Consider the following 43,186-nt stretch of genomic DNA (forward strand, 5'->3'; position numbering starts at 1 on the left):
GGTCGCCGCGGTCGCCACGAACGGAGCGCCGTCCGCGGGCGGGACTGACGGCGGGAGCCGAGCCGAACGGGTCCCGGCGGGCCAGGTCGACCCGGCCGCACCGAGCTCCGCCGTGCCGGGGACGGCCGACGAAACCGTGCCGGTGGAGTTGGGTGGCGTGACGCGCTTCATCAATCGCAGCGACATTCGCTTCGTCCAGGCTCACGGCGACTACGCCCGGCTCCACACGTCCTCGGGCTCCCACCTCATTCGCGTGCCCCTGGTGACCTTGGAGGAGCGCTGGGCCGCAAGCGGGTTCGTCCGTATCCACCGGTCGACGCTGGTCTCGACCCAGCACATCACCGAGGTCCGTATGGAGCACGGTCGGTGCACCGTCGTCGTCGATGACGGTCGCGAGCTTCAGGTCTCCCGGCGGCACACCCGCCAGTTGAAGGACCGCATGATGACCGGCCCGTCCGGCTGGCGGGCCGACGGGTGACCGGGGCCTCGCACCCTTCCCGCGTGCGGGTCACGTCCTCGCGCCGGCAGGCCGCGCGCCCCCGCCGCGTGCCGCTGAGCTACGACGTCGAGGAGCAGACCGATCTTGGGCGGGTCTACGTCGGCGGCCTGATGCGGGCGCAGTTCCTGCTGTCGCTGGCGGCGCTGAGCAGTGTGCTGGTCGGGTTCGCCCTGCTGCCGGTGCTGTTCACCCTGCTGCCGCGCCTGGGGCAGGTCACCGTGGCGCATGTGCCGTTGCCCTGGTTCCTGTTGGGGGTGTTGCCCTATCCGCTCATGTGGTGGGCCTCGCGCCAGTTCGCCCGCCAGGCCGGGCGCATCGAGGATCAGTACGCCGAGGTCATCGAGGACCACCGACAGTGACCCTGTCCGGCAGCACCGCACTGTCCGCCCTGTCGATCCTGCTCGTCTGCGTCGTGACCGTCGTCCTCGGCACCCGAGGCACCGGCAGTTCTCGCCTGACCAGCGACTTCTACGTCGCCCGGCGCGCGGTGTCCTCGCGTCGCAACGCCTCCGCCATCGCCGGTGAGTATCTCTCCGGAGCGTCGTTCCTCGGGGTGGCCGGGTTCGTCCACCGCGGCGGCTCGGACATGCTGTGGTTCCCGCTGGGCTACACGGCCGGCTACGTCGTGCTCCTCATGCTCGTCGCTGCCCCGTTGCGACGCAGCGGGGCGTACACGCTGCCCGATTTCGCCCACGGACGGTTGGAGACCAGTCTGGTGCGGCCATTGGCCTCCTCGCTGGTCATCGGCATGGGACTGGTCTATCTCGTGCCCCTGCTGCAGGGGGCGGGCAATGTGCTCAGGCACGTCACCGGAGCGCCGCCGTGGGTCGGCCCGGCCGTGGTCGGCGTCATCGTGCTCGTCAATGTCGCCTCCGGCGGGATGAGCGCCATCACGGGGGTTCAGGCCATGCAGTACTGGCTGAAGTTGGCCACGCTGGCCATCCCCGCGGTCGTGCTGGTGGGCCTGTGGATCCACGACGGTCGCCCCATGGTGGCCAGCGAGTGGGCCCAACCGCAGGTCTGGGAGGGGACGACCAGCCTGCCGATCTACACGACGTGGTCGACGTTCATCGGACTGGCGCTCGGCACGATGGGCCTGCCGCATGTGCTGGTGCGCTTCTACACCAACCCCGACGGCCGGTCGGCCCGGCAGACGACGGTCAACGTCGTGGCCCTGCTGGGCGTGTTCTATCTCATCGCCCCCATCTACGGGGCGCTCGGTCACATCTACGCCGGTGGGCAGCAGACGTCGTCGAACGTCGTGCTCGACCTGCCGATGGCCAGACTCGAGGGCTGGCCGGCGCTCGTCCTGTCGGCCCTGCTGGCCGGAGGAGCGTTCGCGGCCTTTCTCGCGACGGCGTCCGGCCTCGTCGTGTCGATCGCCGGTGTGCTCGATCAGGACTTCTTCCGGGGGCGTCTGAACCGATGGACCGGTTTCGACACCAAACCGGTCCAGACCTTCCGGGTGGCCACCGTCGTCGCGGTCGTCGTGCCGGTGGCGATCAGCCTGTCGCTGAGCAACCTGCCGTTGCTCGACACGGTCAATCTCGCCTTCGGCATCGCGTCGACGACCTTCGGGCCCCTGCTGATCCTGGGGATCTGGTGGCGCCGCCTCAGCCGCGTCGGCGCGATCGGCGGGTTGATCTTCGGCGCTTCGGTCGGCGTGCTGCTGGGCGTCCTGGAGGCCATCCAACCTCCGATGCCCGGCTGGCTCGAGGCTCTCGTGTCCGCTCCGGCGCTGTGGTCGGTGCCCCTGTCGTTCGCCACGGTCATGGCACTCTCACTGCTCACCCCGGGCAGCATTCCACCGCACACACGGCAGATCCTGCGGCAACTCCACACGCCCGAGCCCCGTGCGGTGCCTGACCTCGACGTGGCGGGGCGGCCCGAGGCGGGGCGCCCCGAGGTGGCAAGTAACGAGGTGGCGAAGTAACCGGTCGAGCCAAAGGCTCAGAGGTCCAGCGCGGACGACCCGAACTTCTCCTGCAGGAACCGGCCCTGGTTGCGCAGGGCCTGCGCATCCCCGGCGTACACCGCCTCGGCCACCTTGCCCACCTCGGAGCGCAGCAGTTGCAGCTGCTCGATGAGATCCTCCTGCGGGGTCTTCCCCGCCGGCCCACGGTGACTGGTCGCATACCGCGTCGGCAGGTTCAGGTACGACTCCAGCGAGGTGGGGATGTAGTCGCGGATCATCCGTCCCACGACGAACAACTGCTCCGGTGAGGAGGCAAGCTGCGCTGCCCGATCAAGGATCTCGTCGAGTGAGAGCAGGATCTCGTCGAGCAACGCCGCAGCCACCGCCGGTAGGCGGCTGCGCTTCTTGCCGATGTTGTACTTCAGGTCCCGCAGGTCCTTCTGCAGCTCCTCGGCCTGCGCCTGGGCGTTGCCCTCGATGGTGAGGTGCACCTTCTCACGGGGCGTGAGCAGGGCACCGATCCCGTACAGCCCACCGACGACGACCGGCCACAGGGGCCCGGCGATGCCGGTCGGCACGGTGACGGCCAGACCGGCCAGCGCCGCGGCGGCGCCGACGATGTTCTTGTTCGAACCGAGGTATCTGACGAACGCGTTCATGGTCCTTCCAGCATGCCACTCACTGGTACCCGCGGATCTCGCGGAACGCCGCAGTCAGGTCACCCGAGGTCGCGTCGAAGACCCGTCCACCGGTCAGGTCGGCCAGTTGCTCCAGTTCTCCACGGTCGGAGGCCCCGAAGACGATGCTGAACGTCGGCACGGCCTTGAGATCGTTCGGCATCGACTCGTAGTGGGCCTGGAGATCACCGAACGACTGCCCCGAGGTGTTCTGCCCATCGGTGAGGACGACGATCGAGTTGAACGCCTGGTCGCTGCTGACCGTGCTGCGCTCCAGCACTCGGTACGCCTCCTCGACGGAGGTGAAGATCGACGTGTCACCCTGCGCCGTGAGCCCGTCGATCGCGGCCTGGATCTGGCCGCGAACCTTCTCGCCGCCCTTGGTCGGGATCGTGAACGTCTGCGGGGTCTGGGGCCGGCTGGAGAACGGCATGAGGATCACCGTCTCACGCGCCCGGAACGTGGCGAACCGGTCGACGCCCTGGGAGGTCTGGCCCTGCGCCCCGGTCAGGGACGACATCGCCTTCTTCAGTTCATCGAGCCGGCCACGGGAGTTCATCGAACCGGAGACGTCGAGCACGTAGACGGTCTGCGACGGCCGACGCAGATCCTGCATGTACGCGTTGATCAGACCGTCGACCACCTCGCGGCGATTCGGGAACGGCAACTCGATGAGGTCGGTCGTGCCGAATCGGGAGTCGAGCTTGACCCCGGGCACCACCGGGCGACGGGCGGTCTGCTCCTGGATCAACTGCTGCGCCTCGGGGGTGCGCAGCCAGTCGGTCAGCCGCGTGTAGGCGTCCTTCTTCTCCTGGGTGGCGGAGCGCAGCAGCGTCAGCGGGTAGTCGGCCGTCACCACGCCGTCGGCGGGAATGACCACGTGCAACTTCTCCGTCAGTCGATCACCGCGGTTGAGTTCGAGGATGACCGATTCGTAGTTGATCAGCGCATCGACCCGGTCGGTGCCCTGCTGGTTGACGTACGCGTCGGCCAACCATCCGGAGGAGCCGGACGTCAGCTTCTGACCCGAGAAGAACTCCCGCAGCTGCGGAGCCGCCGCGTCGACCTGTTTCTGCGTCAGCGCGGCCCCGCCACCGGAGAGGGCCGTGGCCACCCCGACCAGCGCCGAGAATCCCGAGTTGGACGCGCTCGGGTCGGTCATGCCGTACGTCAGTGACCCGTTCTTCACCGCTGTGGTGATGTCCTTCCACGTCGGCGCCTTCGTGTCCCAGCCGAGTTTGCGGGCCACCGACTCCCGCACCCCGAGCACGACCGGGGAGGCCATGGTCTTGGTCTGGGTGGACAGCCTCGATGACGAGCCCTCGAGGAGGGAGAGGTAGCGGTTGGAGGAGTACCAGACGGCGTCGTAGGTGCCGTCGGCCTGGCCGGCAGCGATCTGCTCGGCGCCGGTCAACGTGCCGGTGTAGTCGGCCGCGACCTCGACGCCGGTCACTTCCTTGGCCCGCTGCAGCACCGGCTCCAGGTCCTTGACCTCCGAGCCGGCCATGACCTTGAGCACGACGGCGTCACCGGAGCCGCTCCCACTGCTGTTTCCCGTGGTCGTGCCGAACGAACATCCCGTGATGGTCACGGCCACGAACACGAGCCCGGCGATCAGTGCCCGCGCGCGGCGCACCCCGGTCCTCCCCCCGCCACCCATGCCGATCAGCGCCCCGGACGGAACTGCGTGTCGGCGATCTCCTGCTGCTTCTGGGCCCGCTCGAGGTACTCGTTGGCCTTGCCCAGTTCGGTCTGCAGGGTGGTCACGGTCTGGGCCATGTTGTCGACGGCCTGGATCTTGAACGTGTCGATCGCGTCCATCGTGGCGTAGACGTTGGCGAACGACTGCTTGAGCGCATCGATGCTGACCATGGAGCTGGCCGCCTGCTCGTGGATCTGCCCGGTCTGCTGCTTGAGCATCTCCGAGGTCGACACGATGAGGTTGCTCGTCGTCGTGTTCAACGCGGTGATCTGGTCGAGCACGAGCTTCTGGTTGGCCAGTGCCTGCGCGACGACGACCGCCGTGCGCAATGCGGAGACCGTCGTCGTCGTGGCCCGCTCGACACCGCGCACGAGTTCGTTGTTGTTCTTGCGGATCATGTCCAGCGCCAGGTAGCCCTGCGCGGAGACGGCCAGTTGGGTCAACAGGTCCTGGTGCTTCTGACGCACCGCGAACAGCATGTCCGACTTGAGCTGGTCGGCCTTCGTCTGGTCGGTGAGCGACACCTGGTCGATGTGGCGTTCGAGTGAGTTGTCGAGGGCCTCGGTGAGCACGGCGTACTCCTGCAGGCGCTGCATCGTCGCCCAGAGGTTGGCCTTCTCACCCTCGATCGCGGCGTTGTCCTTGCGCAGCTCCTCCTGACCGTTCTGGAGGGAGTTGATGATCTTGTCGAGGTGCGTCTGCGCCGAGGCGTACTTGCCGAAGTAGTCGCGCACCGAGTTGCCCCACGGCAGCTTGCTGAGCATCCGGCCGATGCCGGGCTTGTCGACCTGGGAGGGGTCGAGGTCCTCGATCGTGCGGCGCAACTCCACCAGCCCGTCGGCGACCTTCTCCTGCGGCTGGTTGCCACCGTGGCCCTTGGCAGCCTCCAGCGCCTTGACCGGGCGCTCGAGCATGCGGTTGGCGACCTGCGAGGCGGCCCGGACGTCCTGGTCACCCATGTGCGTCACATCGCGGATCTTCGTGGCGAACTCGGGGGCGCGCGGGTCGAGGTTCGCCAGCGACTGCACGTAGGCGTCGGCCTTGGACTGCAGGGCCTGGGCGGTGGCCGGGTCCAACGGCATCATCGTCGTCGCCTGCTGCGGCTGCACCACCGGCACGGCCGACGGCGGGGTCAGCACGAGATCGGTCGTGGCCTCGGGCGCCGGCGGTGCAGCCGCGACCGGCGCGGCCGGAGCGTTCAGATCGAGCGGGGAACCGGAGGTCTGGGGCTGGTCGGTCATGTCTCTCCCTCGTGTTCGGATGGGTGGATCTGGTCGATCGCTGGGGTCAGTACTGCTTCTCGATGCCGACGATCATCGCCTCGAGCATCTCGTAGGCGGGCGGCTCGATGATGTCGACGAGCTCGGGCGGTGCGGCCACCTTCCGCTCCTTGAGCACATCGGTGAAGACCTGCCGGCTCTGCGGCCGGAAACCGTGCACCGCCGCGAGGCGCTGCAGTTGCGGGTCCTCGGAGAGCAGGCGGCCCACCTCGCGGCCGGGGTCCTTGAACGCCAGCACCGTGTGCTTGGAGAGGACCTCCGGCTTGGGGTAGGCCAGCACCATCTCGTCGGTGATGGAACCGTCGCCGCGCATCTGCCGGTCGAGGAACTGCGCCTCGTAGGCCAGCACCATCGGCGTCTTGCCCTTGCCCAGGGAGAGGTAGTCCTCGAACGGCGCCTCGGTGCTCGACTCCGAGTAGCCCTGGTCGAGGAAGATCCGGGTCATCTGCGGCAGGACCTTCGTGGCCTGCGCCTTCGAGGAGACGACGTTGTTGCCGTTGGCGACGTAGGACGCAACCGACAGGAACATCGCCGCCGAGTTCGACTTGCGCACGTCGGAGGTCGTCACCAGCACGGACTTGCTCGCCGGGTAGGTCGAGTTCTTCGGGATCTTGTCCCACCGCAGGCCCTGGTCGACGGCCTTGAGGTACTTGTCGACGTCGAAGATCAGCACTCCGTTCTCACGCGTGAGAACGCCGGTGGGCTTGAGCGCCTTCTCGATCGGCGTGTACGTCGCCACCGCCATGGGCGAGGAGAACGGGGTGAAGGCACCGGAGGTCTTGTTCGCCCGCTTGATGCGCTCGGCCGCCGGCGCCGAGGAGGGGAAGGCGAAGTCGTAGTCGGTGAGGTTGTCGAGCGTGGCGATCTGCCGCGATCCGGCCGTTTCGACCTGAACGTCATACCCGTTGTCGCGCAGGATCTGCTGGACCTCGGGGTCGTCGAAGAAGGGCTTCTTCTCCGAGCCGATCACGCCGCGCACGACGACGACGTCACGGCCGGCCACCCCGCCGCCCAAACCGACCATGCCCGAGCCGATGACCACCGCCGCGACCACGCCGATCGCGAGCAGGACCGCGAGCACGATCCCCACCGTCCGCTTCACGCTTGCTCCCCCGTCTCCGGCCCGACCGATCTCACACCGCTGACCCTATGACGAACAACCGACAACCGTCGTTCCGTTCATCAGCCGTTCATCCAGCCGACGCCTACCCGCGGGCCGTGGTCCCGAACAGGGCCTCGGCGATCTCGATGACCCGAGCCAACGCCGGATTCCGGTTGTCGGTGCGCCAGACCAGACTCGCGTACGTCAGTTGGTCGGATCCGCGCAGGGGCACGATGAGCACGGAATCGTCGACGATGGCCGGGAGCGCGGTGTCGATCGTCAACGTGATCCCCACCCCGGCGCCGACGAGCGCCATGATCGTCCAGGAGTCCAGGGCCTGCTGCACGATCCGCGGGGAGAACCCGGCCTCGCTCGCCTTCTCCAGCAGCGCCGCCCGCACGAGCGAACCGCTGGCCGCGGGCAGGGTGATCCACGGTTCGTCGGCCAGATCGGCCATGTCCACCTGGGGCATCTCGGTGATCCAATGCCCCGCCGGGACCGCCACGACGTACCGCTCGCTCTGGATGACGCGTGACTCCAACCCCGGGACCGGGCCGCGGGTGCGCACGATGGCCATGTCGAGTTCGCCGCGCAGAATCTGGTCGGTGGCCTCGGTGCCGTACAACACCGATGTCAGGTCGAGTTCGATGCCGGGGTGGCGACGCCGTACGCCGCGCGCCAATTCGCCGATGAGGTGGTGCGATGCCGGGCCACCGAACCCGATGCTCACCCGGCCGGTTCGCCCATCCGTGGCAGCGGCGACCGCCTGCTCGGCCCGATCGAAGGCCCGCACGATCTCCTTGGCCGGCGCCAACAACGCCTGCCCGGCAGGGGTCAACTCCACGCGGCGCGTCGTCCGCTCGAACAGTGCGGTCCCCAGATGCCGCTCAAGCTGCTGGATGGTTCGCGTCAAAGGCGGCTGCGCCATGTGCAGACGTTCGGCCGCCCGACCGAAGTGCAGCTCCTCCGCGAGCATGAGGAAGGCCTTGACGTGCTGCAGGTCCACCGCGCCTCCCTTCCGCAGCCTGCAGCATAGTTCCCACCGACCGCCACCCGTTGACCGCACGATGACCGCCACTGGGCGCAGCCGTTCGGCGCCGCGCCCGCCGTCCGGCGCACGAGACGACCGCGCACCACATTTGCTTGACGTACGTCACCTCAGTGGTTCGTGACGGAGCGCACACTGATCCTCGACGCGGCGGGCAACGATGCCCGCCCCCGGACCTGGAGGTGCCTGACACTCGTGTCCAGCCAACCCACACCCGCGCAAGACGCCTACCTGGAAGTGCAGAGATCGACGGAGTTCCAGGACCTCCGTCGCCGGTTCCGCGGCTTCGTCTTCCCGACCACCGCCTTCTTCCTGGCCTGGTACGCCCTCTACGTGCTCCTGTCGATCTTCGCGCCCAGCTTCATGGGCACGAAGGTCTGGGGCAACGTCAACATCGGCCTGCTCATGGGGCTGGGTCAGTTCGTCACGACCTTCGCCATCACCCTCATCTACTCCCGCTGGGCCAGCCGGGAGTTCGACCCGCGCGCCGACGCGATCGGCGCCCAGCTCGACGGCGTGAAGGAGCACTGACCCATGAGCCTGTTGACCTCCCTCACCGCGATCCCGGCGATGGTTCCGGCCGCCACCACCGTCGGGTCCCCGGCACTGAACATCTCGATCTTCATCGGATTCGTCGCCATCACCCTGGGCATCGTCATCTACGTCTCGCGCAGCGGCTCGAAGACCGCCGGGCACATGTACACCGGCGGAGCGTCGTTCTCGGGCCGTCAGAACGGCCTCGCCATCGCCGGTGACTACCTTTCGGCGGCGTCGTTCCTCGGCATCGCCGGAGCCATCGCCCTCCAGGGGTACGACGGCTTCCTCTACTCGATCGGCTTCCTCGTGGCCTGGCTCGTGGCCCTGCTGCTCGTGGCCGAGTTGATGCGCAACACCGGCCGCTTCACCATGGCCGACGTCCTCTCCTACCGCCTCAAGCAGCGGCCGGTGCGCATGGCAGCGGCGAGTTCCGCGCTGGCCGTGTCGTTCTTCTACCTGCTGGCCCAGATGGCCGGCGCCGGTGGCCTGGTCTCCCTGCTGCTCGGCGTCTCCGGCGCCGCCGCGCAGAACATCGTCATCGCCATCGTCGGCGTCGTCATGGTCGCCTACGTCATGATCGGCGGCATGAAGGGCACCACCTGGGTGCAGATGATCAAGGCGGTGCTCCTCATCGCCGCGGCCGCCGTCATGACGCTCTGGGCGCTGGGCCACTTCGGCTTCAACTTCTCCAGCCTGCTGCAGGGCGCGGTCGACGCCAACCCCAAGGCCGGTGAGAAGCTCCTCGCGCCGGGTCTGAAGTACGGCCTGACGACGACCACGAAGATCGACTTCATCTCCCTGGCCCTGGCGCTCGTACTCGGCACGGCCGGCCTGCCGCACGTGCTCCAGCGCTTCTACACCGTGCCGACGAGCAAGCAGGCCCGCAAGTCCGTGGAGTGGGCCATCTGGCTCATCGGCGGCTTCTACCTGCTCACCCTCGTCATCGGGTACGGTGCCGGCGCCCTGGTCGGACCGGAGAAGATCGGCGCGGCCCCGGGCAAGGCCAACGCCGCGGCCCCGCTGCTCGCGTTCGAACTGGGCGGATCGCCGTTGCTCGGCATCGTCTCGGGCATCGCCTTCGCGACGATCCTGGCCGTCGTCGCGGGTCTGACCATCACCACCTCCGCCACGTTCGCCCACGACCTGTACAACCACGTGTTCAAGCACGGCAAGGCCACCCCCGAGCAGGAGGTCAAGGTGGCCCGCTGGGCCGCGCTCGCCGGTGGCGCCATCGCGATCCTCGGCGGCATGCTCGCCAAGGACCAGAACATCGCCTTCCTCGTGGCCCTCGCCTTCGCCGTGGCGGCCAGCGCCAACCTGCCGACGATCCTCTACTCGCTGTTCTGGAAGGGCTTCAACACCCAGGGCGCGCTGTGGTCCATCTACGGCGGTCTGATCTCCGCGGTCGGGTTGATCTTCTTCAGCCCGGTCGTCTCCGGCAAGCCGGTCGACCCGCTGACCGGGCGCAGCGCGTCGATGCTGCAGGGTGTCGACTTCGCCTGGTTCCCGCTCGAGAACCCCGGCCTGATCTCGATTCCGCTCGGCTTCCTGCTCGGCTACCTCGGCTCGAAGCTGAGCACGGAGCACGACGCCGGCAAGTACGCCGAGATGGAGGTCCGTTCGCTGACCGGTCACGGCGTCGCCAAGGCCATCGACCACTGACATCCCCCCAGCCGCTCAGGTGGGCCACGCGAGTAGCGTGGCCCACCTGACGGGACAGCACGCTCAAGGAGGAACCGTGACCGACCAGACCACCCCCGACGATCTCGCCCCCAGCCCTGCGTTCTCCGCCCACGCCAACGGCACCGCCGACCTGTATGCGCAGGCTGACGCCGACTTCGAGGGCTTCTGGGCCCGCCAGGCCCGCGAGCGCCTCACCTGGGCCAAGGACTTCGACCAAACCCTCGACTGGAGCAACGCGCCGTTCGCGAAGTGGTTCGTCGGCGGGCAACTCAACGTCGCCTACAACTGCGTCGACCGCCACGTCGAGGCCGGCAACGGCGACCGCGTGGCGATCCACTTCGAGGCCGAGGGCGGCGACGACTTCGGCTCGCGCGCGCTGACCTACGCCGACCTGCAGCGCGAGGTCAGCCAGGCCGCCAACACCCTGGAGTCCCTCGGCGTCACCGCCGGCGACCGGGTGGCGATCTACCTGCCGATGATCCCCGAGGCCATCGTGGCGATGCTCGCCTGCGCGCGCATCGGCGCTCCGCACAGCCTCGTCTTCGGCGGTTTCTCCTCGGAGGCGCTCAAGGCCCGGATCGAGGACGCCGCCGCCAAGGTCGTCATCACCGCGGACGGTCAGTACCGGCGCGGCAAGGCCCTGCCGCTCAAGCCCGCCGTCGACCAGGCCCTGAACGGAGTCGAGTCGGTCGAGCACGTGCTCGTCGTGCGCCGCACCGGCGGCGAGGTGGCGTGGAACGAGCGCGACCTGTGGTGGCACGAAACCGTCGAGACGGCCGCCGACACGCACACCCCGCAGCCCATGGACGCCGAGCACCCGCTGTTCATCCTCTACACCTCGGGCACGACCGGGCGGCCCAAGGGCATCCTGCACACCACGGGCGGGTACCTCCTGCAGTCGGCGTACACGAACTCGATCGTCCACGACCTCCACCCCGAGACTGACGTGTACTGGTGCACCGCCGACATCGGCTGGGTGACCGGGCACAGCTACATCGTCTACGGACCGTTGGCCAACGGAGCGACGCAGGTCGTCTACGAGGGCACGCCGGACACCCCGCACAACGGCCGCTGGTGGGAGATCGTCGAGAAGTACAAGGTGACGATCCTCTACACCGCCCCCACGGCGATCCGCACGTGCATGAAGTGGGGTCACGAGATCCCGGAGAAGTACGACCTCTCCTCGATCCGGGTGCTCGGGTCGGTCGGCGAGCCGATCAACCCCGAGGCGTGGCGCTGGTACCGCGAGTACATCGGCGCCGGCACCGCTCCGGTCGTCGACACGTGGTGGCAGACCGAGACCGGCGCGATCATGATCTCGCCGCTGCCGGGTGTGACGACGCTCGAACCCGGATCGGCGCAGCGCCCGATCCCCGGGGTCAGCGCCGAGATCCTCGACGACGAGGGCACACCGACGCACGACCCCGAGTCCGTCGGGTACCTCGTGCTGACGAAGCCGTGGCCCTCGATGCTGCGCACCGTGTGGGGCGACGACGACCGGTACCGCGAGACGTACTGGTCGCGTTTCGGCCCGAAGTACTACTTCGCCGGCGACGGCGCGAAGTACGACGAGAAGGGCAACATCTGGATCCTCGGCCGCGTCGACGACGTGATGAACGTCTCCGGTCACCGACTGTCCACGGCGGAGATCGAGTCCGCGCTCGTCCTGCACGACCGGGTCGCCGAGGCGGCGGTGGTCGGGGCCACCGACGAGACCACCGGTCAGGCCGTCGTCGCGTTCGTCATCCTGCGTCAGGGTGCCTCGCACGAGGGTGACGACAACACCGCCATCGTCGAGGAACTGCGCGCCCACGTCGCCAAGGAGATCGGCCCGATCGCCAAGCCGCGCACGATCATGGTCGTGCCCGAGCTGCCGAAGACCCGTTCGGGCAAGATCATGCGCCGCCTGCTGCGTGACCTGGCCGAGGGCCGGGAGGTCGGCGACGCCACCACGCTGGCCGACAGTTCGGTGATGAACGTCATCCAGGCCGGGCTGGGCAACTAACGAGCCGTCAACCGCCGACCGGCGTGCTGCGCATCGGGGCCCAGGCCCCCCGTGCGACCAACACGGAGCGCAGCACGTCGGGTCGGTCGGTGATGATCCCGTCGACACCGGCGTCGAGCAGTCGGTGCATGAGGTCGGGGTCGTCGACGGTCCACACGATGACGCGAATGCCGAGTCGATGCGCCCGCCGAACCAGCCCGCCGGTGAAGATCGGCACCTGCCCGAGCGAGATCGGCACATGCGCAAAGCGGCCGTGCGTCGCGACCGCGCTGGGCACGATGGCCCGCAGCTTCGAGGCGGCGATCAGCGTCGTGAGCCGGCGCCACCCGAGGGCCGTCTGCAGACCGGGGCACTGCGAGGCGAGTTGTTCGAGCCAGCCGTCCCAGGCGCCGGCGACACACACCCGCTCGGCGTAGTCCCGGCGCTGCAACAGCCGGGCCATGGGGGCGATCGCGGCGTGGTCCTTGAGGTCGATCATGAACATCGCCTCGGGGAAGGCGTCGAGGGCCGCCTGGAGGGTGGGGATCGGCTCGAGCCCGGCGACGCGCACCGAACGCAGTTGCGCAAGGGTCAGCGCACCGATCCGCCCGGTGGTGTCCGTGGCCCGGTCGAGGGTGTCGTCGTGGAAGCACACCAACTGACCGTCCGCGGTGAGCTTGACGTCGGTCTCGATGTACCGCAGACCCAGGGCGAGGCTGCGACCGAACGCCGCCAGGGTGTTCTCCGGGCCGAGCGCGATGCCACCGCGGTGGGCGATGGCGTAGGGACCGGGCTCGCGCCCGTAGACGAGGGCCGATGCGGGGCGACTGCGCTCGGTCACCTGGGAGTCAGGGGTTCCACCTGCCATGCTTCCCAGTCTCCGCCTGCCGGAGCGGTGCTGCGCGCCACGGCGGCGCGCCACGGATCGATGTTCACCGGCTCTTCAACCGTCGGACGACCGCCGGACACCTCCGTTCACCTGCGCGCCACCCTCCCGTTGCGTGTCCGTCGCAGGTTCCCGAACGACGCTCCGGGCTTGACACCCCCGGTCGGGATAGGCTGGCGCCCAGCCAGCCAGTCCTCACCGAGGAGTTCCCATGAGCCACTCCCCCAGCGACGCCACCGCGCCGGCGGCCGAGCCGTTCAACCCCGAACGCACCATCGGCCAACTCGTCGCCGACGCCACCCACGACATCTCGACGATCGTCCGCGGCGAGATCGCGTTGGCCAAGGCCGAGGTCACCAGCGGCGCGAAGATCGCCGGCACCGGTGTCGGGCTGCTGGTCGGAGCGGCGTTCGTCGGCCTTCTGGGGCTGGTGCTCTTCTTCCACTTCATGGCCTGGCTGATCGCGGTGTGGCTGCCGGTGTGGGCCGGCTACCTCATTGTCGCCGGGTTGCTGTTCGTCATCGCCGCCGTGCTCGGCCTGCTGGGTGTGAAGTCGCTGAAGAAGGCCAAGCCGGTGCCGACGAAGGCGATCAAGGAGGCCCAGGACACCATCGCGGTCCTGAAGTCGGCCGGCTGAGCCTCGCCGGGGCGGCCGACCTCACCGGTTGGTGCAGGCCCCGGTGCTGACCGCGGCGGCGCCACGCTCGGTCGGGTGCAGCACCGTCTCCACCTCGGCCAGCGACAGGGCGTACCCGACCTTCGCCTCGTTCGCCGACTTGGCGTAGACCATGCCGACCGCCCGGCCACGCGGGTCGAGCAGCGGCCCGCCGGAGTTGCCCTGCTGCACGTTGGCCTGCAGCGTGTACACGTCACGCTCGTGCCGCCCCCGGCCATAGATGTTCGCCGAGGTGACGGTGGTCCGGCTGCGCACCCGCGCGGGGTCGAGGGCGTTTGGACCGTCGAGGGGGTAGCCCGCCACGGCCGCGTCGTCGCCACGGCGCAGGGTCGGCCCCGAACGCAGCACCGGAGCGTCGATCCCCGGCACCGCGAGCACCGCGACGTCGGCGCCCGGGTCGAAGGCCACAACGGTCGCCATCCAGCCGTCGCCGTGTCTCGTCTGCACCGCCACGCGGGTGGCGCCGGCCACGACATGGGCATTCGTCACGACCCGGTCGCCGGACACGACCCACCCGCTGCCCTCCCGACCGCGGCCGCACTGCTCACTCACCGAGCGGATCTTCACCACCGAGGATGCGGCCCGCTCGAGGTCGGCGTTGCCGGCGAGACGTCCGCTCGGGGCGGCGACCGGGGCGTTCGGCAGCACCTGCCAACTCTTCGCCGTGTCGATCCAGACGTACAGCGGCGCGGCCAGGCTGCGCGCCGGCGGGGGCATCGCCGCGTCGATGCGCGCGATCACCTCCGAGTGCGCGACCTCGTTCGTCAGCGGCCCGTACCCGATCCCGCGCAGGGCCGGGATCAGGGTCCACACCGCCGTGCAGGTCAGGGTGAAACCGGTCAGCGCACCGAGCAGCCGCCACGGTCGTCGCGGCCGAGGTGGGCCTGACGCCGGACCCGCTCGACGGGCCTGGGCCGACCCGCGGGCCGACACCGCAGCGGCTACGCCCTGGCCGAGCACCAGGCCGATGCGCTGCCCCACCGCCGCAGACAGCGCAATGATGAGCACCGGCACCACGGCGACGAGCATCGGGGTCCGCGACCACAGCAGGGGCTCGAACGAGATCAGCCCGGTGGCGACGAACCCGAGCACCCCGCCGACGAACAATCCCACCATCGCCCCCACCGTGGCGAGCACGCCGCGACGCCAGCTCAGATACGTCTGGCCCAGGATCACGACCAGCAGAACCGCATCGACCATCGCGCCCGGAGAGTCCATCAACTACGCCCGCGCCAGATCCGCTCCAGTTGGACGGCGGGCAACGGCCGTTCGACCTGGTCGTCCCAGGGGCGGGTCAGCCCGGCGAGGCCGAGGACCTCGGAGAGCAGCATGGCGGTGAAGCCCCACACGAACAGGCCCTCGACCTCGAAACCGGGGCCGCGGTACCCACTGGGCCCGACCACGGTGAACCGGTTCGCCGGATCACGCAGTTCGTCGATGTCGGCGCGGGCGACCCGCGCCACCTCGAACGGGTTGATGACCTCCAGCGGCGTCGGTCGCAACCACCAGCCGAGCACCGGTGTCACCGCGTTCTGGCTGGGGAAGAGGAACAACGGATCGAGGGTGTCGACCACGGAGATGTCATGGGCCTCGATCCCGACCTCCTCGTGGGTCTCGCGCAACGCCGCTCCGATCGGGCCGTCGTCGCCGGGGTCGATACGCCCGCCGGGCAGCGAGACCTGACCGGCGTGCGACCGAAGGTGTGGCGTGCGTTCGGTGAGCACGACGTCGACCGCGCTGGTCTGACCCAGTGGCCCCGTCCGTGCTCCGAAAAGCATGAGCACAGCCGATTGGCGGGCCGGCCCCGGCGGCGGCACGAAGTCGCGGAACCACTTCGGCGGGTCGGCGTCGAAGGCCGACCTGATCCGCCCGAGCCAGTCCGGCGGCTGCGGCGCACTCATGTGATCGTTCACCCCTCCACCTGCGGTTGATCGGACCGGTCCCACGGCCAGGCTCGCTCGCGGCCGGGCGCCATCTCGAACTTGAGGAGCGTCGCGGCGACCACCGGGTCGGTCGGGCCCTCACCGTAGGACGGGCACCACTGCGCCACCGGGCACACCCCACACGCGGGGCGACGGGCGTGACACAGGCGGCGCCCGTGGAAGATCAGCACGTGGCTGAGCATCGTCCAGTCTCGCTTCTCGAACAACGCCCCGACCGCGTGCTCGACCTTGACCGGGTCGGTCTCGGCGGTCCAGCCGAAGCGGCGTACGAGCCGACCGAAGTGGGTGTCGACGGTGATTCCCGGCACGCCGAACGCGTTGCCGAGCACGACGTTGGCCGTCTTGCGCCCCACCCCGTGCAGCGTCACCAGATCCTCGAGCCGGCCCGGCACCTGCCCGTCGAACCGCTCGACGAGGTCCGCCGAGAGCGCGAGCACCGACTCCGTCTTGGCGCGGAAGAATCCGGTCGGGGTGATGACCTGCTCGACCTCGCTCCGGTCGGCCTGGGCCAACGACGCGGCATCCGGCCACCGGGCGAAGAGTTCGGGCGTGACCTTGTTGACGGTGACGTCCGTGGTCTGCGCCGAGAGCACGGTAGCGATGAGCAGCTCGAACGGATTGCGGAAATCGAGCTCGGCGTGCGCGTAGGGGTACAGGTCGTGCAGGGTGCGGTACATCCGGCGGGCACGCCGCTTCAATGCCAGCGGTGACTCGACTTCGGAGGTGGACACCCCACCAGAGTAGGCGTGGCGCCGTGGCGGCATTGACTAGGATGCCCATGTGGATCTCGATGTCGTGCGCCGTGCACCGCTGTTCTCTGCCCTGGATGAAGCCTCGGCACGCGAACTGCTGTCCCTGATGACCCCGCTGCACATGGAGCGCGGAGACGTGCTCTTCCGCGAGGGCGACGAGGGCGACCACCTCTATGTCATCACCGAGGGCAAGATCAAGCTCGGTCGCTCCAGCGTCGACGGTCGCGAGAACCTCATCTCCGTGCTCGGTCCCGGAGAACTGCTCGGCGAGTTGTCGTTGTTCGACCGCGGCCCGCGCACGGCCACGGCCACGGCGGTGGCCGAGACCCAGCTCGTCGCCCTCGGTCACGAGCAGCTCCACGGGCTGATCACCGCCTCGCCGCGGGTGGCGATGACGCTGATGTCGGCGCTGGCCACCCGACTGCGTCGCACGAACGAGTCCCGCGCCGACCTCGTGTTCACCGACGTCCCCGGCCGGGTCGCCAAGGCCCTGCTCGAGCTCTCCCAGCGGTTCGGTCGTCCCTCCGAGGGCGGGATCCTAGTCTCCCACGACCTCACCCAGGAAGAACTCGCCCAGCTCGTCGGCGCATCGCGCGAGACGGTGAACAAGGCGCTGGCCGACTTCGCCACCCGCGGGTGGCTCAAGCTCGAGGCGCGCGCGGTGCTGCTCACCGACGTCGAGCGGCTGCAGCGCCGCGCCCGCTGAGCCGCGCTATTCGCCGGTCTCGACGCCGCGCGCCTTGAGGTAGGTCAACTGGGCCATGAGCGAGAGCCGTGCGGCCGGGAGCACCTGCGGCGGCACGTCGTGGTAGACGATCGCGAGCACGGCCTCCAGCCCGCGGGCGCCGCCGGCGAGCGCGTCGCGCACCTGCTGCAACCGTTCGTCGCGGTGCACGCGGTAGAACGCCACCATCGCCTCGGCCTCGAAGATCGTCGGCCCGTGACCGGGCAGGATCGACGTCACCGGCCCACGCCCGGTCAACTCGTGCAGCCGGTCGAGCGAGGCCAGGTAGTGCTCGAGATCCCCGTCCGGGTGCGCCACGACCGTCGTGCCGCGCCCGAGGACGGTGTCGCCCGAGAACAGGGCATGGTCGGCCTCGAGCACGAAACTGACGGAGTCGGTCGTATGGCCGGGCGTCGTGACCGCCCGCAACTCGATCCCGGGCGCGAGGATCCGGTCTCCGTCACCGATGTCGTCGTGACCGCGGCCGACCGCCCGCACCGGTGCCCCGGTCAACTCGACGAGGTTGGGCACGCCACCGGAGTGGTCGAAGTGGCCGTGGCTGAGCACGATCTGCCCGACCCGGGCCCCGAGCGCGGTGACGTGATCGACGATCCGCTGCTGGTGGGCCCGCTCGTCCTCACCGGGGTCGATGACGATGGCCTCACTGGCACCGGGGGCCAGGAGCACCCAGGTGTTCGTGCCGTCCAGGGTCATCGGCCCGGGGTTGCCCTGCAGCAGGCAGTGGGCGTGCTCGGTGATCTGGCCACCGGTCCAGTCGCCGATGGCCGCCGAGGGGGCCGGCTGCGCGGTGTTGGGGTGCACGGCGCCGCTCAATCGGGCAGGTCGACCCGCAGCCGCAGGCCGTCCTCGGTCTCGACGAGTTCGGGCATGACGTGCTTGATCGCGTACGACGCGGTCAACGCGCCCTGCGCCGAGGTGGCCTCGGCCAACTGCTCGAGGGAGTGGATCGTCGGCGGCAGCATGAGCACCTCACCGTCGCGGCTCTGCTGCAGCAACTCGCTCGGCACGTACCACCCGGAGGTCTCGGCCTCGGTCGTGGCCCCGTCGAGGTCCTGCCCGGCCGGCACGGTCGCGATGAAGAACCGCGTGGCGTAGCGCTTCGGCTCGAACACCGGCGTCGTCCAGAACGCCCGGTAGGTCAACAGATCGGAGCGCAGCACGAGGCCCTCGGCGAGAAGCACGTCGTGCAGGGCGGTCTCGTGGGCGATGAGTTGGGCGCGGTACCGCTCCCAGTTCTCCCCCGCCGGGGTGACGAGGTCGTCGTGGGCGCCGGGAGCGGCCAGCAGCACACCACACTCCTCGAACACCTCGCGCACCGCGGTGGCCACGAGCATGCGCGCGGTGCCCTCGTCGGTGCCGAAACGCTCCGCCCAGACGGCCGCGTCGGGTCCGGCCCAGGGCAGGTCCTCCGCAGCGTCACGCTGGTCGGTGCCGCCGCCGGGGAAGACGAACGTCGAGGGCGCGAACGCCATGGAGGCCACTCGCTTGAGCATGAACACCTCGACACCGGAGGCGTCGTCACGGTCGCGCACGAACATGACCGTGGCGGCGTTCTTCGGGGTCGCCGCGACCGCGGGGTTGGCCAGGTACTCCTGGGCGAAGTCGCCCAGACGGCCGGGAACCGGCTGGTCCTGGATCGGGCTCATGACGCCACGCGCACGATCAGCTCAACCTCGACCGGAGCGTCGATCGGCAGCACGGCCACGCCGACCGCGGAGCGAGCGTGCGCACCGCGGTCGCCGAACACCTCTCCGATGAGCTCGGAGGCGCCGTTGATGACGTCGGGCTGCCCCGTGAACGACGGGTCGGAGGCGACGAAGCCGACGACCTTGACCACGCGGGTGACGCGGTCGAGGTCACCGACGACGGACTTGACGGCCGCGATCGCGTTCAGCGCGCACGTGGCCGCGAGCTGCTTCGCGTCGGCCGGGCGCACGCACTCGCTGGCCTCGCCGACCTTGCCGGAGCGCGGCAGCGCCCCGTCGACGAGCGGCAGCTGACCCGAGGTGAAGCACAGATCACCGTCGAGCACCGCCGGGACGTAGGCGGCCAGCGGCGAGGCCACCTCGGGCAGGGCCAGGCCGAGTTCGGCCAACCGGGATTCGACGCGCGACATCAGGACGCCTTCGGACGCTTGAGGTAGGCGACCAGGCTCTGGCCGTCGGGACCGGGCACGACCTGCACGAGTTCCCAGCCGTCGGCGCCCCACTGATCGAGGATCTGCTTGGTGGCATGGACGATGAGCGGCACCGTCGCGTATTCCCACGTCGTAGTCATGCAGCGCAGACTACTGATGATCACGGCCGATGAGGACATAGGGTGACCCACGTGGCACGCGCGCATCCCTCCACAGCCCCACGTCTGCACGTCATCAGCGGAAAGGGCGGCACCGGCAAGACGACGGTCGCCTGCGCCTTGGCGATCGCCCTGGCCCGTCAGGGCAAGCGGGTGCTGCTGGCCGAGGTCGAGGGCCGGCAGGGCATCGCCAGTGTCCTGGACGTCAACCCGCTCGCGCCCGAGGAACAACTCGTCCTGACCGACCCGTCCGGCGGTGAGGTGTATGGCATCGCCGTCGACGCCAAGGCCGCACTGCTCGAGTACCTCAAGCTCTTCTACCGCCTCGGGCCCGCCGGAACCGTGCTCGAGAAGATCGGTGCCATCGACTTCGCCACCACGATCGCGCCGGGGGTGCGCGACCTGTTGCTCATCGGCAAGATCTACGAGGCGGTCGGTCGGACGCAGAAGGTCAACAAGCGCGAGGTGCCGGTCTACGACGCCGTAGTGCTCGACGCTCCGCCCACCGGCCGGATCGTGCGGTTCATGGGCGTCGGCGAGGGGGTCTCGGACGTCGCGCGAGTCGGGCCCATCGCCCGCCAGGCTGCCTCGGTCAACCAGATGCTGACCAGTCAGACCACGGCCGTGCACCTGGTCACCCTGCTCGAGGAGATGCCCGTCCAGGAGACCATCGAGGCGATCACCGAACTGGAGGGCGGCGGCCTGCGACTGGGGTCGATCGTCGTCAACCTCGTGCGCGACCACCACGTCACCAGCGGTCACCTTCGGCGGGTTCGGGCGCGCACGGACACGCTGCGCGAGGCGCTCAACGGCGACCTGACGCTGATGGGGCTGCCCGCGGGCGACGCCATCGTCGACGGGCTTATCGAGGAGGCCGTCGAACATGAAGAACGCATGGAACTTCAGGAGGAGCAGGAGGCCATCATCGCCGCCCAGGACCGGCCCACGATCCGGGTGCCGCATCTGCCGCTGGGGGTCTCCGGTGGCGGGTTGGGTGTGCTGGCCGACGCCATCGAGGAACAGGGGATGACCGCATGAGCCCGCGAGACCGCTCCGGGGACGACACGATGCTCCTCATCGACGAGGTCATCGACAACCCCGATCGACGGATCGTCGTGTGCTGCGGCTCGGGTGGGGTCGGCAAGACCACGATGGCGGCCTCGATCGGCGTGCGCGCCGCGGAGCGCGGTCGGCGCGTGGTCGTGCTGACCATCGACCCCGCGCGACGGCTGGCCCAGGCCCTGGGTTTGGAGAGTCTGGACAACACCCCACGCCCGGTCAGCGGCATTCTCGCCGAGTCGGGCGGGTCGCTGGACGCGATGATGCTCGACATGAAGCGCACCTTCGACGAGGTCGTCGAGGCGCACTCGACCCCCGAGAAGGCCGCCCAGATCCTGGCCAACCCGTTCTACCAGGCGCTGTCCTCGTCGTTCGCCGGGACGCAGGAGTACATGGCCATGGAGAAACTGGGCCAGTTGCGCCGGGAGTCGGAGGCGGAGGGCCGTTGGGACCTCATCATCGTCGACACCCCGCCGTCGCGTTCGGCGCTGGACTTCCTGGATGCCCCGAACCGGCTCTCGTCGTTCCTCGACGGGCGGTTCATCCGCCTGCTCATGGCGCCCGCGCGAATCGGCTCCAAGGTGGGGATGCGCATGCTCGGTGCCGGGGTGGCGATCGCGACGATGACGAAGGTCCTCGGCGGTGACCTGCTCACCGACGTGCAGTCCTTCGTCGCGGCGCTCGACACGATGTTCGGCGGGTTCCGGGAGCGGGCCGACCGTACCTACGCGCTGCTCAAGGACGACGAGACCGTGTTCGTCGTCGTGGCCGCACCCGAGCAGGATGCGATGCGCGAGGCGTCGTTCTTCGTGCAGCGGTTGGGCGTCGACCAGATGCCCCTGGCCGGGCTGATCGTCAATCGCATGCAGCGCGTGCAGGCGCCCGGGCTGAACTCGGCCCGCGCACTGGACGGGGCGGAACGGCTCGAGAGCGAGACTCCGTCACGCACCGCTCGCCTGTCGGCGTCACTGCTGCGGGTGCACGCCGAGGTCGCGCAACTGGCCGAGCGCCACCTCAGTGTGGTGCAGCGGTTCCGGGTGGGCCATCCGGGGATTCCGGTGGCCATGGTCCCGGCCGCCGCGCGTGATGTGCACGACCTGGCCGACCTGCGCGAGGTCGGTGCCGCTCTCGCCGGCGCGGCGTCCGGCGTTGGGGTGAGCGTCAGGTCGTGAGGATGGCGGCTACGCCATCAGGCGGTGCGCCGCGGCCGCCTCATCGGCGCGTGCGCGCTGGAAGAGTGCCGCCCACGACGAGACGTGCGGATTGCGGCGCAGCAGTGCACGGCGCTCCCGTTCGGTCATGCCGCCCCACACCCCGAACTCGGTGCGGTGATCGAGGGCATCGGCCAGGCACTCTGCCACGACCGGGCAGCTCTGGCAGATGACCTTGGCGGTTCGCTGATCCTTGCCCTTGACGAACAGTGCCTCCGGGTCGGCGTGTGCGCACCGGCCACGAGTGGCCCAGTCGCTCGCCCAAGCGGGTGGCGTCGGTGTGATCGGACTGAGGGTCATCAACGACCTCCAACTCGAGTGTCGAAAGCCGTTGCAGCGGCTCCTTGTTCAGATCTTACAAGGGCCGTCATCTCTGGCAATAGGCCAGGGTGACCAAAATCTGAAATTTCGGGGCCGGTTTGGGCAACCAAAGTCCCCGAATCGGACATCCCCGGTTACAATACGGCAACTTCGATCCTTGCGGGTGGACACAATGGCCGACCCGGCACTTCTCCCAAAGGTTGTCAGGATCCGCCGTTACCCTGTGGCGCATGCGCGCGAAATCCCAGATGCCCCACGTCGTGAGCCTGTTGGCGGCCTTCGTCGCCATCGCCGTCGGCATGGGCATCCTGGCCGCCGGCATCATGCTCCCCGCCACGGGTGCCGTGGGGCAGGCCACGAAGGGTACCGTTCAGGCCTTCCAGGACCTGCCCGAGGACTTCTCCCCCATCGACCTGGCCCGGCCCTCGCAGATCACCTCCGCCGACGGCACGGTGTTGGCGACGCCATACGACGCCAACCGGGAGATCGTCAAGCTGCAGGACGTCGCGCCCATCATGCGCAAGGCCCAGATCGCGATCGAGGACTCGCGCTTCTACGAGCACGGTGGCATCGACGTCCGCGGCACCGCACGCGCCCTGGCCACCAACGTCGCCGGCGGCGGTGTCTCCCAAGGTGGATCGTCGATCACGCAGCAGTACGTCAAGCTCATGCTCCTCGAGAAGGCCCTGCGCGACGGTGACAAGCAGGCCGCCAACCAGGCCGTGGCCGTGTCGTACTCGCGCAAGCTGCAGGAATTGAAGTACGCGCTCAACGTCGAGAAGACGATGAGCAAGAACCAGATCCTCGAGGGCTACCTCAACCTGGCCTACTACGGTGACCTCGCCTACGGCGTCGAGGCCGCCAGCAAGCACTACTTCTCGATGTCGGCCAAGGACCTCGATCTCTCGCGTGCCGCCACGCTGGCCGGGGTCGTGCAGAACCCTGGTACCGCGGACCCGCGCAACAATCCCCAACGCGCCACGGAGCGTCGCAACCTCGTGCTCGACCGGATGCTCGAGCTCGGCATGATCACGCCGGAGGCGGCGGCGGCGGCCAAGGCCAAGCCGATGAAGAGCCTGCTCAAGATCAGCACCCGGGCCAGCGGCACCTGCGCGAAGTCGCCCGAGCCCTACGTGTGCAACTACGTCATCGACTTCCTCAAGACCGACCCGAAGCTCGGGGTGCTCGGTGAGAACCCCGACGCACGTATGCGCACCATCAACACCGCCGGGCTGAAGATCAAGACCACCGTCGACACGCGATGGCAGAAGCAGATCTACCGGACGCTGACCTCGAAGGTGCCCAACGGCGACGCCAGCGGTGTCGGGGCGGCCATGGCCACCGTCGAGCCGGGCACTGGCGCCGTCAAGGCCATCGTGCAGACCTCGCAGTACAAGACGGGGCTGAAGAAGGCCTCGAGCACCTACTCCGAGCAGTCGTGGACGGTGCCACAGGCCTACGGTGGCACCGCCGGCTTCGCGATCGGATCGACGGCCAAGCCGTACACCCTGGCGGAGGCACTCGAGAAGGGGAGGTCCCGCTCCAGCACCGTGCTCGCGCCGACCGCCGACACGGTCAACCCGGCCACGTTCTACGCCGATGACTTCCAGAAGCCATGCACGACCGTGGCGCCGTGGAAGGTCCGCAACGACGCGTTCTACAGCGGCCAGATCCCGCTGCAGAAGCTCATCACCGAGTCGGTCAACACCGCCACCGTGCAGTTGGCCAAGGAATCCGGGTCCTGCGACATCCACGCCCTGATGACGAAAATGGGCCTGCGCAACGGCACCGGTGAGGAGTACGGCAAGGACATCGCCGCCATCGTCCTCGGCGCGGACACCGCCCCGCCGCTGACCGTGGCCGCCTCGTACGCGACGTTCGGCGCCGACGGGATGTACTGCACTCCGAACCCGATCGCCGAGATCACCAACAACAAGGGCAAGGTCGTCTACAAGGGCGAGCCGGACTGCACCCGCGCGCTCAAGACCTCGGTGGCCCGCGACGTGGCCGAGATGCTGCGCGGTCCCCTCGAGAGCATCGGGGGCAACGGCACCGCGACGAACGCCAGGTTGGCCGGCGGACGGATGGCGGCCGGCAAGACCGGTACGACCGACTCGCACGTGCAGTCGTGGTTCGTAGGCACGACGCCGCAGTACTCGACGGCCGTGTTCGTCGGCAACCCGATGATCAACAAGCCGATGGAGAACATCTCGATCGGCGGTCAGTTCTACCCGAAGGTGTTCGGTGGCACGATCGCCGCTCCGTTGTGGAAGTCGATCATGGACCAGGAGCACAAGGGTCTGAAGATGCTCGACTTCGGCGGGAACGTCGTCGGCAAGGCGTCCGGCAGCACCAAGGCCAACGAGAACAACGCGACCCCCAAGCTCGGCACCGGACCCATCACCGCGATCCCGCCAACCGGCATGATGACCGAGCAGCAGGCGATCTCGACGCTGCAGGCCGCCGGGTTCGAGCCGGTCGTCGGCGCCACCACGCGCAGCCAGGTCGCCCCGGCCGGGCAGGTGTCGTACACCGAGCCGCAGGGGCAGGCGCCGCGTGGCACCCGGGTGGTCATCCACCTGTCCTCCGGGCCGTGATCGCGCCGCAGTGAGGAGCAACGAATGGGCCGCTGGGGTTACCCGGCGGCCCATTCGCGTGGCGGAGCGTCGATCAGCCGGCGAGGCGTGCCTTGACGAGCGGAGCGATGCGGCCACCGTCGGCCCGCCCGGTCACCTCGGCCTGCACCGCCTTCATGACCTGACCCATCTGGGCCATGCCGGTCGCGCCCGACTCGGTGACGACCCGGTCGACAATGGCCTCGACCTCGGCGTCGGTGAGCTGCGTGGGCAGGTAGCCCTCGAGGACGGCCAACTCCGCCTCCTCCGCCTCGGCGAGTTCGGGCCGGTTCGCCCTGCGGTACTCGGCGGCGGCGTCGGAGCGCTTCTTGCCCTCCTTGGCGACCACCTTGAGGGTCTCGGCCTCGCTGAGTTCGTGGGCGCTCTCCCCGGCCACCTCGGCGGTGGTGATCGCGGTGAGCACCATGCGCAGCGTCGCGGCGGTGACCTTGTCGTGGGCCTTCATGGCGGTGTGGAGGTCGTGCTGCAGGGTCTCCTTGAGTGAACTCATGTCCCCAGTGTCCACCCTGGGTCTGATTGCCCGGGCGGGGCCGGAGGATGGAAGGATTGGCGAAATGGAGACCGGGACCCTCGGACGCACCACCGCGGCAGCCGTGTTCGGCACCGGCGTCGGGCTGTTGGCCTACGCCTCGCTCTGGGAACGCAACGCGTTCACGCTGCGCCGATTCGATCTGCCCGTCCTGCCCAAGGGGTCCGCGCCGCTGACGGTGCTGCACCTCAGCGACCTGCACCTGCTGCCCCGCCAGCGGCGCAAGCGGGCGTGGATCGCCGCCCTGGCCGACCTCGAGCCCGACCTGATCGTCAACACCGGCGACAACATCGCGTCGGCGGCGAGCATCGAGCCCCTGGCCGAGTCGCTCGGCCCGCTGCTCGACCGACCCGGGGTGTTCGTCATGGGGTCGAACGACTACTACGCTCCGCACCTGCGCAACCCGGCGCTCTACCTGACCCGGCATCACCGACGTGGGGTGGGTCGCGGCGATGCGTTGCCGACGGAGGACCTGCGGGGCCTGTTCACCGGTCACGGCTGGCGGGATCTGAACAACCGGCGGGCACGGATGACCGTGGCCGGGCACGATCTGGAGTTCGTGGGCGTGGACGACCCGCATCTCGACCGGGATGACCTCGCGGCGGTGGCGGGCGCACCGACCCCCGGCACGGCGCTGACCATCGGGGTCGCCCACGCGCCCTACCAGCGGGTGCTCGACGGGTTCGTGGCCGATGGGGCCGGTCTGCTGTTGGCCGGGCACACCCACGGAGGACAACTGTGCGTCCCACTCTTCGGAGCGCTGGTGACGAACTGCGACCTGGACACGGGGCGGGCGAAGGGTCCGTCGCGGTGGTGGGCGGGCGCCGGTCACACGCCCTCGTCGAAGGCCCCCACCGGAGCGGCGTGGATGCACGTGTGCGCCGGACTGGGCACCTCCCCCTACGCGCCGGTTCGCTTCGCCTGCCGGCCCGAGGCCGCGCTGCTGACGTTGATTCCCCGGGACTGACGGGCGCTCGCTCAGGGTTGCTCCGTGACCTGACGGTGACCATGGGTAGTGCTGCCCCAACGGGCAGGACCTGCAGTTTTATCCTGCGCGCCCCCTGCCGTTCGCCTACTGTTAACTTTGGCCTGCAAATCTCCTGCGTGGCCCAATCGTGACCTACCGCGTCGATCGGCCGTCCGCCCAGCCACCATTCGGGGAGTCCTTCGTGAACAAGCGAGCCGTTGTCGTCGGCGTCTGTGCCGCCCTCTCGTCCGGGATGGTCGGGGTGCAGGCCTTGGCGCAGCCCTCGAACCTCACCGCCGATGCCGTGCCCGTGGCCGCGGCCGTCAATACGGAGTCGGAACTGGGTGCCCTTCAGGTCATCGCCAACGCCGACGACTACATGCTCGTCGGCGACGAGGCGCAGTTCCTACGGGGCGAGCCCGGCCAGGGGTCGCGTGTCGGCTCCTTCGCCCACCCGAAGGCCGGGAAGGGCACGAAGCGTGAGATTCCCCAGGCACCCAAGGCCGCGGCCGACCCCCTCGAGGTGCAGGCGCTGGCCAAGCAGGTCGCCGCGGGCTCGCGTGCCACCGAGCCGGTCCTCATCCGCGCGTACCGCAAGGCTGCCGCCGGCGCCCCGGAGGGCTGCGGCATCTCCCCCGAGCTCCTTGCCGGCGTGGGCCAGGTCGAGTCGGGCAACGTGGGTGGTCGTCGGATCGATGCCGACAACATGGTGCGCCCCGGCATCTTCGGTCCTCCGCTGACCGGTGGTGCATTCGCGAACATCCCCGACTCCGACAACGGTCGGCTCGACGGTTCCAAGGCGTACGACCGGGCGGTCGGGCCGATGCAGTTCATCCCCACGTCATGGGCGTTGTTCGCCGTCGATGGCGACGGTGACGGCACCGCGCACCCGCAGAACATCTTCGACGCGACGGCGACCGCGGCGGCGTATCTGTGCCACGGCGGCCGCGACCTGACGACCCGCGAGGGTCAGATCCAGGCGGTCTTCAGCTACAACCACTCCAACGAGTACGTCAACAGCGTGCTGAGCTGGAAGAAGTACTTCGACGACAACGGCCTGGAGGCCATCGGCCAGACCTCGAACTACGTCCCCAGCGGCACCTTCGTGGCGGTGGAGACGGAGAAGAGCGAGAAGAAGGCCACGAAGTCAAAGTCGAACAAGAAGTCGTCGGAGAAGGGCTCGAAGAAGACGTCGGAGAAGTCCGCCACGAAGACCTCGGGGACGTCCGGCACAACGTCGTCGTCGACCACCGCGTCCACGACGAAGACCGCAACCGCGACGTCGAAGCCGAGCGGGACGAGCACGCCCAGCACTGCGCCGAAGCCGTCCACCTCGACTCGCCCGTCGAGCACGACCAAGCCCAGTTCGACGGCCAAGCCGACCACACCGAGCTCCACCACGGCCCCGACCACCCCGCCGTCGACGACCTCGCCCACCGAGCCGGGTACGACCTCGCCGAGCAGCACCTCTCCGGCGTCTCCCGCTGCTCCGGAGGCCCCGGCCGGCTTCGCCAAGCCCTCGACGTCCGAGTCTGCGACGTCCCAGGCCCCGGCCTCGACCACCGCGCCGGACCCGTCGGCGTCGCTCGCGCCTCAGCCCTGAGCCGCTGTCTCACCCGGCGGCGGCCCCGATTTCGGGAAGTCGCCCCGGGTGGGTTATTCTTCCTTGTCGTTGTCCCCCACAGGGATGACTGCCACGGGGTGTGGCGCAGCTTGGTAGCGCGCGTCGTTCGGGACGACGAGGCCGCAGGTTCAAATCCTGTCACCCCGACCCGCCGATAACCGGCCCTGACCAGCGGAAACGCGAGTCAGGGCCGGTTTTTGTCTGCCCTTCGGGACATGTGTCAGCGATGCCACACCTTCGCAACCGAAGACTTTCCCTTGTGGAAAGAGAAAATCTCTCGTAGGGTTTCCGTCATGGAAACGAACTCGTCGTACTCGGCCGAGAAGGCACTCGCAGACGTCCTCGACACACGGGCCCGGACCACCGAGGCCACCAACGTCCCCGTCCGAGCCTGGTGGTACCTGCCGCTGGCGGCGGTGTTCCCGCTGAGCGGTCTGGGCTTTGTCCTGGACAGCCCGTGGAGCTACCTGGTGATGGGCTTGGCCATCCTCATCGCAGCAGCCGTCTGCATCTGCCTCGCCGTCCTCATGCAGCGTGCGGGTGTGCAGACCAAGTTGCGCGTGGAGCCGCGACGGTACCCCGTGACCTACGCCGTCACCCTGGCGGCGACGGTGGCTTTCGGGGCGACTCTCCCGCTGACCGACATCTTCGGCTGGAACCCGTGGGTGGTTCCGGCCGCCGGACTGGCCTGCGGCCTGGTGTGGGCGGTCGCGCTCGCTCGCCTCGGCCGCATCACGCCGGCAGGGTCGCCTGAACGCACTGCCACCCGGGCATCCCGCGCGGACGGCTCCCGATGAACCTCGATGGCTTCGACGAGACCCTGCACACCCCCCACCGGTTGCGCATCTGCGTCCTGCTCAGCGAAGTCGACCAAGCCGAGTTCGGGCTGATCAGGGACACCCTGGAGGTGGCCGACTCCGTCCTGTCCAAGCAGCTCAAGGTGCTGGTCGACGCGGGCTACGTGGCCCTGGACAAGCCAACCGGACAGGGTGGCCGACCCCGGACGTGGGCACGGCTGACCCGCACCGGCCGCACTGCCCTGCGCCGCCACCTGCGGGCTCTGCAGCAGATGGTCGAGATCTCCCAACAGACCTCGGAGGCATGGGCCACGAGCGAGCAGGCCACACGGCCTGCGTGAGCCGGGGCACCTGAGGGCGGTCCGGCGCGCGTGCGGGAACTACGCTGTCGCTGCTGCTGATCACCCTACTGCCGAGTAATGGAGCCACCGTGACCTCCTCGCCCCGCCGCCTCACGTCGCCCCGCCGGTGGACTCCTCCGCCGGCGCCCGCACGGTCGTGGGTAACACCGGAGGCCGCCCGCTGGGCTTGGAACCCTCGACCGACGGCAGCATCCTGATCTGCGAGCATCACCCGCGGACTGCTCCCGATGTCCGCCGACGGCTCGGTGGAGGTCCTCGTCGACACCATCGCGGGCACGCCGCTCACCTTCGCCAGCAACGTGGTGGAGGGGCCGGACGGAACCATCTGGTTCACCGCGTCGACCCGCCTCTAAGCGGTCCTGCTGTACGGCTGGTGGGCGGCCCGCTGGCATGGAGACCCGGGCAAGGAGCCCGGTGACGTCGATGTCCTCGTCCTCGGCGACGTCGATCGCGCAGCGGTGTATGACGCCGCAGGTCGCGTCGAAGAGCCAGTCGGGTTCGAGGTCAACCCCGTGATTCGACCGGCTTCCAGCTGGGGACGAGCGGACGAGGACCCACTCGTTGACGAGATCCGCCACAAAACGGCATTCGATGTTGCACACACACAACGCTCACGGGAGGCGAATGACGCCTCGCAGAGTTGCGAAGTGGTCCAAGTCATCCTTGAACTGGTCCAGCGTGGCGAGTGTGTACAGGCCGTCAATCTCGCCGGTGTCCCACAGTGTCCAGATGCGCCTGAGATCAGATATGCGCCCCTTCCACCCGATGCCGTCGACCACGGCCATCGTGACCTGACCGCCAGTTCTTGCGTCCGCCATCTCCTCGATTTCTCGCACGGCATCCGACAACTTCGAACCCGTCGAGTCAAAGCCCTTCGCTGCAACGGCGATGACGCAGTCCCGCCCTGTAGAAGGGACGGCGAGGTCGGCGGGCGCAGTACGTCCATTGCGCCCTTCGAAGCGTCCGCGCGGCACATAGGGCAGCCTCAATGACTGAGCGATCGCCTCCAACTCGTCCTCAATCTTGCGTCCCGACTGCCCCGCAGTCGTCGCAATGGCTCGGGTACCCGCTCTTGCCACCAACACGTCACCAAAGGTGTAAGCCTCATTCCGCTGAGTGTTAAGGAGCCGCACGAGGTCGAACTCCACGTCTAGCCTCTCCATGAAGTCCGCGCTCTGCTCGAGTGCAGCCTTGCGCCAACTCCCAGTGTTGAACCAGTGCCGCAAGTGATTCGTCAGTTTCTCGCGACTGAGACCAACCACAAGCGCGAGCACATAGGTCTGATCGGGGTGAGCCAGTGACCAAGCCGTCAGCGAGTCCAGATTCACCGCAGGCAACGCCTCCAGGGTGGCCACTGCATCCTTGATGTCCTCGGCCGCAGGAGTGGAGGCGGTGGGGTCGATGCGAGCGGTCAAGTGACCGAGCGAGGCCACGTAGTCGTCGAACGGCACAGAAGGCATGCCGCAGTCTCCCATGCTGCCCTCAGGTCACGGTGCGACCACCACATACTCCACTGCCTCTCGCCGAGCAGCTGTGGCATGTGTGCCAAAGTGGTACCGATGCTGTAGTTCGATTACCTCGGGCGTCGAGCCCTTGACATCCCGCAACATCCCCGTCAGCCTGTCCAAACTCGGCACCGCGTTACTCCCGTAGGACAGGACAATCGTCGATGACCTGAACTTCTCAAAGGTGTCAGTCAGTGCCGCTGCAATCGTCGTCTTGGAGCCGAACGCGGTCGGGCGCTTCGGCAACTTGCGCGTCTTCGTGTCTGTCATGACCGCCGCTGTTCCATTGTCCCAGTAGTTGGCCAAGCCCTCGAGGAACCAGTAACGCTTCACATAGTCGTTGTCATCCCGTGGAGGTGCGTAGGGCGGGTCGAGGTAGACCAGGTCCGCGCCAGACTCCGCGCTACTGACATCTCCTTGAACCGCACGGCATCGCTCACCTTCGAACACAGCCACATTCCACGCGTCAACGCAGTTGACGAACTGCTGAGCAAGAGGCATGTGGAGCGAGGCACGCCCGTCGTCGTACCTTAGGCCCGTCACCGTGAAAACTCCCCGGGGTTGCTTGCGAGCGGCCGCGAGCACAAGGGAAGCAAGCGCCAATTGGCGTTTTGAGCCCGTAAGCGTGTCGATCTGCGACCAGGCAGCGTCCAGAAAGCGGAGGTCAGCCGCCGTGAAGAACAATTGTTCATATGTCTTTTGGATGAAGTCTCGACCGTCCCGGTTGCCACCTTTCACGATGCCCTCTACGTCCTCATCGCTGAGCCGCAGATCCTGATTGACACAAGCCGCCTTCGTCAGCGTCACCGGGAAGTTCAAGTAGTCGCCAGAAGTTACGGCGTACCCCTGGGCCTTGAGAAGGTACGAGACGACTCCCGAACCTGAGAATGGGTCAAGCGCCGTGCGACCCCCCACCTGCTGGAAGACATCCGCAAGCGTCGGAAGAAGCCGGTACTTGGAGCCCATATACCGCATCCGCGGGTAGCGCTCGACCTGAGCCAACGCGGGCAGCGGTACATCGATCAATGGCATCTGGGCTGACGACATGACATCTCCTTCGTGCGTCGTCGCAACCTTACGGCCACCCACCGACACAGCCACACGAGACACCGCCACCAGTGGATAACCGCGCCGAGATGGTGCGCCCGGCTGCACAGCAGCGCGCCCTTTGCCGGTGGAGAGTCGCTTGCCACTCAGCGGGGCTCGATGCGCAGCGTCGCCTGCTTGGACACCTCGTTGGTGACACCGTCCGTGTACCGGGTGCGCCCGTACTTGGCATACAGCGCGTCGTCGATGGCCTCGTCGTGCGACGAGTCCCGAACGAAGCTCACCTCGCGGGCGGGCCCGCCGTACTCGATGGCACCCTCGAAGTGGTGCGCGACACCCTTGTACCACTGCCCCTGGGTGCCATACATCGACCGGACGTACGGCGCTCCGTCAACGACCACGTGCCACACCGGCGTGAAGGAGCGCAGCGAACCGTCCTTGCGCCGACCCGCCACCCGGATCTCGTAGGCCCCTTCGATCGCGGCGAGTTCCTGCTCGGACCATGCGCTCATGTCGAGTCCTCCCGAAGTCAGTCGGCGTAGATGTCCTGGGCGAACCGGAACGCCGCCCAAGCCTTGGGCCAGCCGGCGTAGAAGGCAGCGTGCGTGAGCACCTCGGCCATCTCCTCGGCGGTGACCCCGTTGTCCTTGGCCCGCTGGATGTGACCCTGCAGCGAACTGTCGAGCACGCCACCGGCCATGAGCGCGGTGACGGTCACGATGCTCCGTTCGCGAGCCGAGAGTTGCTCCTCCCGACTCCAGACCTGCCCGAAGAGCACGTCGTCGTTGAGCTCGGCGAACTTCGGCGCAAAGTCGCCCAGGATGTCCCGCCCTGCCGTCACCTTGTCTGCCATGATCCAACCTTTCAGTTCTCGCCGTTGTCGACCGTGTACCGCAACCACACACTGCCACCCTCGCGCGCCTCCGCGGCCTGCAACGAGAATCCGCGCGGGGTGTCCGAGGTGCGGCCGGCGGTCTCGAAGAGCGTCGGGGTGTCGGAGGACCCGTCCGCGACCGGGGCAATGACCACGCTCAACTCATCGCACAGCCCGGCTTGGATGAACGACCAATTGAGCACTCCTCCGCCACCGAGCATGAGGGTGTCGATGCCGAACAGGCCCTTGAGCTTGTCGAGCAGCAGCGCGAAGTCGACTTCCTCGTCCCCGCCGATGACGTACGAGATCCCGAGCCCGCGCAGGAACGCCTTGTACGCATTGCTCGCCTGGCCGGTGAGCACCTCGAGCACATGGGCCGTGGTGGTCTGGTAGGTCAGGACCGCGCTCTCCCACCCGACGCGGCCCGAGGCGTCGATCGAGATGTAGTACTTCTCCGCATCGCTCACCGCGACGAAGTCGCCCTCCGGCACGGGCGCGGCGTTCTCGTCCAGCACCGGAGCGCGGTAATGCGTGAAGTTGTCGTCCGTCGTCACGCGCCCTGACAGCCACCCTTGGTGCCGGTAGTACGGGTCCTCACCGAAGGCCAGGTCGTAGAAGACCTTGCCGGCACCGGCGACCCCGGGGCTGCTCATGTAGCGGCCCATGATCTTCCCGTCGAGAGAGGTCATCATGTGGCAGAAGACGAACGGTCTGGCCTCGGGGAGTGTCGTGTCAGACATGTCTCCCATGGTGCTGCGGGCCATTCAATCTGTGGAGTGGAGAGAAACATCCTGGGAGGGATCTCTCCCCCGATGAATGCCCGGGGACCACCTCAGCGCTTCCCTGTCAGTCGGTGGGAGGCGTCAATGCCACCTTTCGGATCTTGCCCGCCGGCGTGAGCGGGAGAGAGTCGACGATGACGAACCGATCTGGCACCTTGTAGGCCGCCAGCGAGGCTCTGCACCATTGCCGCAATTCCTCCGGGTCGATGGTCGCACCCGGGACCGGGACGATGAACGCACACCCGGTCTCGCCGAAGGTCGGCTCCGGGATCCCGATGACGGCGCACATGGCGACCCAGGGGTGCTTGGACAGGAGGTTCTCCGTCTCCGCGGGGTAGACATTGAGCCCACCGCGGACGTACATCTCCTTCTGCCTACCCAAGACCCGGATATGCCCGTCAGCCTCCATCGCGACCATGTCCCCGGTCGCGAGCCAGCCCGACTCGAGGAAGGTCTGGGCCGATGCTTCGGGCATCTCCCAATACCCCGCGGCCACGCACGCTCCGCGCACCTGCAGTTCACCGGTCTCGCCGCTGGCCACCTCACTTCCCTCGCCGTCGACGACCCTCGCCTCGAAGTCACCGATGATCGTGCCGATGCTCCGGCTGACGGCGGCCAAGTCGTCCTCGGCAGGTGAGATGACACACGCACCGGAGGACTCGGACAGCCCATAGAGATTGGCCAGTCGCGTGCCGGCAAACATGTCAGTGATGCGCTCGGCCAGGGCCGGCTCGAGGTTCGATCCCCCAACGATGCAGAGTCGCACCGACGCCGTGTCCAGGTCATCGTGCCCCTCAGCGCCCAGCATCATGGCGTACATCGTCGGGACACCGAGCAGGATCGTCGGCCTGACCGAGGCCAGCGAGGCGAAGACCAAGTCGGGCCGGAAACGGGGAAGCACGTGGACGGCGCCCCCGCTGACCAGTGCTGAGCCGAAGGCGACGGTCAGGCCGCCAACGTGGTTGAAGGGCAGGGGACACAGGAACACGTCGCTGGGTGTCTGCTCGAAGCGGTCCGCCTGAGCCGCTGCGGAGGCGATCAGGCTGCGGTGGGTGAGCGTCGCTCCCTTGGGCTTCCCCGTCGTGCCGGAGGTGTAGAGGATCACCGCCGGGTCCTGCGGCGTGACTCGCTCACCGGCCGCAGCGACCGCCTCGACGTCGGGCTCGGGGTGGGCGAGGTCGTCCCACCGTCGGTGTCCCGAGCCCTGCGCACCTGTCAGGACGATGTGCTCGAGATCCGGCAAATCACCCTTCAACTGGTCGAGCAGCGCCACGAAGTCGAACCCATCGGCCTCGGCCTCGCACACCACCACGCGGGCCCGTGACTGCCCGAGCATGTAGCGAAACTCGCTCTCGCGGTAGGCGAGGTTGAGGGTGACGAGGACGGTACCGATGCGCGCGCTCGCCATGTAGGCCGCCAGCCAGTCCGGCGAGTTGGGTCCGGCGATGGCGATGCGATCACCGTGTTGGAGGCCCAATGACAACCAGGCCGTGGCGACCCGGTCCACGCGGGCGTCGAAGTCCGCGTACGAGATCTCCTCGCCGTTGTGAACGAGGAAGGTGGCCTCGGGTCGCGCCTGTGCCCGCTCGCGCAGGAGTTGCCCCAGGGTCAGTGCCGTCGGACCCGTGGCGGTCACGTTCGGGAGGGCGGTCATCGGCGCACGATCTGACCGTCGGCCCAGGTGATCCGCAACTCGCGCTTGAGGACCTTGCCCGTCGCCGTGCGCGGGAGCGCGTCGACGAAGTGGACGACCTTGGGGACCTTGAAGCCGGCCTGACGCTGGCGCATCCAGGCGATGAGTTCCTCGGCCGTCAACTCCATGCCGGGCACCACGGCAACCACGGCCGTGACGGCCTCACCCCATTGCTCGCTCGGCACGCCGATGACCGCGGCTTCGGCGACAGCCGGGTGCTGGTAGATGGTCTGCTCGATCTCGGCGGGGTAGACGTTCTCGCCTCCGGTGATGACCATGTCCTTCTTGCGGTCGACGATGTAGTAGTAGCCCTGCTCGTCGCGCCGGGCGAGGTCGCCGCTGTGGAACCATCCCCCGTGCAGGGCCTCCGCGGTGGCCGCCGGCTTCTCCCAGTAACCCTGGAAGACGTTGGGGCCCTTGATGAGCAACTCGCCGACCTCGCCAGGGGCAACGTCATATCCGGAGTCGTCGATGATGCGCAGCTCGTCGTGGAGGACCGGTTTGCCGACCGAACCGGCGTGGGTGACCGTCTCGTCGGGTCCGAGGACGCAGGCGAAGGGAGCGGTCTCGGTCAGGCCGAAGCCCTCCATGATCGCGACTCCGTGTGCCTGCAGGGCCTTGATGTAGACGAGCGGACACGGGGCTCCGCCGGAGAGTGCGGATCGCAGCGAGGACAGATCACGGCCGTCGAGGCCCGCCCCGATGACCGAGCCCCACATCGCCGGCACGAGAAAGGCCATCGTCGGGCGGTGCTGCTCGACACCGTCGAGCCAGCCTTGCGGGTCGAAGGATTCATAGATGATCGCCGTCCCGCCGAGGTACGCGATCGGCAGCGTGAAGATGCCCAGACCGCCGATGTGGAACAGCGGGGCCATGACGAGCGTGCTGTCCCGCGTGGTCAGGCCCTCGGAGAAGGCGATGTTGTTGAAGGCGTTCCACAGGTGGTTCCCGTGCGAGAGCATGGCTCCCTTGGGGAAGCCCGTCGTTCCCGACGTGTACATCAGCATCGCCAGGTCGTCGTGATCGATCGGGGTGACGACCCGCTCCGTCGAGTGGGCGGAGATGAGGTCCTCATACGGTGACGGCCCGCCGTCGCGGCGCGACTGCGCTGCGGTGATCTCGATGATCTCGCGCACGGGAGTGCCTTCGCTGGCCTCGCGCACGGTTTCGATGACCTGCGTCGAGGCGAAGACGAAGGTGCTCGCCGAATCCGCGAGCACGTAGTTGAGTTCCGGAGCGGCGAGTCGATAGTTGAGTGCGACCGTCACCGCACCGACCTTGGCGATGGCGAAGAGCACCTCCATCACGTGCGGGCTGTTGAAGCAGCAGAACGCCACCCGGTCGCCCTTGCGCACGCCGCTGCTCCGAAGCGCGGCGGCGAGCGCGTTGGTGCGGTGCTCCACGTCGAGCCAGGTGAACTTGCGACCGGTGTCGCCGTCGACGAGGGCAACACGCTCGGGAGTGCGGGTTGCGTGGTTGGTGGGCCAAGAGCCGATACCGAGGTCCATGACTGTCCTTTCCTACCGGTCGGGCACGGGAGGGACCGCGTCTCAGTGATTCGCGATTCACTCCGTCGTGAATGCTGACGCTGGATCAATGACCCATTGACACGCCTACGTTGGTGCGTTTAGTTAATACCGTTCACTAGGAGGGGTCAAGGATGGACTTTTCGGAGAGCAGCACGACGATCGCGATGGAGGGCCCAACCGCCAGGGTGCGTGATCCCGAGCGCGCCGAGAAGATCCTCACCGCTGCCGAGGCACTGTTCGGCAGCCGCGGATTCCATGAGGTGAGCCTGGCCGACATCGGGCGAGAGGCCGGCATCGTCGGTTCGGGCGTCTACCGGCACTTCGACAGCAAGGTCGCGGTACTCAGGGCGCTCCTGGACCGCTCGCTGAGCGCGCTGCTGGAGCGGGCCGACGCCATCCTGCGCGAGGAGCGCCCCGCAGAGGAGACCCTCGAGGCGCTCATCGGCACGCAGGTCGACTACTGCCTCGATGACCGCTTCGCCGTGCGCCTGTACCGCACAGAGATGACGGCGCTGCCCGAGGAGTCGGTCCGACGTCTGCGTCGCCTGCAGCGCCGGTACATCTCCGAATGGGTCGGGATCCTGATCGAGATCCGCCCCGAACTCGAGGACGTTCGGGCCCGCAGCCTCGTCCACGCCGCGATCGGAGCGATCCATTCGTCCGTCTACTTCCGCAGCGGCCTGCCGCGGGAGACGTATGCCCCGATGCTCACGCAGGTCGCCTGGCAGGTCCTGCGATCGCCCGTCGGTGCCCACGCGCACACCCCACCGGAGTCTCGTGCGACCGTAGATTGATGCGGGAAGCCCGCACCTGCACTGAAGGGATGCCACGGTGGCGACCACGCCCACGCCTGACCCGGTGACACCGCCGGCCCACGCGCCGAGCCTGCCGACTCCCGTCACCACCGAACGACTGCGGTTGCGAGCGGCGACAGCCGACGATGCCGAGACCACGTGGCCCTATCGCCGACTGCCCGAGGTCAACGAATGGATCAACGGCCCCGAGCCCGACCTGGCGGCCTACACCGCGCACTTCCGCGACCCGCGCCGCTTGGGCGACACCATCATCGTCGAACTGCGCACGACCGACTCCCCGGTCGTCGTCGGAGATCTGATGTTGCGAATCTCCGATGCCTGGGCCCAGTCCGAGGTCACTGACCGCGCCCGTCGCGCGCAGGCGGAGGTCGGATGGGCCCTGGACCCCACCCACAGCGGCCACGGCTACGCGACCGAAGCCGTGCAGGCCCTCCTGCGTCATTGCTTCAGCACGCTCGGCATCCACCGAATCACGGCCGTGGCCTTCGCGAACAACGAGGCCTCGTGGCGGCTGATGGAGCGCGTCGGCATGCGGCGGGAGTCGCTCACGCGCCAAGACGCGCTGCATCGCTCTCTCGGGTGGCTGGACTCCGTCGGTTACGCCCTGCTCGCCGACGAATGGACTGAGCCGCCGGTCGGTAGACTGGGGTGATGATCGTGGCAGATCAGGCCTTCGGGGACGGCGCGGCCTCCTGAGCGCGTCGGCATGACCAATCGAGGCTCCTGCGATTCTGTCACCGCTGGAAGGACACCACCACACCGTGACCGAGACCGCCCAGACCCAGAGTTCGCCTGCGCTCACGCAGCAGGTCGGCGAACTCCTCGCCGAACTGACCGCGCTCGACGATCCGAAGATGCGGGCGGTCAACGAACGCCACGGCGACGACCACGGCGTCAACCTCGGAAAGCTGCGCGCCATCGCCAAGCGACTCAAGAAGCAGCCCGACCTCGCCGTCGCGCTGTGGCAGACCGACGACACGGCCGCGCGCCTGGTCGCCCTGCTGATCTGCCGCCCGAAGCAGTTCAGCGCCGATGAGCTCGACACGATGCTCCGCGAAGCCCGGGCACCGAAGGTGTTCGACTGGCTCATCAACTACGTCGTCACGAAGTCACCGCACGCCGAGCCGTTGCGCGTTGGTTGGTTGGCCGACCCCGACCCGGTTGTCGCGAGCGCCGGCTGGGCCCTGACCACCGAACGGGTCAAGCGCTCCCCCGACGGACTCGACCTCACCGTGCTCCTGAATGTCATCGAGGCGCGCATGAAGGACGCCCCGGACCGGCTGCAGTGGGCGATGAACATGTGCCTGGGCGAGATCGGCATCAACCACGCGGAGCATCGTGAGCGCGTTCTCGCGATCGGCGAGCGGCTCGAGGTGCTCAAGGACTACCCCACGCCGCCGAACTGCGTCTCGCCGTACGTGCCGCTGTGGGTGCCGGAGATGGTGAGTCGGCAGAGCGCGCGCTGAGGTGTGAATTTCCTTCCTTGACCGCGGCGAGATTGCCTCTCATCGAGTGGGTCGAGACCGTCGCATCCTTCTGCGTGACCTTGTCAAGTTCGAAGCGCAACGCCAGCGCGACACCGAGGCGCACTGAGTGTTCACTCCCGCGTCGGCCGGCGGTCACCCAAGCCTCACTAGGTTCGGAGCGCCCGTTCTTCAGAGTGAAGGGAACCCCCCCATGCGAAACCCTGTACTTTGGCGCGCCCGCGGCCTGCTGGTCGCGTTGCTCGCCGCGCTCACGGCGGCCGCTGTGTCCGCCCTGCCCATCACCGCCCACGCGGCCACCCCACCTGTCAACGGACAAGCCGACTACATCATCGCCACCGACCAGATGAGTGAGCGCCTGTTGCTCCTGGACCCGTCGAAGGCCTGGTCGTATGACGACCACTCCAAGCGCGCGGTCAAGTGGTCGTGGGCACCCACCGTCGAGAACGGCTTCGAGGGACTGACCAATCGGTGGGCCAACCCCTCCGACGCTCGCCTGCGTGTTCACCCCGACCACGGTCGGGTCGTGCTCACCGCCGACTCGGCCGGACTGCTCGCGATGATCTCGTACCCGCAGGGTCAACGGCTGTGGGCGACCAACGGCAACTCCCCCCGCTTCTCCAACCCCCACGCCATCGAACTCCTCCCCGACGGCAACATCGCCGCCGCGGCCAGCACCGGCCGGTGGATCCGCATCTACACCGCCAGCCAAGGCACGGACAAGTACGTCCAGTTCGACCTCAAGGGCGGCCATGGCGTGCTGTGGGATCCCTCTCGCGAGAAGCTGTGGGCGCTCGGTGACGACGACCTCGTGCTCCTGTCGATCGGTGGCACGCCGGCCGAGCCGACCATCACCGAGGAGGCGCGGTACGCGCTGCCCACCCATGGCGGACACGACCTCTGGCCGGTGATGAGCTCGCCGGGCCGCCTGTGGATCAGTACCAACTCCCGGGTCTACCAGTTCGACACCGCGTCAGGTGCCTTCCTCAGCGACTACCCCGGTAGCGAAGAGGTGCACTCCGTGAGTGGTGTCAAGGCCGTCGGCGACCACCCGACCACGGGCCAGATTGCCTACATCCACCCCAAGCCGGGCGGCCACGAGACGTGGACGACGGACGAGGTGAAGTTCGCCGCACCGACCACGTCGCGCATCTTCGCGGAGGCGGGCTTCTACAAGGCTCGCTGGTTCACTCACCAGTACCGCTGATCAGGCCTTGATCGGTGAGCCGGCCGGAGAATCGTCTTCGGCCGGCTCACCCGATCGACGGTCAGTAGCCGACCGCCACACCGATGGCCCTCACCGTCACGGCTCCCCTCGCCCATTGACCACCGCGGCGAGGGGCTGGCCTCAGGTCGGGCGCCGACCCTTGACGAAGTAGGCGATCGGCACGGCGCCGAAGGCGTTGATCACAGTGATGGCCGTCGCCCAGGCAACCTTGTTGCCGCGCACCTGATCGGCCGGGCGTCGCGCCAGGTCCACCAGCGCCGCCACCTTCAGCACGCCTTCGAACACGCCCGCCACGACCATGAACCGGCGCTGACCGGAGCTGAGTTCGGACCACTTCTTCTTCTGCATGTCCCCATCATCCTCTCGGCGGGCAGGGCACCGGCGGCGGACTTGCCTGGATCACCGGCTATTGGTTAACTACTTAACGTTATGCCGGACCCTGACTCCCCGATCGCCGAGAGCCTCGCCTACAAGCTCCACCAAGCCACCGTGCTGGTGGATCGCGCGGCCGACCAGTACCTGCGCACCCACCACGACATCAGCTACTCGCTCCTCGTCGTCCTGCTGGTCGTGGGGGTGCTCGAGACACCGAGTCAGCGCGAGATCGCCGATCATCTGGAGGTCTCGCGCGCCTCGATCACCCAGCGCATCACCGTCCTGACCCAACGCGGCCTGGTCCGGGTGTCACCGAGCGACCACGACGCCCGCGCGGTACAGGTGCAACTGACCGCAGCCGGCGGAGCGCTGCTCACCGCCGCGTGGCAGGGCATGGAGTCATACGAGGACGGCCTCGACGCGGGGATCGACGTCGCCGCGTTGACCCGGGAACTCGACCTGCTGATCGCCAACGCCCGGGCACACCTGGCCCGGATCAGCCACAAGGAGCACGAATGACCGCCGCGCCCACCCCCGACCTCGACCGCCACACCGATCAACCCGAGCCCACGGCGCTCCGGAAGTCGGTCGGCGTGATGATCGCCGCCCTCGGCACCGGCGCCCTGCTGGTCCTGACGCTCGTGATCGGGCAGCAACAGGCCGAGAGCCTCGCGCGCTACGCGCTCTATCAGGTCGCCGGCCTGGTCGTCGCCGCCCTGGTCGTCGGCGGCGTCGTCCTGGCCACCGACCGACGTCCCGCCCACCTGCGCTGGGGCTCGCTCGACGCTCCGGCCAGCCCGATCGCGGCGCTCGGCGTCACGACCACGGACACCTGGCGCCGCGTCGGCATCACCTTCGCGGTGATCATCTCCGCGGTGACGGCCGTCTTCCTGTACCTGGCCTACCGCTCGGAACTCGGTGGCGTGCCGGCGTCGTCATGGCTCCTCGCGTTCGCTCTGGCCATCCCGCTCTCCCTGACCAACGCGCTCGCCGAGGAACTCATCACCCGCTGGGCCATCGTCGAGTCGATGCGCGGGCGGTGGGCCGGCCAGGCGCCGTGGGTCAGCGCGCTCGTGTTCGGCGCGGTGCACTGGTTCGGCATCCCCGGCGGACCGGTCGGAGCGGTGATGGCCGGCTTCCTCGGGTGGCTGCTGGCCCGCTCGATCCAGGACACCCGCGGCATCGGCTGGGCCTGGATCATCCATGCGCTGCAGGACGTCCTGATCTTCACGACAACCCTGGCCCTGTTCGTCGCAGGCCTGCCGGTGCCTGGCCGGTGACGGCGCCGTCGACGATCTCGATGACCTGATCGGCCGCGACGAGATGGTCATGATCGTGGGTGACCATGATGGTCGTCAGCCCCCGCTCCAGCGTCAGGGAGCGCAACAGGTCGAGCACCGCCTCGCCACGCGCGCGATCCAGGGCGCTGGTCGGTTCATCCACGAGCAGCAGCGACGGGTCGTTCATCAACGCCCGCGCGATCGTCACGCGCTGCCGCTGCCCGCCCGAGAGCTGGTGCGGACGATGCTCCGCCCGGTCGCCGAGCCCGACCGCGGCGAGCAGATCGATCGCCCGGCGACGCGCCACCGCCAGATCCTCGCCCCGCAGGTGAGCGACGACGACGAGTTGCTCCATCGCCGTCAACGACGCGAGCAGGTTCGGGCTCTGGAAGACGATGCCGATCTCGTCCCGGCGCACCCGCTCGGTCTCGCGGCGCGACAGACCGCGCAGGTCGCGCCCGTCGAGCACCACCGCGCCGGCGTCCGGAGTGATGAGCGTCGCAGCCACGGCCAGCAGACTGGACTTGCCCGAGCCGGACGGCCCGACCACAGCGGTCAGGGTGCCGGCCGCGGCAGTCAGCGTCACGCGGTCGAGCGCCGTGAGCCGCTGCCCGCCGTCGGGGTAGGTGAGGGTGATGTCATTCAGGTGCAGGGTCATCGCGCACTTCCGAGGGCAGTGAGGGGGTCAACGGTGGTCACGGAGCGCAGGGACACGCCGGCGCCGAGCAGGCCGAGCGCGACGAGCACGAGGGCGGGTACGAGCACGGTCGGCGGGTCGAGCACGAACGGCACCGTGCCACCCCCAACCCGCTCGATGAGTACGCCCACCGCGACGGCCAGGGCGGAGCCGAGTGTGGTCCCGGCCGCGAGCAGCACGAGCGCCTGGCCCAACGCGTCCCGCAGCAGGTAGACGTTCGAGGCTCCGAGCGCCTTGAGGATCGCCACCTCCCCGGTGCGCTGAACCGTCCACACGGTGAAGAACGCCCCGACGACGAGCGCCGAGATGACGAACAGGAGCGCCCGCATGAGTTGCAGCGAACCGTTCTCCGAGGCGTACGACCCGATGGCTGACAGTGACTCCTTCGGCGTGCGGGTCACCGTGCCGAGCCGGTGGTCGGCCGCCACGAGCGCCGCCCCGGAGCCCGGTTGCGTCGTCACCGCGAGGAACGTCGCGCCCCCGGTGGGCCGACCGTTGCGTGGCGCGTCATCGGGGGTCACCCAGATGACCGGGGCGTGCGCGTACTGCGCGTTCGCGCCCACACCGGCCACGGTGACGCGGCGCCCGCCCACCTCGACGACGTCGCCGCTGGTCACGGCCAGCGCCGCGGCCGCCTCGGGTGAGAC

General features: G+C 68.5%; 47 protein-coding genes and 1 tRNA gene. 23 read left to right on the plus strand and 25 right to left on the minus strand.

Translation table 11 applies throughout. From position 1 onward, the window contains the following. The 3 genes from KD1_RS06045 to KD1_RS06055 all read left to right on the plus strand — a co-directional run. Nucleotides 1-478, plus strand: a 478-nt coding sequence (locus tag KD1_RS06045; RefSeq protein ID WP_169795349.1) for a LytTR family DNA-binding domain-containing protein, incomplete at its 5' end; no start/stop codon positions are given. A 23-nt stretch (nucleotides 479-501) separates the two neighbouring features. Beyond that, the gene (locus KD1_RS06050) at nucleotides 502-858 is read left to right on the plus strand and encodes a hypothetical protein (RefSeq protein WP_157073201.1); all 357 of its coding nucleotides are present in this window, start codon (nucleotides 502-504) and stop codon (nucleotides 856-858) included. Continuing rightward, nucleotides 855-2,432 carry a sodium/solute symporter gene (locus KD1_RS06055; RefSeq protein ID WP_068399021.1) on the plus strand — a complete coding sequence of 526 codons (1,578 nt, stop codon included), beginning with the start codon at nucleotides 855-857 and terminating at the stop codon, nucleotides 2,430-2,432. Before KD1_RS06050 ends, KD1_RS06055 begins: the two co-directional genes overlap by 4 nt. 17 nt (nucleotides 2,433-2,449) lie before the next feature. Here KD1_RS06055 and KD1_RS06060 read toward each other — a convergent pair whose 3' ends face one another. From KD1_RS06060 to KD1_RS06080, 5 genes are all read right to left on the minus strand, one after another. Next, a complete protein-coding gene (locus KD1_RS06060; protein WP_068399022.1) occupies nucleotides 2,450-3,073 on the minus strand; it encodes a hypothetical protein in 624 nt (207 codons plus the stop codon). 19 nt (nucleotides 3,074-3,092) lie between these two features. Beyond that, on the minus strand, nucleotides 3,093-4,727 hold the full coding sequence (locus KD1_RS06065; RefSeq protein WP_068399028.1) for a substrate-binding and vWA domain-containing protein: 1,635 nt from the start codon (nucleotides 4,725-4,727) through the stop codon (nucleotides 3,093-3,095). A gap of 29 nt (nucleotides 4,728-4,756) precedes the next feature. Beyond that, a complete protein-coding gene (locus KD1_RS06070; RefSeq protein WP_068399031.1) occupies nucleotides 4,757-6,034 on the minus strand; it encodes a toxic anion resistance protein in 1,278 nt (425 codons plus the stop codon). A gap of 46 nt (nucleotides 6,035-6,080) precedes the next feature. After that, the gene (locus KD1_RS06075; RefSeq protein WP_068399034.1) at nucleotides 6,081-7,175 is read right to left on the minus strand and encodes a hypothetical protein; all 1,095 of its coding nucleotides are present in this window, start codon (nucleotides 7,173-7,175) and stop codon (nucleotides 6,081-6,083) included. A gap of 103 nt (nucleotides 7,176-7,278) precedes the next feature. Continuing rightward, on the minus strand, nucleotides 7,279-8,181 hold the full coding sequence (locus tag KD1_RS06080) for a LysR family transcriptional regulator (protein ID WP_068399041.1): 903 nt from the start codon (nucleotides 8,179-8,181) through the stop codon (nucleotides 7,279-7,281). Nucleotides 8,182-8,418: 237 nt separating this feature from the next. On the opposite strand from KD1_RS06080, the gene KD1_RS06085 reads away from it, so the two are divergent. From KD1_RS06085 to acs, 3 genes are all read left to right on the plus strand, one after another. Then, nucleotides 8,419-8,754, plus strand: a complete 336-nt coding sequence (locus KD1_RS06085; RefSeq protein WP_068399044.1) for a DUF485 domain-containing protein — start codon at nucleotides 8,419-8,421, stop codon at nucleotides 8,752-8,754. Nucleotides 8,755-8,757: 3 nt separating this feature from the next. Next, nucleotides 8,758-10,422, plus strand: a complete 1,665-nt coding sequence (locus KD1_RS06090) for a monocarboxylic acid transporter (protein ID WP_068399047.1) — start codon at nucleotides 8,758-8,760, stop codon at nucleotides 10,420-10,422. A gap of 76 nt (nucleotides 10,423-10,498) precedes the next feature. Continuing rightward, nucleotides 10,499-12,448 carry an acetate--CoA ligase gene (gene acs / locus KD1_RS06095; protein WP_068399049.1) on the plus strand — a complete coding sequence of 650 codons (1,950 nt, stop codon included), beginning with the start codon at nucleotides 10,499-10,501 and terminating at the stop codon, nucleotides 12,446-12,448. Nucleotides 12,449-12,455: 7 nt separating this feature from the next. On the opposite strand, the gene KD1_RS06100 is transcribed toward acs, so the two are convergent. Continuing rightward, nucleotides 12,456-13,295: a glycerophosphodiester phosphodiesterase family protein gene (locus KD1_RS06100; RefSeq protein WP_068399054.1), complete on the minus strand. Its 840-nt coding sequence runs from the start codon at nucleotides 13,293-13,295 to the stop codon at nucleotides 12,456-12,458. Between the two features lie 229 nt (nucleotides 13,296-13,524). On the opposite strand from KD1_RS06100, the gene KD1_RS06105 reads away from it, so the two are divergent. Further along, nucleotides 13,525-13,950, plus strand: coding sequence for a phage holin family protein (locus KD1_RS06105; protein WP_068399057.1), 426 nt, complete (start codon nucleotides 13,525-13,527; stop codon nucleotides 13,948-13,950). Between the two features lie 21 nt (nucleotides 13,951-13,971). Here KD1_RS06105 and KD1_RS06110 read toward each other — a convergent pair whose 3' ends face one another. From KD1_RS06110 to nth, 3 genes are read right to left on the minus strand one after another with little or no spacing between them, the layout of a single operon-like run. Beyond that, nucleotides 13,972-15,207, minus strand: coding sequence for a MarP family serine protease (locus KD1_RS06110; RefSeq protein WP_068399061.1), 1,236 nt, complete (start codon nucleotides 15,205-15,207; stop codon nucleotides 13,972-13,974). After that, on the minus strand, nucleotides 15,207-15,890 hold the full coding sequence (locus tag KD1_RS06115; RefSeq protein ID WP_068399143.1) for an NUDIX hydrolase: 684 nt from the start codon (nucleotides 15,888-15,890) through the stop codon (nucleotides 15,207-15,209). The genes KD1_RS06110 and KD1_RS06115 overlap by 1 nt, the downstream gene beginning before the upstream one ends. An 8-nt stretch (nucleotides 15,891-15,898) precedes the next feature. Next, a complete protein-coding gene (nth, locus tag KD1_RS06120; RefSeq protein ID WP_068399067.1) occupies nucleotides 15,899-16,663 on the minus strand; it encodes an endonuclease III in 765 nt (254 codons plus the stop codon). A 49-nt stretch (nucleotides 16,664-16,712) separates the two neighbouring features. Between nth and KD1_RS06125 the strand changes: the two genes are divergently transcribed. Continuing rightward, the gene (locus KD1_RS06125; protein WP_068399070.1) at nucleotides 16,713-17,390 is read left to right on the plus strand and encodes a Crp/Fnr family transcriptional regulator; all 678 of its coding nucleotides are present in this window, start codon (nucleotides 16,713-16,715) and stop codon (nucleotides 17,388-17,390) included. 6 nt (nucleotides 17,391-17,396) lie between these two features. Here KD1_RS06125 and KD1_RS06130 read toward each other — a convergent pair whose 3' ends face one another. Genes KD1_RS06130 through sp36 form a run of 4 tightly spaced genes read right to left on the minus strand, consistent with a single transcriptional unit; the run spans nucleotide 17,397 to nucleotide 19,706 of the window. Beyond that, nucleotides 17,397-18,230, minus strand: a complete 834-nt coding sequence (locus KD1_RS06130; protein WP_245627297.1) for an MBL fold metallo-hydrolase — start codon at nucleotides 18,228-18,230, stop codon at nucleotides 17,397-17,399. 8 nt (nucleotides 18,231-18,238) lie between these two features. After that, complete coding sequence (locus tag KD1_RS06135) at nucleotides 18,239-19,075, minus strand: NUDIX hydrolase (protein ID WP_068399072.1); 837 nt, start codon at nucleotides 19,073-19,075, stop codon at nucleotides 18,239-18,241. After that, nucleotides 19,072-19,545 carry a RidA family protein gene (locus tag KD1_RS06140; protein ID WP_068399074.1) on the minus strand — a complete coding sequence of 158 codons (474 nt, stop codon included), beginning with the start codon at nucleotides 19,543-19,545 and terminating at the stop codon, nucleotides 19,072-19,074. The genes KD1_RS06135 and KD1_RS06140 overlap by 4 nt, the downstream gene beginning before the upstream one ends. Continuing rightward, nucleotides 19,545-19,706, minus strand: coding sequence for a Sp36 family protein (sp36, locus tag KD1_RS06145; RefSeq protein WP_157073202.1), 162 nt, complete (start codon nucleotides 19,704-19,706; stop codon nucleotides 19,545-19,547). The genes KD1_RS06140 and sp36 overlap by 1 nt, the downstream gene beginning before the upstream one ends. Nucleotides 19,707-19,757: 51 nt before the next feature. On the opposite strand from sp36, the gene bagA reads away from it, so the two are divergent. Further along, complete coding sequence (gene bagA / locus KD1_RS06150; RefSeq protein WP_068399161.1) at nucleotides 19,758-20,762, plus strand: ATPase BagA; 1,005 nt, start codon at nucleotides 19,758-19,760, stop codon at nucleotides 20,760-20,762. Next, nucleotides 20,759-21,955: an ArsA family ATPase gene (bagB, locus tag KD1_RS06155; RefSeq protein ID WP_068399086.1), complete on the plus strand. Its 1,197-nt coding sequence runs from the start codon at nucleotides 20,759-20,761 to the stop codon at nucleotides 21,953-21,955. The genes bagA and bagB overlap by 4 nt, the downstream gene beginning before the upstream one ends. A gap of 9 nt (nucleotides 21,956-21,964) precedes the next feature. Here the strand turns inward: bagB and KD1_RS06160 are convergent, their stop codons facing one another. After that, a complete protein-coding gene (locus KD1_RS06160) occupies nucleotides 21,965-22,294 on the minus strand; it encodes a WhiB family transcriptional regulator (RefSeq protein ID WP_068399089.1) in 330 nt (109 codons plus the stop codon). 251 nt (nucleotides 22,295-22,545) lie between these two features. Here KD1_RS06160 and KD1_RS06165 point away from each other — a divergent pair, with 251 nt between their 5' ends. Then, a complete protein-coding gene (locus tag KD1_RS06165; RefSeq protein WP_068399092.1) occupies nucleotides 22,546-24,912 on the plus strand; it encodes a transglycosylase domain-containing protein in 2,367 nt (788 codons plus the stop codon). Between the two features lie 73 nt (nucleotides 24,913-24,985). Here the strand turns inward: KD1_RS06165 and KD1_RS06170 are convergent, their stop codons facing one another. Then, on the minus strand, nucleotides 24,986-25,441 hold the full coding sequence (locus KD1_RS06170; protein WP_068399095.1) for a GatB/YqeY domain-containing protein: 456 nt from the start codon (nucleotides 25,439-25,441) through the stop codon (nucleotides 24,986-24,988). 64 nt (nucleotides 25,442-25,505) lie between these two features. Between KD1_RS06170 and KD1_RS06175 the strand changes: the two genes are divergently transcribed. From KD1_RS06175 to KD1_RS17505, 6 genes are all read left to right on the plus strand, one after another. Then, nucleotides 25,506-26,447, plus strand: a complete 942-nt coding sequence (locus KD1_RS06175; RefSeq protein ID WP_068399098.1) for a metallophosphoesterase — start codon at nucleotides 25,506-25,508, stop codon at nucleotides 26,445-26,447. Between the two features lie 202 nt (nucleotides 26,448-26,649). Next, nucleotides 26,650-28,050, plus strand: coding sequence for a lytic transglycosylase domain-containing protein (locus KD1_RS06180; protein ID WP_068399105.1), 1,401 nt, complete (start codon nucleotides 26,650-26,652; stop codon nucleotides 28,048-28,050). Between the two features lie 94 nt (nucleotides 28,051-28,144). Next, a tRNA-Pro gene (locus KD1_RS06185) sits at nucleotides 28,145-28,218 on the plus strand. Nucleotides 28,219-28,364: 146 nt separating this feature from the next. Next, entirely contained in the window at nucleotides 28,365-28,868 is a 504-nt protein-coding gene (locus KD1_RS06190) for a hypothetical protein (RefSeq protein WP_068399107.1), read from the plus strand. After that, complete coding sequence (locus KD1_RS06195) at nucleotides 28,865-29,209, plus strand: transcriptional regulator (protein WP_068399109.1); 345 nt, start codon at nucleotides 28,865-28,867, stop codon at nucleotides 29,207-29,209. Before KD1_RS06190 ends, KD1_RS06195 begins: the two co-directional genes overlap by 4 nt. Before the next feature lie 248 nt (nucleotides 29,210-29,457). Next, the gene (locus tag KD1_RS17505) at nucleotides 29,458-29,583 is read left to right on the plus strand and encodes a hypothetical protein (protein WP_281177594.1); all 126 of its coding nucleotides are present in this window, start codon (nucleotides 29,458-29,460) and stop codon (nucleotides 29,581-29,583) included. Between the two features lie 258 nt (nucleotides 29,584-29,841). On the opposite strand, the gene KD1_RS06200 is transcribed toward KD1_RS17505, so the two are convergent. From KD1_RS06200 to KD1_RS06230, 7 genes are all read right to left on the minus strand, one after another. Continuing rightward, nucleotides 29,842-30,690 carry a hypothetical protein gene (locus KD1_RS06200; protein WP_157073203.1) on the minus strand — a complete coding sequence of 283 codons (849 nt, stop codon included), beginning with the start codon at nucleotides 30,688-30,690 and terminating at the stop codon, nucleotides 29,842-29,844. Nucleotides 30,691-30,717: 27 nt separating this feature from the next. After that, nucleotides 30,718-31,782, minus strand: coding sequence for a DNA adenine methylase (locus tag KD1_RS06205; protein ID WP_245627298.1), 1,065 nt, complete (start codon nucleotides 31,780-31,782; stop codon nucleotides 30,718-30,720). 146 nt (nucleotides 31,783-31,928) lie between these two features. Further along, nucleotides 31,929-32,294 carry a DUF2255 family protein gene (locus KD1_RS06210; RefSeq protein ID WP_068399114.1) on the minus strand — a complete coding sequence of 122 codons (366 nt, stop codon included), beginning with the start codon at nucleotides 32,292-32,294 and terminating at the stop codon, nucleotides 31,929-31,931. 17 nt (nucleotides 32,295-32,311) lie between these two features. Continuing rightward, nucleotides 32,312-32,635: a carboxymuconolactone decarboxylase family protein gene (locus KD1_RS06215; protein WP_068399127.1), complete on the minus strand. Its 324-nt coding sequence runs from the start codon at nucleotides 32,633-32,635 to the stop codon at nucleotides 32,312-32,314. 11 nt (nucleotides 32,636-32,646) lie between these two features. Further along, nucleotides 32,647-33,396, minus strand: coding sequence for a dihydrofolate reductase family protein (locus tag KD1_RS06220; protein WP_068399167.1), 750 nt, complete (start codon nucleotides 33,394-33,396; stop codon nucleotides 32,647-32,649). A 106-nt stretch (nucleotides 33,397-33,502) separates the two neighbouring features. Further along, a complete protein-coding gene (locus KD1_RS06225) occupies nucleotides 33,503-35,092 on the minus strand; it encodes a class I adenylate-forming enzyme family protein (RefSeq protein WP_083542164.1) in 1,590 nt (529 codons plus the stop codon). Further along, nucleotides 35,089-36,639 (minus strand): acyl-CoA synthetase, encoded by a 1,551-nt coding sequence (locus KD1_RS06230; protein WP_068399129.1) that lies wholly within the window; start codon nucleotides 36,637-36,639, stop codon nucleotides 35,089-35,091. Before KD1_RS06230 ends, KD1_RS06225 begins: the two co-directional genes overlap by 4 nt. A 152-nt stretch (nucleotides 36,640-36,791) precedes the next feature. On the opposite strand from KD1_RS06230, the gene KD1_RS06235 reads away from it, so the two are divergent. From KD1_RS06235 to KD1_RS06250, 4 genes are all read left to right on the plus strand, one after another. Continuing rightward, on the plus strand, nucleotides 36,792-37,454 hold the full coding sequence (locus KD1_RS06235; RefSeq protein ID WP_217995807.1) for a TetR/AcrR family transcriptional regulator: 663 nt from the start codon (nucleotides 36,792-36,794) through the stop codon (nucleotides 37,452-37,454). 37 nt (nucleotides 37,455-37,491) lie between these two features. After that, entirely contained in the window at nucleotides 37,492-38,127 is a 636-nt protein-coding gene (locus tag KD1_RS06240) for a GNAT family N-acetyltransferase (RefSeq protein WP_245627299.1), read from the plus strand. A gap of 109 nt (nucleotides 38,128-38,236) precedes the next feature. After that, nucleotides 38,237-38,941, plus strand: a complete 705-nt coding sequence (locus KD1_RS06245) for a DNA alkylation repair protein (RefSeq protein ID WP_083542166.1) — start codon at nucleotides 38,237-38,239, stop codon at nucleotides 38,939-38,941. 211 nt (nucleotides 38,942-39,152) lie between these two features. Further along, the gene (locus KD1_RS06250; RefSeq protein WP_068399131.1) at nucleotides 39,153-40,166 is read left to right on the plus strand and encodes a DUF6528 family protein; all 1,014 of its coding nucleotides are present in this window, start codon (nucleotides 39,153-39,155) and stop codon (nucleotides 40,164-40,166) included. A 141-nt stretch (nucleotides 40,167-40,307) separates the two neighbouring features. Here the strand turns inward: KD1_RS06250 and KD1_RS06255 are convergent, their stop codons facing one another. Continuing rightward, nucleotides 40,308-40,535 (minus strand): hypothetical protein, encoded by a 228-nt coding sequence (locus KD1_RS06255; RefSeq protein WP_068399134.1) that lies wholly within the window; start codon nucleotides 40,533-40,535, stop codon nucleotides 40,308-40,310. Nucleotides 40,536-40,616: 81 nt separating this feature from the next. Between KD1_RS06255 and KD1_RS06260 the strand changes: the two genes are divergently transcribed. Together KD1_RS06260 and KD1_RS06265 are read left to right on the plus strand one after the other, a co-directional pair. Beyond that, nucleotides 40,617-41,081: a MarR family winged helix-turn-helix transcriptional regulator gene (locus KD1_RS06260; protein WP_068399136.1), complete on the plus strand. Its 465-nt coding sequence runs from the start codon at nucleotides 40,617-40,619 to the stop codon at nucleotides 41,079-41,081. Beyond that, nucleotides 41,078-41,842 (plus strand): CPBP family intramembrane glutamic endopeptidase, encoded by a 765-nt coding sequence (locus KD1_RS06265; protein ID WP_068399139.1) that lies wholly within the window; start codon nucleotides 41,078-41,080, stop codon nucleotides 41,840-41,842. The genes KD1_RS06260 and KD1_RS06265 overlap by 4 nt, the downstream gene beginning before the upstream one ends. On the opposite strand, the gene KD1_RS06270 is transcribed toward KD1_RS06265, so the two are convergent. Together KD1_RS06270 and KD1_RS06275 are read right to left on the minus strand one after the other, a co-directional pair. Further along, nucleotides 41,790-42,500, minus strand: coding sequence for an ABC transporter ATP-binding protein (locus tag KD1_RS06270; RefSeq protein ID WP_068399141.1), 711 nt, complete (start codon nucleotides 42,498-42,500; stop codon nucleotides 41,790-41,792). The two genes, KD1_RS06265 and KD1_RS06270, sit on opposite strands and share 53 nt — an antisense overlap. Then, a partial coding sequence (locus KD1_RS06275; protein ID WP_157073205.1) for an ABC transporter permease occupies nucleotides 42,497-43,186 on the minus strand: 690 nt, incomplete at its 5' end. The genes KD1_RS06270 and KD1_RS06275, both read right to left, overlap by 4 nt.

Origin of the sequence: Kribbia dieselivorans NBRC 106261 (assembly GCF_001552435.1) — a bacterium.
GTDB classification, from domain to species: Bacteria; Actinomycetota; Actinomycetes; order Actinomycetales; family Dermatophilaceae; genus Kribbia; species Kribbia dieselivorans.

Excerpts from the sequence above, each read along its gene's own strand:
- KD1_RS06270 (WP_068399141.1), bottom strand. The coding sequence starts at position 42,500 with ATGACCCTGCACCTGAATGACATCACCCTCACCTACCCCGACGGCGGG.
- KD1_RS06260 (WP_068399136.1), top strand. The coding sequence starts at position 40,617 with ATGCCGGACCCTGACTCCCCGATCGCCGAGAGCCTCGCCTACAAGCTC.
- KD1_RS06210 (WP_068399114.1), bottom strand. The coding sequence starts at position 32,294 with ATGAGCGCATGGTCCGAGCAGGAACTCGCCGCGATCGAAGGGGCCTAC.
- KD1_RS06100 (WP_068399054.1), bottom strand. The coding sequence starts at position 13,295 with ATGGCAGGTGGAACCCCTGACTCCCAGGTGACCGAGCGCAGTCGCCCC.
- KD1_RS06165 (WP_068399092.1), top strand. The coding sequence starts at position 22,546 with ATGCGCGCGAAATCCCAGATGCCCCACGTCGTGAGCCTGTTGGCGGCC.
- KD1_RS06170 (WP_068399095.1), bottom strand. The coding sequence starts at position 25,441 with ATGAGTTCACTCAAGGAGACCCTGCAGCACGACCTCCACACCGCCATG.
- KD1_RS17505 (WP_281177594.1), top strand. The coding sequence starts at position 29,458 with ATGTCCGCCGACGGCTCGGTGGAGGTCCTCGTCGACACCATCGCGGGC.
- KD1_RS06175 (WP_068399098.1), top strand. The coding sequence starts at position 25,506 with ATGGAGACCGGGACCCTCGGACGCACCACCGCGGCAGCCGTGTTCGGC.
- KD1_RS06190 (WP_068399107.1), top strand. The coding sequence starts at position 28,365 with ATGGAAACGAACTCGTCGTACTCGGCCGAGAAGGCACTCGCAGACGTC.
- KD1_RS06070 (WP_068399031.1), bottom strand. The coding sequence starts at position 6,034 with ATGACCGACCAGCCCCAGACCTCCGGTTCCCCGCTCGATCTGAACGCT.
- sp36 (WP_157073202.1), bottom strand. The coding sequence starts at position 19,706 with ATGACTACGACGTGGGAATACGCGACGGTGCCGCTCATCGTCCATGCC.
- KD1_RS06110 (WP_068399061.1), bottom strand. The coding sequence starts at position 15,207 with ATGGACTCTCCGGGCGCGATGGTCGATGCGGTTCTGCTGGTCGTGATC.
- KD1_RS06215 (WP_068399127.1), bottom strand. The coding sequence starts at position 32,635 with ATGGCAGACAAGGTGACGGCAGGGCGGGACATCCTGGGCGACTTTGCG.
- KD1_RS06205 (WP_245627298.1), bottom strand. The coding sequence starts at position 31,782 with ATGTCGTCAGCCCAGATGCCATTGATCGATGTACCGCTGCCCGCGTTG.
- KD1_RS06195 (WP_068399109.1), top strand. The coding sequence starts at position 28,865 with ATGAACCTCGATGGCTTCGACGAGACCCTGCACACCCCCCACCGGTTG.
- KD1_RS06090 (WP_068399047.1), top strand. The coding sequence starts at position 8,758 with ATGAGCCTGTTGACCTCCCTCACCGCGATCCCGGCGATGGTTCCGGCC.
- KD1_RS06200 (WP_157073203.1), bottom strand. The coding sequence starts at position 30,690 with ATGCCTTCTGTGCCGTTCGACGACTACGTGGCCTCGCTCGGTCACTTG.
- KD1_RS06060 (WP_068399022.1), bottom strand. The coding sequence starts at position 3,073 with ATGAACGCGTTCGTCAGATACCTCGGTTCGAACAAGAACATCGTCGGC.
- bagB (WP_068399086.1), top strand. The coding sequence starts at position 20,759 with ATGAGCCCGCGAGACCGCTCCGGGGACGACACGATGCTCCTCATCGAC.
- KD1_RS06250 (WP_068399131.1), top strand. The coding sequence starts at position 39,153 with ATGCGAAACCCTGTACTTTGGCGCGCCCGCGGCCTGCTGGTCGCGTTG.
- KD1_RS06160 (WP_068399089.1), bottom strand. The coding sequence starts at position 22,294 with ATGACCCTCAGTCCGATCACACCGACGCCACCCGCTTGGGCGAGCGAC.
- KD1_RS06220 (WP_068399167.1), bottom strand. The coding sequence starts at position 33,396 with ATGTCTGACACGACACTCCCCGAGGCCAGACCGTTCGTCTTCTGCCAC.
- KD1_RS06225 (WP_083542164.1), bottom strand. The coding sequence starts at position 35,092 with ATGACCGCCCTCCCGAACGTGACCGCCACGGGTCCGACGGCACTGACC.
- KD1_RS06105 (WP_068399057.1), top strand. The coding sequence starts at position 13,525 with ATGAGCCACTCCCCCAGCGACGCCACCGCGCCGGCGGCCGAGCCGTTC.
- KD1_RS06255 (WP_068399134.1), bottom strand. The coding sequence starts at position 40,535 with ATGCAGAAGAAGAAGTGGTCCGAACTCAGCTCCGGTCAGCGCCGGTTC.
- KD1_RS06265 (WP_068399139.1), top strand. The coding sequence starts at position 41,078 with ATGACCGCCGCGCCCACCCCCGACCTCGACCGCCACACCGATCAACCC.
- KD1_RS06140 (WP_068399074.1), bottom strand. The coding sequence starts at position 19,545 with ATGTCGCGCGTCGAATCCCGGTTGGCCGAACTCGGCCTGGCCCTGCCC.
- KD1_RS06230 (WP_068399129.1), bottom strand. The coding sequence starts at position 36,639 with ATGGACCTCGGTATCGGCTCTTGGCCCACCAACCACGCAACCCGCACT.
- KD1_RS06115 (WP_068399143.1), bottom strand. The coding sequence starts at position 15,890 with ATGAGTGCGCCGCAGCCGCCGGACTGGCTCGGGCGGATCAGGTCGGCC.
- KD1_RS06135 (WP_068399072.1), bottom strand. The coding sequence starts at position 19,075 with ATGAGCCCGATCCAGGACCAGCCGGTTCCCGGCCGTCTGGGCGACTTC.
- KD1_RS06235 (WP_217995807.1), top strand. The coding sequence starts at position 36,792 with ATGGACTTTTCGGAGAGCAGCACGACGATCGCGATGGAGGGCCCAACC.